The sequence below is a fragment of the Rhodococcus aerolatus genome, assembly GCF_054783215.1.
Map to the genome: position 1 here is coordinate 1 of NZ_BAAGQZ010000049.1, position 57,671 is coordinate 57,671.

The 57,671-nt window shown below is 74.7% G+C and carries 51 protein-coding genes and 2 tRNA genes (1 of these 53 running past the window's edge); 34 read left to right on the top strand and 19 right to left on the bottom strand.

The window, feature by feature from the left end:
* Positions 1–1,004, bottom strand: a 1,004-nt coding sequence (locus ACYVOF_RS18440) for a serine/threonine-protein kinase (protein ID WP_460869092.1), incomplete at its 3' end; no start/stop codon positions are given.
* Between the two features lie 173 nt (positions 1,005–1,177).
* Here ACYVOF_RS18440 and ACYVOF_RS18445 point away from each other — a divergent pair.
* On the top strand, positions 1,178–1,999 hold the full coding sequence (locus tag ACYVOF_RS18445; protein ID WP_460869094.1) for a mycofactocin-coupled SDR family oxidoreductase: 822 nt from the start codon (positions 1,178–1,180) through the stop codon (positions 1,997–1,999).
* A 110-nt stretch (positions 2,000–2,109) separates the two neighbouring features.
* Complete coding sequence (locus ACYVOF_RS18450; protein ID WP_460869096.1) at positions 2,110–3,036, top strand: homocysteine S-methyltransferase family protein; 927 nt, start codon at positions 2,110–2,112, stop codon at positions 3,034–3,036.
* On the opposite strand, the gene ACYVOF_RS18455 is transcribed toward ACYVOF_RS18450, so the two are convergent.
* Both ACYVOF_RS18455 and ACYVOF_RS18460 read right to left on the bottom strand, forming a co-directional pair.
* A complete protein-coding gene (locus ACYVOF_RS18455; RefSeq protein ID WP_460869098.1) occupies positions 3,033–3,563 on the bottom strand; it encodes an LppP/LprE family lipoprotein in 531 nt (176 codons plus the stop codon). The genes ACYVOF_RS18450 and ACYVOF_RS18455 overlap by 4 nt on opposite strands.
* Positions 3,564–4,013: 450 nt before the next feature.
* Positions 4,014–4,904, bottom strand: coding sequence for an SGNH/GDSL hydrolase family protein (locus ACYVOF_RS18460; protein WP_460869100.1), 891 nt, complete (start codon positions 4,902–4,904; stop codon positions 4,014–4,016).
* A 179-nt stretch (positions 4,905–5,083) separates the two neighbouring features.
* On the opposite strand from ACYVOF_RS18460, the gene ACYVOF_RS18465 reads away from it, so the two are divergent.
* Positions 5,084–5,713: a hypothetical protein gene (locus tag ACYVOF_RS18465; protein WP_460869101.1), complete on the top strand. Its 630-nt coding sequence runs from the start codon at positions 5,084–5,086 to the stop codon at positions 5,711–5,713.
* A 10-nt stretch (positions 5,714–5,723) separates the two neighbouring features.
* Here the strand turns inward: ACYVOF_RS18465 and ACYVOF_RS18470 are convergent, their stop codons facing one another.
* The 3 genes from ACYVOF_RS18470 to ACYVOF_RS18480 all read right to left on the bottom strand — a co-directional run bounded on the left by ACYVOF_RS18470 (position 5,724) and on the right by ACYVOF_RS18480 (position 9,050).
* Positions 5,724–7,304: a long-chain-fatty-acid--CoA ligase gene (locus ACYVOF_RS18470; protein WP_460869103.1), complete on the bottom strand. Its 1,581-nt coding sequence runs from the start codon at positions 7,302–7,304 to the stop codon at positions 5,724–5,726.
* Positions 7,305–7,450: 146 nt separating this feature from the next.
* Entirely contained in the window at positions 7,451–8,854 is a 1,404-nt protein-coding gene (locus tag ACYVOF_RS18475; protein WP_460869104.1) for a hypothetical protein, read from the bottom strand.
* Positions 8,855–8,977: 123 nt separating this feature from the next.
* Positions 8,978–9,050 (bottom strand) — tRNA-Arg (locus tag ACYVOF_RS18480).
* Between the two features lie 170 nt (positions 9,051–9,220).
* Here ACYVOF_RS18480 and ACYVOF_RS18485 point away from each other — a divergent pair.
* From ACYVOF_RS18485 to ACYVOF_RS18520, 8 genes are all read left to right on the top strand, one after another.
* A complete protein-coding gene (locus ACYVOF_RS18485; protein WP_460869106.1) occupies positions 9,221–10,348 on the top strand; it encodes an NDMA-dependent alcohol dehydrogenase in 1,128 nt (375 codons plus the stop codon).
* Positions 10,349–10,473: 125 nt separating this feature from the next.
* Positions 10,474–11,943: an NAD-dependent succinate-semialdehyde dehydrogenase gene (locus tag ACYVOF_RS18490; protein WP_460869108.1), complete on the top strand. Its 1,470-nt coding sequence runs from the start codon at positions 10,474–10,476 to the stop codon at positions 11,941–11,943.
* Between the two features lie 99 nt (positions 11,944–12,042).
* Entirely contained in the window at positions 12,043–12,648 is a 606-nt protein-coding gene (locus ACYVOF_RS18495) for a trimeric intracellular cation channel family protein (RefSeq protein WP_460869109.1), read from the top strand.
* Between the two features lie 21 nt (positions 12,649–12,669).
* Positions 12,670–13,353: a response regulator transcription factor gene (locus ACYVOF_RS18500; protein ID WP_460869111.1), complete on the top strand. Its 684-nt coding sequence runs from the start codon at positions 12,670–12,672 to the stop codon at positions 13,351–13,353.
* A gap of 62 nt (positions 13,354–13,415) precedes the next feature.
* Positions 13,416–14,774 (top strand): HAMP domain-containing sensor histidine kinase, encoded by a 1,359-nt coding sequence (locus ACYVOF_RS18505; RefSeq protein ID WP_460869113.1) that lies wholly within the window; start codon positions 13,416–13,418, stop codon positions 14,772–14,774.
* Between the two features lie 89 nt (positions 14,775–14,863).
* Positions 14,864–16,285 (top strand): S1C family serine protease, encoded by a 1,422-nt coding sequence (locus tag ACYVOF_RS18510; RefSeq protein ID WP_460869114.1) that lies wholly within the window; start codon positions 14,864–14,866, stop codon positions 16,283–16,285.
* Positions 16,286–16,380: 95 nt separating this feature from the next.
* Complete coding sequence (locus ACYVOF_RS18515; protein WP_460869235.1) at positions 16,381–16,875, top strand: MogA/MoaB family molybdenum cofactor biosynthesis protein; 495 nt, start codon at positions 16,381–16,383, stop codon at positions 16,873–16,875.
* Positions 16,872–17,051, top strand: coding sequence for a hypothetical protein (locus ACYVOF_RS18520; RefSeq protein WP_460869116.1), 180 nt, complete (start codon positions 16,872–16,874; stop codon positions 17,049–17,051). The genes ACYVOF_RS18515 and ACYVOF_RS18520 overlap by 4 nt, the downstream gene beginning before the upstream one ends.
* A gap of 6 nt (positions 17,052–17,057) precedes the next feature.
* Here ACYVOF_RS18520 and ACYVOF_RS18525 read toward each other — a convergent pair whose 3' ends face one another.
* From ACYVOF_RS18525 to ACYVOF_RS18535, 3 genes are all read right to left on the bottom strand, one after another.
* Positions 17,058–17,732 (bottom strand): RcpC/CpaB family pilus assembly protein, encoded by a 675-nt coding sequence (locus ACYVOF_RS18525; protein WP_460869117.1) that lies wholly within the window; start codon positions 17,730–17,732, stop codon positions 17,058–17,060.
* An 87-nt stretch (positions 17,733–17,819) separates the two neighbouring features.
* On the bottom strand, positions 17,820–18,182 hold the full coding sequence (locus ACYVOF_RS18530) for an FmdB family zinc ribbon protein (RefSeq protein WP_460869119.1): 363 nt from the start codon (positions 18,180–18,182) through the stop codon (positions 17,820–17,822).
* Positions 18,183–18,251: 69 nt separating this feature from the next.
* The gene (locus ACYVOF_RS18535) at positions 18,252–18,869 is read right to left on the bottom strand and encodes a 5-formyltetrahydrofolate cyclo-ligase (RefSeq protein WP_460869121.1); all 618 of its coding nucleotides are present in this window, start codon (positions 18,867–18,869) and stop codon (positions 18,252–18,254) included.
* Positions 18,870–18,947: 78 nt separating this feature from the next.
* Between ACYVOF_RS18535 and ACYVOF_RS18540 the strand changes: the two genes are divergently transcribed.
* The 7 genes from ACYVOF_RS18540 to ACYVOF_RS18570 all read left to right on the top strand — a co-directional run bounded on the left by ACYVOF_RS18540 (position 18,948) and on the right by ACYVOF_RS18570 (position 29,646).
* Positions 18,948–19,859, top strand: coding sequence for a UTP--glucose-1-phosphate uridylyltransferase (locus ACYVOF_RS18540; RefSeq protein WP_460869122.1), 912 nt, complete (start codon positions 18,948–18,950; stop codon positions 19,857–19,859).
* Entirely contained in the window at positions 19,856–21,103 is a 1,248-nt protein-coding gene (glp, locus tag ACYVOF_RS18545) for a molybdotransferase-like divisome protein Glp (protein ID WP_460869124.1), read from the top strand. The genes ACYVOF_RS18540 and glp overlap by 4 nt, the downstream gene beginning before the upstream one ends.
* Positions 21,104–21,123: 20 nt before the next feature.
* Positions 21,124–21,777 carry a GNAT family N-acetyltransferase gene (locus tag ACYVOF_RS18550; RefSeq protein WP_460869237.1) on the top strand — a complete coding sequence of 218 codons (654 nt, stop codon included), beginning with the start codon at positions 21,124–21,126 and terminating at the stop codon, positions 21,775–21,777.
* Between the two features lie 95 nt (positions 21,778–21,872).
* Positions 21,873–22,637: a divisome protein SepX/GlpR gene (sepX, locus tag ACYVOF_RS18555; RefSeq protein WP_460869126.1), complete on the top strand. Its 765-nt coding sequence runs from the start codon at positions 21,873–21,875 to the stop codon at positions 22,635–22,637.
* A 31-nt stretch (positions 22,638–22,668) separates the two neighbouring features.
* A tRNA-Ala gene (locus ACYVOF_RS18560) sits at positions 22,669–22,741 on the top strand.
* Positions 22,742–23,217: 476 nt separating this feature from the next.
* Positions 23,218–24,006, top strand: coding sequence for a DUF1883 domain-containing protein (locus ACYVOF_RS18565; protein ID WP_460869128.1), 789 nt, complete (start codon positions 23,218–23,220; stop codon positions 24,004–24,006).
* Positions 24,007–24,159: 153 nt separating this feature from the next.
* On the top strand, positions 24,160–29,646 hold the full coding sequence (locus ACYVOF_RS18570; protein WP_460869130.1) for an ATP-binding protein: 5,487 nt from the start codon (positions 24,160–24,162) through the stop codon (positions 29,644–29,646).
* Between the two features lie 19 nt (positions 29,647–29,665).
* On the opposite strand, the gene ACYVOF_RS18575 is transcribed toward ACYVOF_RS18570, so the two are convergent.
* Positions 29,666–30,574, bottom strand: coding sequence for an intradiol ring-cleavage dioxygenase (locus ACYVOF_RS18575; RefSeq protein ID WP_460869132.1), 909 nt, complete (start codon positions 30,572–30,574; stop codon positions 29,666–29,668).
* A 138-nt stretch (positions 30,575–30,712) separates the two neighbouring features.
* On the opposite strand from ACYVOF_RS18575, the gene ACYVOF_RS18580 reads away from it, so the two are divergent.
* Positions 30,713–31,915: a putative glycoside hydrolase gene (locus ACYVOF_RS18580; RefSeq protein WP_460869134.1), complete on the top strand. Its 1,203-nt coding sequence runs from the start codon at positions 30,713–30,715 to the stop codon at positions 31,913–31,915.
* Positions 31,916–31,950: 35 nt separating this feature from the next.
* Positions 31,951–33,252, top strand: coding sequence for a YibE/F family protein (locus ACYVOF_RS18585; RefSeq protein WP_460869136.1), 1,302 nt, complete (start codon positions 31,951–31,953; stop codon positions 33,250–33,252).
* Here the strand turns inward: ACYVOF_RS18585 and ACYVOF_RS18590 are convergent, their stop codons facing one another.
* On the bottom strand, positions 33,253–34,023 hold the full coding sequence (locus tag ACYVOF_RS18590) for an SMP-30/gluconolactonase/LRE family protein (protein ID WP_460869138.1): 771 nt from the start codon (positions 34,021–34,023) through the stop codon (positions 33,253–33,255).
* A gap of 240 nt (positions 34,024–34,263) precedes the next feature.
* Here ACYVOF_RS18590 and ACYVOF_RS18595 point away from each other — a divergent pair, with 240 nt between their 5' ends.
* Positions 34,264–36,102: a flavin-containing monooxygenase gene (locus tag ACYVOF_RS18595; RefSeq protein ID WP_460869140.1), complete on the top strand. Its 1,839-nt coding sequence runs from the start codon at positions 34,264–34,266 to the stop codon at positions 36,100–36,102.
* 13 nt (positions 36,103–36,115) lie between these two features.
* On the opposite strand, the gene ACYVOF_RS18600 is transcribed toward ACYVOF_RS18595, so the two are convergent.
* On the bottom strand, positions 36,116–37,303 hold the full coding sequence (locus ACYVOF_RS18600) for a cytochrome P450 (protein ID WP_460869142.1): 1,188 nt from the start codon (positions 37,301–37,303) through the stop codon (positions 36,116–36,118).
* Between the two features lie 77 nt (positions 37,304–37,380).
* Here ACYVOF_RS18600 and ACYVOF_RS18605 point away from each other — a divergent pair, with 77 nt between their 5' ends.
* Positions 37,381–38,670 (top strand): GAF domain-containing protein, encoded by a 1,290-nt coding sequence (locus ACYVOF_RS18605; RefSeq protein WP_460869144.1) that lies wholly within the window; start codon positions 37,381–37,383, stop codon positions 38,668–38,670.
* Here ACYVOF_RS18605 and ACYVOF_RS18610 read toward each other — a convergent pair.
* The gene (locus tag ACYVOF_RS18610) at positions 38,621–40,165 is read right to left on the bottom strand and encodes a dolichyl-phosphate-mannose--protein mannosyltransferase (protein ID WP_460869146.1); all 1,545 of its coding nucleotides are present in this window, start codon (positions 40,163–40,165) and stop codon (positions 38,621–38,623) included. The two genes, ACYVOF_RS18605 and ACYVOF_RS18610, sit on opposite strands and share 50 nt — an antisense overlap.
* Positions 40,166–40,197: 32 nt before the next feature.
* On the opposite strand from ACYVOF_RS18610, the gene rsmI reads away from it, so the two are divergent.
* Positions 40,198–41,037 carry a 16S rRNA (cytidine(1402)-2'-O)-methyltransferase gene (gene rsmI / locus ACYVOF_RS18615; protein WP_460869148.1) on the top strand — a complete coding sequence of 280 codons (840 nt, stop codon included), beginning with the start codon at positions 40,198–40,200 and terminating at the stop codon, positions 41,035–41,037.
* 50 nt (positions 41,038–41,087) lie between these two features.
* The gene (locus ACYVOF_RS18620) at positions 41,088–42,593 is read left to right on the top strand and encodes a long-chain-fatty-acid--CoA ligase (RefSeq protein WP_460869150.1); all 1,506 of its coding nucleotides are present in this window, start codon (positions 41,088–41,090) and stop codon (positions 42,591–42,593) included.
* A gap of 41 nt (positions 42,594–42,634) precedes the next feature.
* On the opposite strand, the gene ACYVOF_RS18625 is transcribed toward ACYVOF_RS18620, so the two are convergent.
* Together ACYVOF_RS18625 and ACYVOF_RS18630 are read right to left on the bottom strand one after the other, a co-directional pair.
* Positions 42,635–44,050, bottom strand: coding sequence for an HNH endonuclease signature motif containing protein (locus tag ACYVOF_RS18625; protein ID WP_460869153.1), 1,416 nt, complete (start codon positions 44,048–44,050; stop codon positions 42,635–42,637).
* 61 nt (positions 44,051–44,111) lie between these two features.
* A complete protein-coding gene (locus ACYVOF_RS18630; protein ID WP_460869154.1) occupies positions 44,112–45,299 on the bottom strand; it encodes an MFS transporter in 1,188 nt (395 codons plus the stop codon).
* Between the two features lie 18 nt (positions 45,300–45,317).
* Between ACYVOF_RS18630 and ACYVOF_RS18635 the strand changes: the two genes are divergently transcribed.
* On the top strand, positions 45,318–45,911 hold the full coding sequence (locus tag ACYVOF_RS18635) for a TetR/AcrR family transcriptional regulator (protein ID WP_460869156.1): 594 nt from the start codon (positions 45,318–45,320) through the stop codon (positions 45,909–45,911).
* Here ACYVOF_RS18635 and ACYVOF_RS18640 read toward each other — a convergent pair.
* From ACYVOF_RS18640 to ACYVOF_RS18655, 4 genes are all read right to left on the bottom strand, one after another.
* Positions 45,890–46,447 carry a dihydrofolate reductase family protein gene (locus tag ACYVOF_RS18640; protein WP_460869158.1) on the bottom strand — a complete coding sequence of 186 codons (558 nt, stop codon included), beginning with the start codon at positions 46,445–46,447 and terminating at the stop codon, positions 45,890–45,892. The two genes, ACYVOF_RS18635 and ACYVOF_RS18640, sit on opposite strands and share 22 nt — an antisense overlap.
* A 29-nt stretch (positions 46,448–46,476) precedes the next feature.
* Positions 46,477–46,908 (bottom strand): cupin domain-containing protein, encoded by a 432-nt coding sequence (locus ACYVOF_RS18645; protein WP_460869160.1) that lies wholly within the window; start codon positions 46,906–46,908, stop codon positions 46,477–46,479.
* Between the two features lie 3 nt (positions 46,909–46,911).
* The gene (locus tag ACYVOF_RS18650; RefSeq protein ID WP_460869162.1) at positions 46,912–47,232 is read right to left on the bottom strand and encodes a putative quinol monooxygenase; all 321 of its coding nucleotides are present in this window, start codon (positions 47,230–47,232) and stop codon (positions 46,912–46,914) included.
* A 64-nt stretch (positions 47,233–47,296) separates the two neighbouring features.
* A complete protein-coding gene (locus ACYVOF_RS18655) occupies positions 47,297–47,896 on the bottom strand; it encodes a DUF1097 domain-containing protein (RefSeq protein WP_460869164.1) in 600 nt (199 codons plus the stop codon).
* A gap of 156 nt (positions 47,897–48,052) precedes the next feature.
* On the opposite strand from ACYVOF_RS18655, the gene pta reads away from it, so the two are divergent.
* From pta to ACYVOF_RS18700, 9 genes are all read left to right on the top strand, one after another.
* On the top strand, positions 48,053–50,155 hold the full coding sequence (gene pta / locus ACYVOF_RS18660) for a phosphate acetyltransferase (protein ID WP_460869166.1): 2,103 nt from the start codon (positions 48,053–48,055) through the stop codon (positions 50,153–50,155).
* The gene (locus ACYVOF_RS18665; RefSeq protein WP_460869168.1) at positions 50,152–51,270 is read left to right on the top strand and encodes an acetate/propionate family kinase; all 1,119 of its coding nucleotides are present in this window, start codon (positions 50,152–50,154) and stop codon (positions 51,268–51,270) included. Before pta ends, ACYVOF_RS18665 begins: the two co-directional genes overlap by 4 nt.
* Positions 51,267–51,590: a DMT family transporter gene (locus ACYVOF_RS18670; RefSeq protein WP_460869169.1), complete on the top strand. Its 324-nt coding sequence runs from the start codon at positions 51,267–51,269 to the stop codon at positions 51,588–51,590. Before ACYVOF_RS18665 ends, ACYVOF_RS18670 begins: the two co-directional genes overlap by 4 nt.
* 242 nt (positions 51,591–51,832) lie before the next feature.
* Positions 51,833–52,771, top strand: a complete 939-nt coding sequence (locus ACYVOF_RS18675) for a helical backbone metal receptor (RefSeq protein ID WP_460869170.1) — start codon at positions 51,833–51,835, stop codon at positions 52,769–52,771.
* Positions 52,768–53,769 carry a FecCD family ABC transporter permease gene (locus ACYVOF_RS18680; RefSeq protein ID WP_460869172.1) on the top strand — a complete coding sequence of 334 codons (1,002 nt, stop codon included), beginning with the start codon at positions 52,768–52,770 and terminating at the stop codon, positions 53,767–53,769. The genes ACYVOF_RS18675 and ACYVOF_RS18680 overlap by 4 nt, the downstream gene beginning before the upstream one ends.
* Positions 53,766–54,563, top strand: coding sequence for an ABC transporter ATP-binding protein (locus ACYVOF_RS18685; protein WP_460869174.1), 798 nt, complete (start codon positions 53,766–53,768; stop codon positions 54,561–54,563). Before ACYVOF_RS18680 ends, ACYVOF_RS18685 begins: the two co-directional genes overlap by 4 nt.
* Positions 54,564–54,573: 10 nt before the next feature.
* Positions 54,574–56,436, top strand: a complete 1,863-nt coding sequence (gene metG, locus ACYVOF_RS18690) for a methionine--tRNA ligase (protein WP_460869176.1) — start codon at positions 54,574–54,576, stop codon at positions 56,434–56,436.
* Complete coding sequence (locus ACYVOF_RS18695) at positions 56,433–57,278, top strand: TatD family hydrolase (RefSeq protein WP_460869178.1); 846 nt, start codon at positions 56,433–56,435, stop codon at positions 57,276–57,278. The genes metG and ACYVOF_RS18695 overlap by 4 nt, the downstream gene beginning before the upstream one ends.
* Positions 57,279–57,456: 178 nt before the next feature.
* Positions 57,457–57,671: the start of a transglycosylase family protein gene (locus tag ACYVOF_RS18700; RefSeq protein ID WP_460869180.1), read on the top strand. 958 nt of this gene lie beyond the right edge of the window; the window shows 215 of its 1,173 coding nt (coding positions 1–215); the start codon lies at positions 57,457–57,459; its stop codon lies off the right edge, out of view.

A 57,671-nucleotide genomic window follows, 5' to 3' on the forward strand; every position in this document is an offset into this window, starting at 1 on the left:
CCCCCGGAGGCCGCGCCCGCGCCGTCCACCAGGTCGCCGGCCGCCCGGGCCGCCGCCCCCGCCACGACCAGGGCGGCGAGCGGGGCCGCGGCGCGGGAGAGCGGAGCCAGCTCGGTCCGCTCGGCGAGCACGTCGGCCACGGCGCCCCGGCGCCCGGCGGCGACGGCGGCCAGCTCGTCGCGGACCTCGGCCATGGTGGGCCGGTCGGCCGGGTCGGGGGCCAGCATCCGCAGCAGCACCGGCTCCACGTCGCCCGCGCGGGTGGGCGGCTCGAACCGTCCGGCGGCGACGCGGCGCAGCATGGTCCAGCTGTCCGGGTCGACGCCGAACGGCGGCACGCCCTCCAGGCAGGCGTAGAGGGTGGAGCCGAGGGAGAAGACGTCGCTCGGCGCCGTGGCGGGCCGGCCGCGGGCGCACTCCGGGGCGAAGTAGGCGGGGGTGCCGCTGACGGTGCTGGGGGCGTCGGCGCTGGCCTCCCCGTCGGCCTGGGCGATGCCGAAGTCGGCGATCTTGACGACGCCGTCGTCGCGGCCGCCCTCCCCGACGAGGATGTTGGAGGGCTTGATGTCGCGGTGGACGATGCCCAGGGCGTGCGCGTCGGCCATGGCGTCGGCCACCTGGGCGCCGACCTGCGCGACCTGGGCGACGGGCAGCACCTGCTCGGCCCGGATGACGCTCGCGAGGTCGCGGGAGGGCAGGTGCTCCATGACCAGCCACGGGTCGGCGTCGTGGGTGACCACGTCGTACACGGCGGTGGCGTGGACGTTGTCGAGCCGGGCGGCGATGCGGCCCTCCCGCAGCGCCCGCTCCCGGCGCGCCTCCCGGTCGGCCTCGTCGACCCCGGCCACCACTTGCTTGACGGCCACGGTGCGGTCGAGGGCGTCGTCGTGGGCGAGCCACACGGTGCCCATCGCCCCGCCGCCGAGGGGCTCGACGAGGCGGTAGCGGCCGTCGAGCAGCGTGCCGGGCCCGATGCGGGGCGATCGGTCGTCGTCCACGCTCACGGTGGCTCCTGGGGGTCGGCGCGTCGTGCCGCGGGCGGGTGGGTGGCTCGGACCCTAGGTGCCGCGACCGACCCGGGGCGACCGCGGCGGCCCTTGCGGGTGGTCCGACGCCGGGGGAGGGTCGTGGTCCTCGACGGGCACCGACGGCGCCCGCGGCGCGGAGGGTGGGTCCGGTGGCGGGTCGGTTCGAGGGCAAGGTCGCGTTCGTCACCGGGGCCGCGCGCGGCCAGGGGCGGGCCCACGCGCTGCGGCTGGCGCGGGAGGGCGCGGACGTCCTCGCCCTCGACCTCGCGGGCCCCCTGCCCGCCTCCGTGGTCTACGACTCCGCCACGCCCGAGGACCTCGCCGAGGTGGCCGCCGCGGTCGAGCAGCTCGACCGCCGGGTGCTGACCCACGTCGGCGACGTCCGCGACCTCGCCGACATGACGGCGTTCGTCGAGCGCGGGGTGGCCGAGCTGGGCCGGCTCGACCTCGTCGTCGCCAACGCCGGCATCTGCGTGCCCGCGGCGTGGGACACGGTGAGCCCGGAGATGTTCCGCGACCACCTCGACATCAACGTCACCGGCGTGTGGAACACGGTCATGGCGGCGGCACCGCACCTGGTGTCCGGGGGCCGGGGCGGCTCCATCGTGCTCACCAGCTCCTACGCGGGCAAGAAGATGCAGCCGTTCATGGTCCACTACACGACCAGCAAGCACGCGGTGACGGGGATGACGCGGGCGTTCGCCGCCGAGCTCGGGACGCACGGGATCCGGGTGAACTCGGTGCACCCCGGTGGGGTGGCGACCCCGATGGGCGGAGGCTCGATGGTGCAGGCGATGACGGCGGCCACGGAGACCAACCCGCGCCTCGGGGTCATGGGCACGACCTTCATCGACCCGCCCTACGCCGAGGCCGACGAGATCGCCGACGCCGTCGCGTTCCTGCTCTCCGACGAGGCCCGGTTCATCACCGCCGAGCACCTCTCGATCGACGGCGGCGCGCAGCACTTCTGAGCGCCCGGTCCCGTCACCGGGCGCCCCGCCGCGACCGCGGATACGGTCCATCCCGCCCGGTCGCCCCGGCGCCCGCCCGGGGTCCCGGGAGCTCACCGTTCGGAGTGCCCGTGCCTGCCTACGACGACCTCCTGGCCCGGGCGGCCGCCGGCCGCACCGTCCTCATCGACGGAGCCACCGGCACCGAGTGCGAGCGCCGCGGCGTGCCGGTGCTGCCCGGCGCGTGGAGCGGCGGCGGCGTGCTGACCCACCCCGACACCGTGCGCGCCGTGCACGCCGACTACGTGGCGCTGGGCGCCGAGCTGCTCATCGCGGACACCTTCGCCACCCACCGCCACGTGCTCGACGCCGCCGGGGTGGGCGAGCAGTTCGAGGCGGTGAACCGGCGCGCGGTCGAGCTCGCGATCGAAGCCCGCGACGCCGCCGGCGCCGAGCACGTGGTCGTCGCGGCCGGCATCAGCAGCTGGACCTTCCTCACCACCCAGCTGCCCCGCGAGCCCACCCTCGACGAGGTCCGCCGCAACACCGCCGACCAGGTCGCGGTCCTGGCGGCCGCCGGGGCCGAGCTGGTGATCCTGGAGATGATGGTCGACGTCGACCGGATGCTGGCCACCCTCGACGGCGCGCAGACCGCGGGGCTGCCGGTGTGGGTGGGGCTGAGCTGCGGGGACTACGGGCAGCGGACGTTCCCGGACAGGGTGCCGCGGTTGAAGCACGGCCAACCGATGAGCGAGGCGATCAGCGCGTTGGACGGGCGCGGGGTCGACGCCCTGGCGGTCATGCACACCGACGTCGCGCTCGTCGACGCCTGCCTCGACGTCGCGCTCGCCGAGTGGTCCGGACCCGTGGCGGTGTACGCGCACAGCGGCGACTTCCGGGCCGGGCACTGGGTGTTCGACGACGTCATCTCCCCGGCCGACTACGCCGCGCACGCCGCGGGGTGGGTGCGCCGCGGGGTCACGATCGTCGGCGGGTGCTGCGGCATCGGGCCCGAGCACGTCCGGGAGCTGGCCGCACTGGTGACGTCGGAGGGCTAGCGCCCGCCGGAGCCGCCGGGCAGGCACTCGGGCGCGTAGTCGAGCTGGCCGTCGGCGTAGAGGCCGGTTCCGACTTCCTGGTCTCGTGGGCAGGACACCAGCGCGACCCCTCGACTGCGTGGGCCGCCCGGGTTGCCGACCACCCCGGGCTTCGGGCAGTTGACGCCGCGGCAGACGGGCTCCGTCGTGGACGCAGCGGACGACGTCGCGGCGCTGCCGCTGCCGCTGCCGTAGGGAAGGTCGTCGAGCATCTGCACGCTCGTCCCGTCCCACTGGTAGCGCACCGTGGTAGTAGTGCCGTCGTCGCACGCGCTGCATGACCCGCCGGTGCGGTAGTTCAGCGCCACGGTGTCGCCCTCGCTCAGCGACGGGTTCAGGCTCGTGAACCCGTACGCGGTCGAGGTGGCGGTCCCGATGTACGTGCCGTCGTGGAACAGCAGCGCCTGCACCGGTGACCCGCCGGTGGCACCCTCGACGTAGACCAGCGCGGCCGAGAGCGTCGCGCACGGGTCGTAGTTGCCTCGCACGCCAGCGGTGCTGAACGGCCGGCCGGTCCGCGTCTCCGGCGGCAGCCCGTCGACGGCGTCCGTCACTGCTGAGGCACTGAGATCGACGCCGCAGGTGGGAGTCGGGTCCGTAGGGGTCGTGTCAGGTGGTGACGAAGACGTCGTGGCCGACGCGCCGGAGGTAGTGGTCGTGACGGCTGGCGTGGCGGCCGTGGACGGCGCCGCCGCTGGCGTAGGTGCCACGGCCTCGCGACTGCCCAGGACATATCCCGTCAGCAGCGCGACGGCCAAGGCCAACACACCGGCTATCGCCGGCCACGGCACGGTGCGGGGCTTGCGCTGCCCGACCGGGTCGTCGCCGCCCCCCAGGACGTCGTCGCGCTCCGCCACATCCCCTCCGATCCGTCGATCGACGGTGGCATCAGACGGACGTCCTTGTCAGCGGATTCGCGGAACCCGCGCGGCCGCGGGTCAGCGCCCGATCGCCGCCAGGGTGGCCTCGGCCATCTTCGCCTCGCCCACCGCGTTCGGGTGGACGGGGTAGGCGTTGACGGGCGCGACCAGCGGCTCCATCCACCGGGCCGGACCGGCGCACGCGTCGTGCCCGGCGGACTGGGTGAAGGTGTCGACGTAGCGGGACCCGGTGGCGGCGGCCGCGCGGCGCACCGCGTCGTTGAGCACGAGCTGCTGGTTCACCAGCCACGGGACGTCACCGATCGCGATACTCGTCTGCGCGGTGCACGCCGCGCTGCCGACGGGCGGCAGGATCTGCGGGTAGCCGAGGATGACGACGCTCGCCCGCGGCGCCTTGGCGCGCACCGCGGAGAGCGCGTTGACCAGGTTCGGGTAGGTCTGGTTGCGGATGGTGTCGACGAAGGTCGACCCGTACGTCCGCTGGCAGGGGTTGCCGGTCGGGTCGGTCGGGGTCAGCTGGGCGCAGCCGAAGAACGAGTTGACGAAGACGCCCTCGTCATTGCCCCCGATGGTCATCGTCACCAGCCGGGTGTCCTTGGTGACGGCGTCGAGCTGCGGGGGCTGCCCGGCGGTCTGCGGGGTGAAGTAGTCCGAGGTGCGGGCGCCGCTGCAGGTGACGTCGGTGAACGACGCGGGCTGGGTGGTCGCGGCGATGTCGTGCGGGTAGTTCAGCAGCGAGCGGCTGCAGGCGGCAGGAGCGCCGGGCACCTGGGGCAGCACCCCGGCGGCCGAGGAGTAGCTGTCGCCGAGGGCGACGTAGGGCGAGGTCTTGATCGACGCGCCGTTCGCGGTCGGTGGGGTGGTGCCGGCCGAGGCGGTGGCGGTGCCCCCGGCGAGGGCGACGGCGACGAGGGCAGCGCTGGCGAGCAGGGAGGCGGTGCGGCGCACGGGGACTCCTGGGTCGAGGAGCGGGGCGACGGTGCCTCGCTGGCTGTGACGCAGGTTACGCACTCCCGCGTTCCGTGCGAGACGAGCCCGAGACGGTCAAGCACCCACCAAGCGTCGGCCTGCGGTGGCCTGAGGTGCACCCGACGTGACCGGGGGGTCGCGCGCAGGGGGGGTTTAACGTGAAGGTTCTCGTGGTGGCGTTGGCCGTGGCCGGCGTGGTGCTCGCGGGGTGCAGCAGCGAGCCGACGCAGCTGACGACGGCGGAGTGCGCGGCCGTCCTGCAGCAGCGCAGCGCGGCGCCGCCGCCGGAGGGATCTGCGCAGGCCGACCTCGCCGCACTGGGGTGCGCCGACCTCCCCGTCACCACCGCGCCGCCGACCACGACGACGACAACGACGACGGCCCCGACCACCACCGTCACGTCGGCCGCGGAGGTCCCCGTGGTGGAGGCCGAGCCGGAGCCGGCGCAACCCACCGCCATGACCGACGCCGAGTGCGACGCGTACGCCGCGAGCTCGCCGTTGCCGAACGCGGAGCTGTTCCCGGAGATGCGGGCGATCGGGTGCGGGGACCGGCTCGACGAGCTCGAGGCGGCGGCAACCGCGTCCGCCGAGGCCGAGGCGCAGACGTACCAGCCGCCCACCTCGACCTACGAGATCCCGAGCTGCCCCGCGGGCCAGGTGTTCTCCGGTCTCGGTGGCGGCTGCATGTCGCCCGAGGAGTCGGCCACCATCTCGTACAACGAGGGTCTGTGCGGCGGCGGGTACGGCCCCGTCGAGATCTGCGGGCCCGGCCGCCAGGGCGGCTGAGCGCCGCCGATCAGACCGTGGCGCGCTCTCGGTCGGCCCAGTACGGCCGGCGCAGTGAGCGCTTGAGGATCTTGCCCGTCGGGTTGCGGGGCAGAGCCGCGATGACGTCGACCGAGGTGGGGCACTTGAACGTCGCGAGCTGGCCGCGGCAGTGCGCGATCAGCTCGGCCTCGTCGGCGTGGTGGTCGGGCTTGAGCGAGACCACGGCCTTGACCGTCTCGCCCCAGCGCTCGTGCGGCACCCCGATCACGGCCACCTCGGCCACCGCCGGGTGCTCCGCCAGCACGCGCTCCACCTCGGGGCTGTACACGTTCTCCCCGCCGGTGATGATCATGTCCTTGATGCGGTCCTCGACGTAGACGAAACCGTCGGCGTCGACCTTGCCCAGGTCGCCGGTGCGGAACCAGCCGTCGGCCACGAGCACCTCCGCGGTGGCCTCGGGCTTGCCGAGGAACCCCTTCATCACCTGCGCCGAGCGCAGCCATAGCTCGCCGTGCTCGCCGACGCCCACCTCCTCGCCGGTGTCGGGCTCGACGACCTTGACCTCCATGCCGGGCAGCGGCACGCCCGCGGAGACCAGGCGCTCGTAGCGGCCGGTGGCCAGGGCCTCGCGGTGGTGCTCGGGCATGAGGTGGGTGGCCACGCCGGCGGTCTCGGTGAGGCCGTAGACCTGGATGAAGTCGGTGTCGGGCCAGGCCTGCATGGCGGCGCGCAGCAGCGGCAGCGGCATGGGGGCGGCGCCGTAGGTGTAGGTGGTGAGGCGGCCGAACAGCGCGACCGCGTCGGGCCCGGCGGCCAGCACCTGGGCGAGCACGGCTGGGACGAGGAACGTGGCGGTGGCCCCGGCCATGATCGCGCCGGCCAGGGAGGCGGCGTCGGGCTCGCGGGTCATCACGCTGGGGACGCCGTCGTGGATGCCGAACAGCACGTAGGACGAGCCGCCGACGTGGAACAGCGGCATCGCGACCATGGACTTCTGGCCGGGCCGGAACTCCCAGCCGTCGTGGGCGGCGAGCGTGTGGGCGACCATGTTGGCGTGGGTCAGCATGATGCCCTTGGGCCGGCCCGTGGTGCCCGACGAGTACATGACCAGGCAGGTGTCGTCGGGGGTCACCTCGGGGTCGCGGCCGGTGGGCTCGGCGCCCGCCAGCAGCGCCTCCCACTCGTCGCCCTCGGTTCCGTCCGGCGTCACGGTGACGACGTGCTGCACCGCGGGCAGGTTGTGGCGCACCTGGGCGACGGTGTCCACGAGCTCGACGCCGACGACGAGGACGGTCGCGCCGGAGTCGGCCACGGCGTACTCCACCTCGTCGGGGGAGCTGCGCCAGTTGACGATCGCGTTGGCGGCGCCGAGCGTGCTCGCGGCCATGGACAGCTCGACGCAGGCCGGGTGGTTCTTGTCGAGGAACGCGACGACGCCCCCGCGGCCCACGCCCAGGGCCTTGAGCGTCCCCGCGGCTCGGCGGACCCGGTCATCCCACTGCGCCCACGTCCACGTGCGGCTGAGGTAGGTCATCGCCTCGGCGTCGGGCGTGGTCGCGGCCCAGTGGGCGAGGCGGTCATCGAGGAAGGTCGGCGCGGGCACGGTCACCCGCCCATCGTGGTCCACGTCACATTGAGGTGGCAAGTCAATACTGTGGCTGCCCTTTAGTACCGACTCCATTTGTAGTGGCGTAGGCGAGTTCCCGCTGAAGCGAACGTGTTCTTATCAAGCGCTATTTGGTCTGCCGTTCATTCTTACGGCCCCCCGCTGGCCTCGATCTGCGGCGCGATAGCTAAGGAAGGATCGGCAACGATTCGAAGGAGCCACAGATAAGCGAGATCCGGCAATGACTCGCCGAGTTCGCCAGTGTGGGACATTAGCAGATGCTTTTGACGCCTGTTCGCTAAAACCTTACTACCAGCGGCGTGAGAAAGGTTGCGCACAACGCGCAAGTAGTCAGGAATGGCGTCATCCCACTGGACTGTCTCATCTCCGGTTCCCTTAGCTCGGGGCACCTGCTCAAGACCTCCGGCGCGCGCCCTGGTCGTTGGCGTAAAGCCTTTTTGGACGTCGTCCAGAGCGTCAGCTGCGGCCTCGCATCGCCATAGCGCGATAGGAGCGACCGAGGGCGGTAATGTAGATCGCAGATCGGTGATGGCCTGCCGTACTTTCGAAGGAGTAGTCATAGTGCGGAAATCAAGAATCCGCATTCCCTCAAGGGCGTCTAGGACATCCCACAAAACTTTGACCCGCAGCGCCTGATTGCGTCTTGTCGAAGAAAGAAGGTCCACTAAATCAGTGAAAACTTGCTCGAGGCTAAGCCCATATGCTGTCTGGCGCGCTGGGTCGTGCTTCGGGTGGGACCTATTTACGACAAAGTTTGTTGGATCCAACCGATCACGGAGAATTGTATTTATACGCTCAGACCACCAAAGCAATAGTTCGGTGGCTTCACGCTGCGTGAAGGAGCAGCTCATGGGGGATTGATGGAGTGTCGTTGCGCGATCTGATCGTGCGAGATCCATCAATTGCGTGGAGGGCTCGGTTTTGCCAATAACTGGATAATCAAATAACCAGACGATAGTTGCTTGAGGTCGTGTAGCCGCAATGCCGGTTACCCAGGGAGCTAAAGTAAGGAGTGCTGGCGAGATGAACGGTTGGAGGCCGTAATCGAAGGCGCCAATTAGCGATCTTGCGCCATTGAAGCCCTCGAAAATAGCTTCGGGCTGCGAGAATACCTCGGGGCCAAACTCGGCAGCGGTCAGGGCTCGCAAAAAGGCACCTCGAGTCAGAGCTAATCTATCTGTCTCTACAACAAAAAATCTCGAAGTCGGGTGTTCTAGACGAAGTACGTTTTCGATAAGCCCTCTTAGGCGGTCAAGAAGTTCCGGCGACTCTGCGAGGCCAATGGCGGTTTGAAACAACCGTACAGCCGCGGTAAAGGAAGGGTCGTGCTCCAGCCTTGTTATCTCGGCTGGTAACTTGCGAATGAGATCTTCGCTTACTAGTCCGCTAGGCGAAGGGTACGAGGCCAGTCGCTCCTGCACATTATGACGGTAGGGCTCGACAAGTTCTTCGATCCGTACAAGGCTTGCGCGCGTCTTCAAGTAGTTTTCTTCAGGAGTAACTAGTTCATCGGTGGCAGCAGCCGATCGCACTTTCCAGCCAGCTTCCGGCGCAATTTGTGCGGCCGACCGAGGCGAAGTGGCGGGTAGGGATACGATTGCCCAACGAGTAGGCATTTATCCGCCTCCCAACTTATAGACAACATTCAAATTTTGTGCCCCTAGCAGGATTCGAACCTGCGACACACGGTTTAGGAAACCGATGCTCTATCCCCTGAGCTATAGAGGCGCGCGCCAGCTCGCGGGCCCGGCGCGCCCGGGACGATACCGGGCGGTCCGCCCGTCCCGACGCGCCTGCCGCCTGGGGCTACCGTGCGGTGGTCGACTCCCGTCGTGGCGTGAGTCACACTGGCCGGGATCCATCAACACATGCGTTCACGACGACTCGGGAGACAACACGTGAAGACCAAGGGCGCGATCCTCTGGGGCATCAACGAGAAGTGGTCGATCGAGGAGATCGAGGTCGGTGAGCCCCAGGCCGGTGAGGTCATGGTCGAGCTCGCCGCGTCGGGCCTCTGCCACTCCGACGAGCACCTCGTCACCGGCGCCACCCCCATCGAGACCCCCGTCCTGGGCGGTCACGAGGGTGCGGGCACGGTCATCAAGGTCGGCGCCGGCGTCACGGGCCTGAAGGAGGGCGACCACGTCGTCACCGCCTTCATCCCCGCCTGCGGGCAGTGCCCGCCGTGCTCCAACGGCCATCAGAACCTGTGTGACCTCGGCGCCGCGCTGCTCGGCGGCAAGGCCATCTCCGACGGCACCAACCGCGTCACCGCCAAGGGCCAGGGCGTGCAGACGATGTGCCTGCTGGGCACGTTCTCCCCGTACATCACCGTGCACCAGGCGTCCGTCGTGAAGATCGAGCCGGACATCCCGCTCGAGGTCGCGGCGCTGGTCGGCTGCGGCGTCACCACCGGCTGGGGCTCGGCCACCAAGGTCGCCGACGTGCGCCCCGGTGAGAACGTCGTCGTCATGGGCGCCGGCGGCGTGGGCATGAACGCGGTGCAGGGTGCGGCCGCGGCCGGCGCGAAGCGCGTCATGGTCATCGACCCGGTGGAGTCCAAGCGCGAGCGCGCCATGGAGTTCGGCGCCACCCACACCTACGCCAGCGCCGAGGAGGCCATGGGCGGGGTCAACGAGCTCACCTGGGGCCGCATGGCCGAGAAGGTCATCATCACCGTCGGCGACATCCAGGGCGAGAACGTCCAGGAGGCCCTCTCGCTCACCGGCAAGGGCGGCCGCACCGTCGTCACCGGCATGGGCTCGGCCGCCAACCTCGACGTCAAGCTCAGCCTCTTCGAGCTCACCCTGCTGCAGAAGGACCTGCAGGGCGCCATCTTCGGCGGCTCCAACCCGCGCGCCGAGATCCCCGCGCTGCTCTCCCTCTACCAGGAGGGCCAGCTCAAGCTCGACGGCCTGGTGACCACGAAGTACAAGCTCGAGGACATCAACCAGGGCTACGACGACATGAAGGCCGGCAAGAACATCCGCGGCATGGTCGTCTACACCGACGCCGACCGGAACTGACGCTCCGGTTTCAGACTCGACGGCCTGAAACCGAAGCACCCGACGACCCCCTCACCCCACCCGGGTGAGGGGGTCGTCGGCGTTCGAGTTGGCACGCCCGTCGGCCCGGGCAGAGGGTGGAACCCATGCCTGGACTGACTGCACGTGAGCAGACCCTGATCGACTCCCTCCCCACGAAGCTCTGGATCGGTGGCGAGCAGGTCGACGCCGCCGACGGCGGCACCTTCGACGTCATCGACCCCTCCACCGGCGACACGCTGGTCACCATCGCCAGTGCCACCCCCGACGACGCGACCCGCGCGCTGGACGCCGCCGTCGCCGCGCAGGCCGACTGGGCCGCCACCCCCTCGCGCGAGCGCGGCGAGATCCTGCGCCGCACCTGGGAGCTGGTGCAGGAGCGCAAGGACGACATCGCCCTGCTCATGACCCTGGAGATGGGCAAGGCGCTGCCCGAGAGCACCGCCGAGCTGACCTACGGCGGGGAGTTCCTGCGCTGGATGTCCGAGGAGGCCGTGCGCGTCAACGGCCGCTACACCCACTCCCCGCTGGGCACCGGCCGCATCCTCGTCCACGAGCAGCCCGTCGGCCCCTGCCTGGCCATCACCCCGTGGAACTTCCCGCTGGCCATGGGCACCCGCAAGCTCGGCCCCGCCTTCGCCGCCGGCTGCACCATGATCGTCAAGCCCGCCGGCGCCACCCCGCTGACGATGATGCTGCTGGCCCAGCTCTTCGACGAGGCCGGCCTGCCCAAGGGCGTGCTCTCGGTGCTGCCCACCGCGCACTCCGCCGAGGTCACCGAGCCGCTGCTCGACGACCCCCGGCTGCGCAAGCTCACCTTCACCGGGTCCACCTCCGTCGGGCAGGGCCTGATCGAGAAGTCGGCCAAGCACCTGCTGCGCACCTCGATGGAGCTCGGCGGCAACGCCCCCTTCGTGGTGTTCGACGACGCCGACGTCGACGCCGCGGTGGACGGCGCGATGCTGGCCAAGATGCGCAACGGCGGCGAGGCGTGCACCGCGGCCAACCGCTTCCACGTGCAGCGCCCCGTGCTCGAGGAGTTCAGCCGCAAGCTCACCGAGCGGATGGCGGCGCAGACCGTGGGCCGCGGCTCCGAGGAGGGCACAGAGGTGGGCCCGCTCATCAACTCCGACCAGGTCGACACCTGCCAGGAGCTGGTCGACGACGCAGTGGCCAAGGGCGCGACCGTGCTCACCGGCGGCTCGGCGCCCGACCGGCAGGGCACCTACTACACCCCGACCGTCCTCGGCGGGGTCACGCCGGACGCCCGCATCCTCAAGGAGGAGGTGTTCGGCCCCGTCGCCCCGATCACGGCGTTCGACACCGAGGAGGAGGGGATCGCGCTGGCCAACGACACCGAGTTCGGCCTGGCCGCCTACTTTTACTCCCAGGGCCTCGACCGGTGCCTGCGAGTGGCGGAGTCCATCGAGGCCGGGATCATCGGCGTCAACCGCGGCGTGGTCTCCGACGTGGCCGCCCCCTTCGGCGGCATGAAGGCCTCGGGCTTCGGCCGCGAGGGCGGCGTCGAGGGCATCGCCGAGTACCTGGAGACCAAGTACATCGCCATGACCCCCTGACCCCATCCCGCATCCCGCGGGCTCGATGCACTGGGACGGCCCCCGGACCTGCATCGAGCCCGCGGGATGCAGGGGGTGCGCCCGGGCTAGCCTCGCGCGGTGCTGCAGGACGTGTTCGCGCTGGCCGGGATCGCGGCCTTCGCCGCCTCGGGTTCGCTGGCCGCGGTCCGCGCCCAGCTCGACCTGTTCGGCATCTGCGTGCTGGGCACCCTGACCGCGCTGGGCGGGGGCGTGCTGCGCGACGTGCTGCTCGGGGTCACCCCGCCCGTGTCCCTGGTGTACTGGCCGAACCCCGCTGTGGCGCTGGCGCTGTCGTTCCTCGCCTTCGTCGCGCAGCCCGGGCTGGTCAAGCTGCGCCCCGCCATCCTCGTGCTCGACACCATCGGCATGGGCCTGTTCGCCACCCAGGGCGCGGCCACCGCGCTCACCCTGGGCGCCGGCGGGCTGGCGGCCGTGGTCGTCGGCACCCTGACGGCCATCGGCGGCGGGGTGCTGCGCGACGTGCTGCTCAACCAGGTGCCCGAGGTGCTGCGCCGCGAGATCTACGCCCTGGCCGCGCTGCTCGGCGCCGTGGTCGTCGTCGCCGGCGAGGCGCTCGGCCTGCGGCTCGACGTCGCCACCCTCGTCGGCGCGGCCGTGGCCATCGCGCTGCGCACCGTGGCCGTGCTCCGGGACTGGAACTTCCCCACCCCGAAGCTGCGCTGACCGCCAGGCACACTGGAGCCCGTGCGCATCCTCGTGGTCGACGACGACCGGGCCGTCCGGGACTCGCTGCGTCGCTCGCTGACCTTCAACGGCTACTCCGTGGGCCAGGCGGCCGACGGCGCGGAGGCGCTCGCGGCGATCGCCGAGGACCGACCCGACGCGCTCGTCCTCGACGTGATGATGCCCCGGGTCGACGGCCTCGAGGTGTGCCGGCGGCTGCGCAGCACCGGCGACGACCTGCCCATCCTCGTGCTCACCGCCCGCGACAGCGTCTCCGAGCGGGTGGCCGGGCTCGACGCCGGCGCCGACGACTACCTGCCCAAGCCGTTCGCCCTCGAGGAGCTCCTCGCCCGGCTGCGCGCCCTGCTGCGCCGCGTCACCCCGGAGGACGCCCCGTCGGAGGTGATGCGCTTCGCCGACCTCACCATGGACCCCGCCACCCGCGACGTGTTCCGCGGCGAGCGGTCCATCGCGCTGACCCGCACCGAGTTCTCCCTGCTGGAGATGCTGCTGGCCAACCCCCGCCGCGTGCTCACCCGCAGCCGCATCCTCGAGGACGTGTGGGGCTACGACTTCCCCACCTCGGGCAACGCGCTGGAGGTCTACGTCGGCTACCTGCGCCGCAAGACCGAGGCCGACGGCGAGCCCCGCCTCATCCACACCGTGCGCGGCGTCGGCTACGTGCTGCGCGAGACCCCGCCGTGAGCCTCAGCCCGCCCCGCGCCGAGCACCCCCCGACCGTGGGCGGTCGCGCCGGGCCGCAGCCCATGCGCCCCCCGACCCCGCTCACCCGCGGCGTCTCGCTGCGCGGCCGCGTCACCCTCATGGCCGCCACCGTGGTCGGGGTGTCGGTGGCGCTCATGGCCGGCGCGGCGTTCCTCGTGGTGCAGCGCTCCCTCTACGACGACCTCGACACCCAGCTGCGCGCCAAGGCCGACACCATCGTCGTCGCCCAGGCCGACCCGGACACGCTGCGCGCCGCGGCCCAGTTCTCCACCGACATCCAGGCCGCGATCGTCTACGCCAACGGCTTCGTCGTGCAGGTGGGCAGCACGGTGCCGCTGGGCCCGCCCGAGATCGCCGTGGCCACCGGCGCCGGGCCGGTGACGTCCATCCGCACCACCGCCGACCAGCGCGTCTACGCCCAGCGCGTGGACAGCGCCCGCACCCTCGTCATCGCCGAGCCGCTGGCCCCCACCCGGGCGGTGCTCAGCCGGCTCGGCATCGTGCTCGTCCTGGTCGGGGGCGGCGGCATCCTGCTCGCGGCCGCCGCCGGGGCCACCGTCGGCCGGGCCGGGCTGCGGCCCGTCTCCCGGCTGACCGCGGCCACCGAGCGGGTGGCTCGCACCGACGAGCTCGACCCCATCCCCGTCACCGGCGACGACGAGCTGGCCCGGCTGACCATGAGCTTCAACGCGATGCTGCAGGCACTGGGGGAGTCCCGCGACCGGCAGCGCCGCCTCGTCGCCGACGCCGGGCACGAGCTGCGCACCCCGCTGACCTCGCTGCGCACGAACGTCGAGCTGCTCGCCGCCGCCAGCCGCCCCGGCGCCCCCAGCCTGGGCGAGGAGGACCGGGCCGACCTCTACGCCGACGTGACCGGGCAGATCGAGGAGCTCTCCACCCTCGTCGGTGACCTCGTCGAGCTGGCCCGCGACGACGCTCCCGTCGCCGCCCCGGAACCCCTCGACCTGGGCGACGTGGTGTCCCGGGCGCTGGAGCGGGCCCGCCGGCGCCGCACCGAGGTCGAGTTCGTCGCCGAGGTCTCCCCGTGGTGGCTCGACGGGGACGCCGCCGCGCTGGAGCGGGCCGTGCTGAACCTGCTGGACAACGCGGCCAAGTGGAGCCCCGCCGGGGAGCGGGTCGAGGTGTCGCTGCACCAGGTCGGCGAGGGCCAGGCCGAGCTGACCGTGGCCGACGCGGGCAGCGGCATCGCCCCGGAGGACCGCGCCCTGGTCTTCGAGCGGTTCTGGCGGGCCACCAGCTCGCGGTCCATGCCCGGCTCCGGGTTGGGCCTGGCCATCGTCCGGCAGGTCGCGCTCACCCACGGGGGCACGGTGTGGGCCGAGCAGTCCCCGGCCGGGGGCGCCCTGATCCGGCTGCGGCTGCCCGGCCGCCCCGGCTGAGCGCCCCCAGAAGCACGCCCGCCAGAGGCACACGGACAACCCAGGGTGGTCTCAGCCAACTCTCAGACCCGACGCCCAGAGTGGTGCCCATGACCGACGACCGCTCGCACGACAGCACCCCCGACGACCACACCCCCTACCAGCGTCCGCGCGACGAGTCGTCCGCGTCGAGCCAGGACACCGGGCGAGACCGGGGCGCACCCCCCGAGAGCTGGTGGCACCACCAGGGCAGCCAGCCCTCCCCGCAGCAGCAGCGCCCGGCCGGCGACCAGGACCGGTGGGGCGGCTACTACGTCCCGCCGCGGCAGGTGCCCGCGGGCTACCCGACGGCCCCGCAGCAGCCCTACCCCGGCGGCGCGCCGCAGGGCCCGCAGGGCGGCGGCACCGCCACCGCGACCAAGCCGCGGCGCACCAACCTCGTCGTCGGCGCGCTCGCCCTGGCCCTGGTCGCCGGCGGCATCGGCGGTGGCGCGGTGGCCGCGCTGGACAAGGGCGGCTCGCGCACCGTCACCACCTCGCTGAGCCAGACCGCGCAGGCCCAGCCGGCTGCGACCGCGCCCGCGGGCACCGTGCAGCAGGTCGCCGCCACCGTGCTGCCCAGCGTCGTCCAGATCACCGTCGTGACGGGCAACAGCGGCGGTGAGGGCTCCGGGATCATCCTGTCCTCCGACGGGCTCATCATGACCAACAACCACGTCGTGGAGTCCGCCGCCAACGGCGGGTCGATCACGGTGACGTTCAACGACGGCACCACCACCACCGGCACCATCGTCGGCCGCGACCCCTCCGCGGACATCGCGGTCATCAAGGCCGACAACAAGTCCGGGCTCACCCCCATCCAGCTGGGCAGCTCGTCGAACCTGGCCGTCGGGCAGGACGTCGTCGCCGTCGGCTCGCCGCTCGGCCTCGCCGGCACCGTCACCTCCGGCATCGTCAGCTCGCTGAACCGGCCCGTCAGCGCCGGCGGCGAGGGCACCGGGCAGACCACCGTGCTCGACGCCATCCAGACCGATGCCGCCATCAACCCGGGCAACTCCGGGGGCGCGCTGGTCAACATGTCCGGGCAGCTCGTCGGCATCAACTCCGCCATCGCCTCGCTGTCCTCGTCCAGCTCGTCGGCCAGCGGGCAGTCCGGCTCCATCGGGCTCGGCTTCGCCATCCCGGTCGACCAGGCACGCCGCATCGCCCAGGAGCTCATCGACACCGGCACCGCCACCCAGGCCGTGCTCGGGGTGTCGGTGGCCAGCTCGACCTCGGCCATCCCCACCACCAGCGGGGCAACCGTCAGCCAGGTCGTGGCCGGCGGCGCCGCGGAGAAGGCGGGCATCACCGCCGGGTCGGTCATCACCAAGATCGACGACCGCGTCATCCAGGACGGGGACTCCCTCGTCGCGGCCGTCCGCAGCCACGCCCCGGGCGACACCGTCACGCTGACCGTCGCCGGCGCCAACGGGTCCAACCCCCGCACGGTGCAGGTCACCCTCGACGGCCAGACGGTGGGCACCAAGTGAGGTACGGCAGCGACCACCCCGACGCCGCCCAGGCCGTGCTCACCGTGCACCACGGTGGGCGGGGCCGGGACGGGGCGGGCACTACGGTGACCTTCATGGACCTCGAGACCCCCCAGCTCGGCCGCGCTCTCGTGGTCGTGGTGGACGACCGCACCGCCCACCACGAGCGGGCCGACCAGACCGGTCCGCTGGTGACCGAGCTGCTCGGGGAGGCCGGGTTCCACGTCGACGCCGTCGTCGCCGTCGCGGCCGACCCGGTGGAGATCCGCAACGCGCTGAACACCGCGGTCATCGGCGGGGTCGACCTCGTCGTCACCGTCGGCGGCACCGGCGTCTCGCCGCGCGACGTCACCCCCGACGCCACGTCCGGGGTGCTCGACCGCGAGGTCCCCGGCATCGCCGAGGCGCTGCGGGCCTCCGGGCTGGCCGCCGGCGCCATCGACGCGGGCCTGTCCCGCGGGCTGGTCGGCGTCTCCGGCAGCACCCTGGTGGTGAACCTGGCCGCCTCCCGCGCCGCCGTCCGCGACGGCATGGCCACCCTCACCCCGCTCGTCGCCCGGGTGATCGACGAGCTCTCCGGCCTGGAGTGAGCGACCCCGCCGGGCCCGACGCGGCCGCCGCCGCCCGGGCCCGGCGGGAGCGGCTCGACCGCATCTTCGGCGACGTGCTGCCGGAGACCACCGGCGACGAGCGCGACCCGGCCCGGGCGGGCGGGGACGACGACGACCGGCTGCGCCGCGAGGTCCCACCGCACCACGGCGGCTGAGCGGTCCTACCCCAGCGTCACCGTGAGCGGCTCGGCCAGCGACGCCGAGGCCACCGCACTGGCCGGCTCCGCCGGCAGGGCCAGCACCACCAGCCGACCCGTCCGGGCCCCCGGGGCGGCGGGACCGTCTGCGGCGAGCAGCACGGTCGCGTCCCGCGCCAGCACCAGCTCGGGTGCCGGCCCCTCACCCGAGGCGCCCGCCGCGCGGACCACCGCCACCCGGTCCCCGGGGCGCAGCAGGTCGGCCACGCCGGTGTCGGCCAGCCGCACCGGCACCGCCACCGCGCCGGCCCCGCCCGGGACCGTGCTGAGCAGGGCCGGGCCCAGCAGCCGCACGTCGGTCAGCGTCTCCCCGGCCCGCACCGCCCCGGCCACGGGGCGGCCCGTCGCCCCGGCCGCGTCGACCAGCGCCCCGGCGGGCACCGCGTCGTCGGCCCGCGCCACCAGGGCGACGTCACCCTCGGTGACCACCTGGCCCGGGGCGAGGTCGCGCGTCGCGACGAGCACGGTGCGCCGGTCGGCCGCCGGGTCGCCGCGCACCACCAGCACCGCGGCCAGCAGCACCAGCAGGGCCGCCGCGGCGCGCCGCAGCGCGACCCCGCGGGCCCAGCCCGGCCGCAGCGCCGCGACACCCCGCTCCCACGCCGTCGGTCCTGGTGCGCGCCTGCTCGAGGTCCCCATGCCGGCGACGCTAGGGCCGGGCGGTCCACCGCCGGGGGGTGCGGCCGCAGGCTGTGGACAGCGCGCGGGCGCCGTCCCCAGATCGGCTCAGGAGGTGGACGACCCGGTGCCCGACGTGCTGGAGGAGCCCTTCGCCGCCGGGGCGTCCTTCTTCGGCGACTCCTTCTTCGGCGACTCCTTCGCCGGCGCGGGCTTGTCCCCACCGCTCGAGTCCCCGCCGCCGGAGTCCTTGGCCCCGGACTCCTTCCCGGCGGGCACGTCGGCCTTCTCGCCCGGGCGGGAGTCGGTGCGGTAGAAGCCGCTGCCCTTGAACACGATGCCCACCGAGTTGAACAGCTTGCGCAGCCGGCCCTCGCAGCGCGGGCACACCGTCAGGGACTGGTCGGTGAACGACTGGACCACGTCGAACCGGTTGTCGCACTCGGTGCAGGCGTAGGAGTAGGTGGGCACTGGTCCTCCCCGGACACGGCGGCGCACGCCACGAGAGCGCGGGTGGCACGTCCCGCCACCGCTGGCACTCTACTCGGCGGAGTGCCAGGGGACCGCGGGCCCGACCTCCACCAGGCCGCCCCCGGGCGTCAGCAGCCAGCCCAGCGCCACGTCGTGGCCCTCCGCCGGCACCTCGGGGCGCACCTCGGCGTCCCGCACCACCCCGACCAGCCGGGCCCCGGGCCGCGCCAGGCCCAGGCTGCGGTCGTAGAACCCGGCCCCGCGGCCCAGCCGGCGCCCGGCGCGGTCCACGGCCAGCGCGGGCACCAGCACCACGTCGGCCCCGGCCAGCGCGGCCGGCGGCAGCACCTCCCCGGCCGGCTCCCGCAGCCGCATCGGTGCCGCCACCAGCCCGGCCTCCCCGGTCCAGGCGACCCACGACAGCGGCCCCGGCTCCCGGGCCACGGGCAGCAGCACCCGGGCGCCCGTCGCGGCCAGCGCGTCGAGCAGCGCGACCGTCCCCGGCTCGGTGCCGACCGGCACGTAGCCGCACACCGTGGTGCCCGGCCCGCCGAGCGCGACGACGTGGCGGGCCAGCGCCGCGGCCTCCGCGGCCCGCTCCTGCGGGGTGAGCCGGCGGCGGGCGGCGAGCAGCTCCCCGCGCAGCGCGGCCTTGCGGGCTGCGACCGACCCGGCGGGGAGCACCACGGCGCCATCGTGCCCGGTCGGGGCGCGCCGCGGCTCGTCGCACCGTGTCCGGGCACGCCCGGTCGATAGGGTGCCACCATGACCAGCCCCTCGACGGCGCCGTCCTTCCGCACGGCGATCGTGCCCGCGGCCGGTCTCGGCACCCGCTTCCTGCCGACGACGAAGTCCGTGCCCAAGGAGCTGCTGCCCGTCGTCGACACCCCGGGCATCGAGATGGTCGCCGCCGAGGCCGCGGAGGCCGGGGCGCAGCGGCTCGTCATCGTCGTCTCCGACGGCAAGGAGGCGGTGGTCGACTACTTCACCCCCAGCCCCGAGCTCGAGGCCACGCTGGCCGGGCGCGGCAAGGACGACCTGGCCGCCAAGGTGCGCCGCGCCCCGGGGCTGCTCGCGGTGGAGTCGGTGCGCCAGGACGAGCCGCTCGGCTTGGGCCACGCCGTGGGCTGCGCGGGGCCGGTGCTCACCGACGACGACGACTGCGTGGCCGTCCTGCTGCCCGACGACCTGGTGCTGCCCACCGGCGTGCTCACCCGGATGGCCGAGGTGCGCGCCGAGCACGGCGGCACGGTGCTGTGCGCCTTCGACGTCGACCGCAGCGAGGTCAGCGCCTACGGGGTGTTCGCGATCGAGGACTCCGGGGACGGCCAGGACGTGGCCCGGGTGACCGGGATGGTGGAGAAGCCCGCGGCCGAGGACGCCCCCTCGACGTGGGCCGCGGCGGGGCGCTACCTGCTCGACCGCGCCGTGTTCGAGGCGCTGGGCCGCATCACCCCCGGCGCGGGCGGCGAGCTGCAGCTGACCGACGCCATCTCGCTGCTCATCGACGAGGGCCACCCCGTGCACGTCGTCGTGCACCGCGGGCCGCGCCACGACCTGGGCAACCCGGCCGGCTACCTGCGCGCCGCGGTCGACTTCGCCCTGGAGCGCGAGGACATCGGCCCCGACCTCGCGACGTGGCTGCGCGAGCGGGTCGGCCCCGGGGCCGCCGAGTGAGGTCGGTCGAGGAGCAGGTCGCCCGCGTCCTCGACGCGGCCGTCGTGCCGCGCCCGGTGCGCGTGGCCATCTCGGAGGCCCAGGGCCTGCTCTGCGCGGAGGAGGTCGTCACCGAGGCGCCGCTGCCCGGCTTCGACCAGGCGGCCATCGACGGCTACGCCGTGCGCAGCATCGACGTCCAGCCCGGCCGCGGGGAGGACGGCGGGCCCACCGCCGTCACGCTGCCCGTCGTCGGCGAGGTCGGCGCCGGGTCGCGCACCCCCACCCGGCTGCAGCCCCGCCAGGCCGTCCGCGTCGACACTGGCGCCCCGCTGCCCACCCTGGCAGATGCGGTGCTGCCGCTGGGCTGGGCCGAGCTCGCCGGCTCCCGCATCACGGTCGAGCGGTCCGTGCGCTCCGGGGAGTTCGTCCGCCACACCGGCGACGACGTGCAGCCCGGGGACGTCGCCGTGCGCCGCGGCACCGTCATCGGCTCCGCGCAGGTGGGCCTGCTGGCCGCCGTGGGGCGGGACAAGGTGCTCGTGCACCCCCGGCCCCGGCTCTCGGTCATCTCCGTCGGCGGCGAGCTCGTCGACGTCGACCGCAGCCCCAGCCAGGGCCAGGTCTACGACGTCAACTCCTACGCCCTGGCTGCCGCCGGGCGCGACGCCGGCGCCGACGTCCACCGGGTCGGCATCGCCGCCGGGGACGCCCGCCGGCTGCGCGACGTCATCGAGGGCCAGCTCATCCGCGCGGAGGTCGTCGTCGTCTCCGGGGCCGTGGGCGGCGCCGCCACCGAAGCCGTCCGCGAGGTGCTCGGCGACCTCGGCGAGGTGGAGGTCGACCGGGTCGCCATGCACCCCGGCTCGGTGCAGGGCTTCGGCCGGCTCGGCCCCGACCGGGTGCCGACGTTCCTGCTGCCCGCCAACCCGGTCAGCGCGCTCGTCGTCTTCGAGGTCCTGGTCCGCCCGCTCATCCGGTTCGGCCTCGGCAAGCGCAACCCGATGCGCCGCGTCGTCACCGCCCGCACCGTCGCCCCCGTCACCTCCATCGCCGGGCGCCGCGGCTACCTGCGCGGCCAGCTCATGCGCGACGAGCAGACGGGGGAGTACCTGGTGCAGGCCCTCGGCGGGGCCCCCGGGGCGTCCAGCCACCTGCTCGCCACCCTCGCCGAGGCCAACTGCCTCGTCCTCGTCGACCCGGACGTCACCGAGGTGCGCACGGGCGACGAGGTGCAGGTGGTCTTCCTCGCGCAGCGCGCCTGAGCCCGGCAGCCGCACCCGTGTTGTCCTCCGCCGCGACGGCGAGCCGCCACCCCGGCTGGCCCGCGCGCCCCGGGCCGCTGGTGGTCCGGGCCGGCACCGTGCGGCTGCGGCCGGTGCGGTGGCGCGACGCCCGGGCGTGGAGCGAGACCCGGGTGCGCGACGAGGCCCAGCTGCGGCCCTGGGAGCCCAGCGGCGCAGGCACCTGGGCCTCGCGGCACGGCGTCGCCGCCTGGCCCGGGCTGTGCAGCGGGTTGCGCTCGGCCGCGCGCAAGGGCTCGCTGGTGCCGTTCGTCATCGAGGTCGACGGCCGCTTCGCCGGCCAGCTCACCATCGGCAACGTGGTGCGCGGCGCGCTGCTCTCGGCGTGGATCGGGTACTGGGTGGCCACCCCGCTCACCGGGGGCGGCGTGGCCACCGGGGCCCTGGCCCTCGGCGTCGACCACTGCCTCGGACCGGTGGGGCTGCACCGGGTGGAGGCCACCGTGCGCCCCGAGAACGGGCCCAGCCGCGCGGTGCTCGCCCACGTCGGGTTCCGCAGCGAGGGCATGCTGCGCCGCTACCTCGACGTCGACGGCGACTGGCGCGACCACGAGCTGGTGGCCATCACCGCGGAGGAGCTCGGCGAGAGCGCCGCCGGCCGGCTGGTGCGCGACGGCCGCGCCCGCTGGACCTAGGCCACCCGGCCCACCGAGCCCACCCGGCGCGCCTGCCGCAGGCCCGCCGCCGCCGTGTCTAGCGTGACGCGCGTGACGACCGGTGGAGGTGCTGCGTGCCCAGCTCGGTGATCCTCGCGGCCCTCGTCGTCGCCTGGCTCGTGGTCCTGCTGCCGATGGTCGCCAAGCACCGCCAGCAGGTGCGGCGCGTCGGCGGCCCGGCCATGACCACCCGCGTGCTGCACCGGGGCGACCGCGCCGTCCCCGTCCTGCGCCGCGCTCCCGCCGCGGGGCACCGCAGCGACCCCTACTGGCAGGAGGACCCCGTGGCGGACGACACCCGCGACAGCGAGGCCGAGCTCGACGACGGCTACGACACCGACGAGCACGACACCGACCGGCACGACACCGACCGGCACGAGCCCGAGCACGACGAGGTGCCCCGCCGGCGCCGCGGCCGCGGCGGCTTCGACCCCGAGGCCGACGCCGTCACCCGCCACGCCCGCTACGCCGTGCGCCAGCGGGTGGTGCTCACCCTGATCGCCGCCGTGGTCGTCACCGCCGTCGTCGCCGTCACCGCGACCTCCGCCGCGTGGTGGCTGAACGTCGTCGTCGACCTCGCCCTCGTCGGCTACCTCGTCTACCTGCGCACCCAGGTCCGCATCGAGCAGGAGGTCCGGGAGCGCCGCCTCAACCGTGTCGGCCGGGCCCGGCTCGGCGTCGCCTCGGCCCAGGCCGAGCGGGCCGACGAGCTGCCCCCGCGGCTGCGCCGCCCCGGTGCCGTCGTGGTGGAGATCGACGACGAGGACCCGTCGTTCTACGAGCTCGACGAGTACGGCCCGCCCGCCGAGGTCGAGCTGCCCCGGGCGAGCGGGCAGTAGCTGTCCTGCTAGGGTTCTGCTCGCTCCACCGGGGGCTGTAGCGCAGTTGGTAGCGCGCCTCGTTCGCATCGAGGAGGTCCGGGGTTCGATTCCCCGCAGCTCCACCCCAGGGGTCTTTGTAAATCGCTCCAGTCCAGCTTTAATAATTGAAGTTTCGTAGACGAGCCGCCTCCCTGGGTCGGGGATGGCGGCTTTGTCTGGTCTCGCGTCGGGCGATCTGGCCCGGCTCGGACGCTCGGTTGGGCCCGGGTCGCGCTCTTGGGCCCCGGCGCCGCACGAGGGCACCAACGACCGTCAGGTCAAGCGGATTGCGCTGTCTTGAACGGTCAGGCGGCGACTGCGCTGGGCATCGTGCGTGGTGGCGCGTGGGGTGCGGCCGGTACACGACCAGGGGGTCTCGCTTGCCTCTACGTTTCGAGCCCGTTGTCGGCAGCATTGCGTAGGTTCTTTCAAACCAGCTGCCGAACGTGAAGCGTGGAGGAACTTCGTGTGTGACCGAAGTCGGCAGTCTCGTGTTCTGAGAAAGCGCGGGCCGCAACGCCGGGCATCCGCCCCGCAGCGAGACAAGAGGTAACCCTTCATGCAGCATCTGCGTTACGACCTCGGTCATCAGAAGCAGGGCGCGACAGCCGTCGTCACCCTCGACAAACAGGCCAACGTCCAACTCATGACGTCATCGGCGTACCAGTCGTACAAATCCGGACGGCAGTACCGCTACCACGGCGGCCTGGTAAAGAGGTCCCCCGCGCGGATTCCCATTCCGAGCAGTGGGCAGTGGGTCGTCGTGGTCGACCTGGGTGGCTACCCCGGCAAGGTGCGGGCTAGCGTCCAGATGGTCCCGCCACCACGCGGCAACCTTCCGACCTTCCGCGACCGGAGCAGTCCGGTCAGCGACGTCCAGGTCCGCGAGCCCGTCGAGCCCGACGGTGACGCTTTCGGCGGCCAGACCTGGGACGTGTTCCTCTCTCACGCCACCGAGGACAAGGAGGCCGTCGCCGTACCGTTGCGAAACGCGCTCGCCGAGCGTGGCGTCACCGTGTGGCTGGACAAGACCGAGATCAAGATCGGCGACAGCCTGCGTCGCAAGATTGACGACGGCATCAGATCGAGCCGCTTCGGCGTCGTCGTGCTCTCCCCGTCGTTCTTCGCCAAGGGGTGGACCAACCACGAACTCGATGGCCTCGTTACCAAGACCGTCGCGGGAGAACAGACCATGCTGCCCATCTGGCACGACGTCAGCGCCCAGGCGGTACGCGAGTACAGCCCGTCCCTGGCTGACAAGCGCGCCCTAAGCACAGGCGAGTTCGACATCGGGGAGATGGCCGACCAGATCGCCGAGGCGGTGCTCGGGCCCGACAACGACGATTGACCTCAGCGAGTGGGATTCCGCCCGACGGTCCGCTGTGGGAGCGCAGCCGTCGACAATCCGGGACGCCGCAGCTCAGCCTGTTTCGGAAGCGGCCCACCCGACCCCCGCCGCGGTAGCAGAGGTTACCGACCGGTCACCCTTAGGGTCGGTCACATGATCAGCCGAGTGGCCGTCGTCAACCGCGGCGAGCCCGCCGTCCGCCTCACCCGCGCGGTGCGCGAGCTCGACGAGGAGCGCGGCACCTCCACCACCGTCATCGCCCTGCACACCGAGGCCGAGCGTGCCGCTCTGTTCGTCCGCGGCACCGACGAGGCCGTCTGCCTGCGCGCTCCCGAGGGCGGCGGCTCCGCCTACCTCGACCACGCCGAGCTCGAGCGCGCGCTCGTCGAGGCCCGCGCCGACGCGGTCTGGGTCGGCTGGGGCTTCGTCGCCGAGGACCCCGAGTTCGCCGAGCTCTGCGAGCGCCTGGGCATCACCTTCGTCGGACCGTCCGCCGAGGCCATGCGCCGCCTCGGTGACAAGGTCGAGGCCAAGCTGCTCGCCGAGTCCACCGGCGTCCCCGTCGCCCCGTGGAGCGGCGGGCCGGTTGCACCGGAGGACGACGCGCGCGCCATCGCCGAGAAGGTCGGCTACCCGCTGATGGTCAAGGCGCGCAGCGGGGGTGGCGGCCGCGGCATCCGCGCCGTCCGCTCGCCCGACGAGCTCGACGACGCCCTGGCCCGCACCCGCGCCGAGGCCGCGGCGACGTTCGGCGACCCGGTGGTCTTCCTCGAGGCCATGGTCAGCGGCGGCCGCCACGTCGAGGTCCAGGTGATCGCCGACGCGCACGGCACCGTGTGGGCGCCCGGGGTGCGCGACTGCTCCATCCAGCGTCGCCACCAGAAGCTCGTGGAGGAGTCCGGCTCCCCGGTGCTCACCACCGAGCAGACCGACGAGCTGCGCCGCGCCTCGGCCGCGCTCGTCGCCGCCGCCGGCTACCTCGGCGCGGGCACCGTGGAGTACCTCTACCAGCCCGAGGACGGCACCTTCGCGTTCATGGAGGTCAACACCCGGCTGCAGGTGGAGCACCCCGTCACCGAGGCCACCACGGGCCTGGACCTGGTGCGGCTGCAGCTGCTGGTGGCCGCGGGCGAGCCGCTGCCCGGCGAGTGCCCGCCCGAGGTCGGCCACGCCATCGAGGCCCGGCTCAACGCCGAGGACGCCGAGGAGGGCTTCGCCCCCGCGCCGGGCACCATCACCGCCCTCACCCTGCCCGCGGGCCCGGGCATCCGCGTCGACACCCACGTCGCGGTGGGCGAGGTCGTCCCGCCGGACTACGACTCCATGGTCGCCAAGGTGATCGCCTGGGGCCGCGACCGGCCGCAGGCCCTGGCCCGGCTGCGCTGCGCCCTGCGCGAGACCACCGTGCTCGTCGACGGCGGCACCACCACCCGCTCCTTCCTGCTCGACGTCCTCGGCCGCCCCGAGGTGGTCTCCGGCGAGGCCGACACCCAGTGGCTCGACCGGCTCGTCGACGCGGGGGACACCACCGGCACCGAGGCTGCCGGGCCCGGTGCGGCCGTGGCGCTGCTCGCGGTGGCGGTCGACGTCCACGACGCGGAGGAGGCCGCCGAGCGGGAGGCCTTCCTCGCCTCCGCCCGCGGCGGGCGCCCCCGCACCGGGCTCACCCTGGGCCGCACCGTCGAGCTCGGCCACCGCGGCCGCACCTACCCGCTCACGGTGGCGCGCACCGGCCCCCACGCCTACCGCGTCGTCGTCCCCGGGGAGACCGGGCCCGACGGCAGCGCCCCCGCGCTGGACGTCCTCGTCGACCGGCACGGCCCCGTCGAGCGCGTCCTCACCGTGGGCGGGCGGCGCCACCGGGTCACCGGCACCGCCGGGCGCGGCAGCCACGTCGTCGACGTCGACGGCACCAGCCACCGCGTGGTGCAGGACGAGGCCGGCCTGGTCCGCGCCTCCGCCCCCGCCGTCGTCGTCGCCGTCCGCGTCACCCCCGGCGAGGAGGTGGCCGCGGGGCAGACCGTCGCCGTGCTGGAGAGCATGAAGATGGAGACCGCGGTGCGCGCCCCGTCGGCGGGCACCGTCCGCGAGGTCCTCGCCGCGGTCAACTCCCAGGTCGACGCCGGCGCCCCGCTGCTGCGCCTCGACGCCCCGGCCGACCCGGGGGCGAGCGGGCCGAGCACCCCCGCGGTCGACCTCGCCGGCCTCGTCCCCGACGACGCCGAGCCCGACCCGCGCGCGCTGCTGGCCGACCTGCGCGCGGCCATCACCGGCTACGACGTCAGCGCCGCCCGCGCCCGCGAGCTGCTGGCCCGCTACCTGCGCACCCGCGCCCGCGTCACCGCCGACGAGCTCGCCCTCGTCACCACCTTCGCCGAGGTGTGCGACCTCTCCCGCAACCGTCCCGCCGGGGACGAGGCCACCGCCGAGGAGGTGGTGCACAGCCCGCGCGAGCACCTGCACACCTACCTGCGCTCGCTCGACGTCGACCGCACGACGCTGCCGGACTCGTTCCGCCGCAGGCTCGCCGACGCCGTCGCCCAGCACGGGGTGCACAGCCTCGAGCCCAGCCCCGAGCTGGAGGAGGCCGTGCACCGGGTGTTCCTCGCCCAGCAGCGGGTGGGCGACCACACCAGCATCGTCACCGCGCTGCTCGAGTCCTGGCAGGCCCGCGCGGCCGCCCTCGTCGCCGAGGCGCCCGACCGGCTCGCCGAGGTCCTCGAGCGGCTCATCCGGGCCACCCAGCTGCGCCACCCCGCCGTCGGCGAGCTGGCCCGCAGCGTCCGCTTCCAGGCGTTCGAGGCCCCCGTGCTGGCCCGCGCCCGGGCGGAGGCCGACGCCGTCGTCGCCGGGCACCTCGCCCACCTGGCCGCGCACCCGGACGACCCGGACCGCGCCGGGCGGATCGCGGCCATGGTCGCCCTCAGCGAGCCCGTCGGCCCCGTCCTCGGCGCCCGGCTCGCCGCCGACCCCACCGGGGCGGAGCCGCTGCTGGAGGTCATCACCCGGCGGCTCTACAAGGTCCGCACCCTGCACGACGTGACCAGCCGCGTGGTCGACGGGCAGCCCGTGGTCACCGGCGGCTTCGAGCTCGGCGGCGCCGAGCTGCACCTCGTCGCCCTGGCCACCGACCGGGCGGGGCTGCCCCGCGCCCTGGCCACCGCGGCCGCGCTGGCCGCGGAGGTCGGCGGGCCCGAGGACCTGGTGGTCGACCTGTTCGTGGCCTGGCCCGGGGCCGGGGCCGCGATCTCCGAGGAGCTGCGCGGGCTCGTCGCCGCCGAGCCGGTGCTGGTCGCCGGCCGGCGCGTCACCGTCACCGTGTTCCCCGGCGGGGCGGCGACCCGCGTGCTCACCTTCCGCCCCGACGACGACGGCGCCCCCGTCGAGGACCTGGTGCTGCGCGACCTGCACCCGCTCACCGGCCAGCGCCTCGACCTGTGGCGGCTGCGCAACTTCGAGGGCACCCGGCTGCCGTCCCCGGAGGGCACGCACCTGTTCGCCCTCGCCGCGCGGGACAACCCCGACGACCAGCGGCTCGTCGCCCTGGCCGAGGTGCGCGACACCACCGCGCTGCGCGACGCCGACGGCCGCGTCACCGGCTTCCCCGCCGTGGAGCGCGCCATCTCGTCCTGCCTGCACGGGTTGCGGCGCCAGCAGCGGGCGCGGCGCGGGCGCCGGCTCGACGCCAACCGCATCTACCTCTCGGTGTGGCCGACCATCACCGTCTCCCCGGACGAGCTGGCCGACTACGCCCGCGCCATCGCCCCGGTCACGGCCGGGGCCGGCGCCGGGCTCGAGGAGCTCACCGTGCTGGGCCGGCTGCAGTCCGACCCGGCGCAGCCGCCCCGCGAGGTGGCCGTGCGCTTCGCCAACCGCCCCGGGACGGGGGTGACGCTGTCCATCAGCGACCCGCCCACCGAGCCGGTGCCGGTGCTCGACGCCTACGCCCAGAAGGTCCGCAGCGCCCGCGCCCGCGGCACCACCTACCCCTACGAGCTGCTCGACCAGGTCGCCGGGCGGGGCGGGACGTTCACCGAGCACGACCTCGACGACGCCGGCCGCCTGGTGCCGGTGGACCGGCCGCGGGGCCGCAACACCGCCGGGATCGTGGCCGGGGTGGCCAGCACGCCCACCGACCGCTACCCCGAGGGCGTCACCCGCGTCGTCCTGCTCGGCGACCCCACCCGCGCGCTGGGCTCGGTGGCCGAGCCGGAGTGCGCCCGCGTGGTCGCCGCGCTCGACCTGGCCGAGCAGATGGGCGTCCCCGTGGAGTGGTTCGCCCTCTCCTCGGGCGCCAAGATCTCCATGGACTCCGGCACCGAGAACATGGACGCGGTGGCCCGGGCGCTGCGCCGCATCATCGAGTTCACCCAGGCCGGCGGCGAGGTCAACGTCGTCGTCGCGGGCATCAACGTCGGGGCGCAGCCGTACTGGAACGCCGAGGCGACGATGCTGCTGCACACCAAGGGGATCCTGGTGATGACCCCGGACAGCGCCATGGTGCTCACCGGCAAGCAGTCCCTCGACTACTCCGGCGGGGTCTCCGCGGAGGACAACTTCGGCATCGGCGGCTACGACCGGGTGATGGGCCCCAACGGCCAGGGCCAGTACTGGGCGCCGGACCTCGCCGCGGCGTCCCGGCTGCTGCTGCAGCACTACGGCTACACCTACGTCGCACCGGGGGAGACGGGCCCCCGGCAGGCGCGCACGGCCGACCCGGCGGAGCGCGACGTGCGCAGCTTCCCGCACACCCACCCCGACAGCGAGTTCACCACGGTCGGCGACATCTTCTCCGCCACCGCGAACCCGGAGCGCAAGAAGGCTTTCGACATCCGCACCGTGATGCGGGCCGTGGTCGACACCGACCACGCCGTGCTCGAGCGCTGGGCCGCGATGGCCGACGCCGACACCACGGTGGTGCTCGACGCCTTCCTCGGGGGTCGGCCGGTCACCGTCATCGGCACCGAGTCCCGGCCGATCCCGCGCCGCGGGGACGTGCCCGCCGACGGGCCCGACCAGTGGACGGCGGGGACGTTGTTCCCCCAGTCCTCCCGCAAGACCGCGCGGGCCATCAACGCGGCCAGCGGCAACCGCCCGCTGGTGGTGCTGGCCAACCTGTCCGGCTTCGACGGCTCCCCGGAGTCGTTGCGCGGCACCCAGCTCGAGCACGGGGCCGAGATCGGCCGGGCCATGGTCAACTTCGACGGGCCCATCGTGTTCTGCGTGGTCTCCCGGTACCACGGCGGCGCGTTCGTCGTCTTCTCCGGGGCGCTGAATGACCGCATGGAGGTGCTGGCCGTCGAGGGCTCCTACGCCTCGGTCATCGGCGGCGCCCCCGCGGCGGCCGTGGTGTTCTCCCGCGACGTCGAGGCCCGCGTGGCCCGCGACCCCCGGGTGACGGCCGCGGAGGCGGAGCTCGACGCCGCCGACGAGGCCGACCAGGCCGCGCTGCGGGTGGGGCTGACGGCGCTGCGCGGGGAGGTGCGCTCGGAGAAGCTCGGCGAGGTGGCCGAGGAGTTCGAGCGGGTCCACGACATCGAGCGGGCCCGCCGCGTCGGCTCCGTGCACGCCATCGTCCCCGCCGCCGAGCTGCGGCCCCGGCTCATCGCCGCGGTGGAGCGGGGCCTCGCCGCGGGGTGAGCGCCACGGGGGGTGGGCCTCACACGTCGACGCCCACGTTGAGGTAGGCGAGGTAGCCGTCGCCCTCGGGCGCCACGTGCAGCAGCCCGGCGGCGTCGTAGATCGAGTCCGTGGCGTTGGTCGTGTCCCGGCCGGTGTGCGACGAGTACGGCGCGGTCGCGAACACGGTGTCGTTGAGGGTGTCGTCGAAGAACAGCTGGCTGGTCAGCACCGTGGCCCTGTTCTTGTGCACCTTGAGGTGGATGTGGACGGTCCGGCCGCGGTACCACCCCGGGTAGACGGTGGTGAACTGCACGACCCCGTTCGCGTCGGCCACCTGCGCGCCGCGGAGGTACGTGCCGTCGTCGGTGGTGGTCGCCTCGGTGTCGCCGACGCTGTAGGAGCCGTCGGAGGTCTCCCCGCCACCCGACCGCCCGCCGGGGGCGCCGCCGCCCGGACCGCCCTGCGAGCCGGACTCGAAGCCGGAGTACACCCCGCCGGCGTCGCAGTGCCAGATCTCGACGACGGCGTCGGCCACGGGGGTGCCCAGCGCGTCGGCGGTGCACCCGGTGACGTCGTTGACCCGCAGCGCCAATGTCAGGGTGGTGCCGGGCCGGTCCTCGCGCAGGTCGCTGCGGATCGAGTCGACGTCGAACCAGTAGGGGCCCTGCGTCTCCTCGGGCAGCAGCGTGCACGTGCGCGCCGAGTCCAGCAGCGCGGTGACGTCGGTGCCGGCGGTGGTCGTGGTGGGGGTGGCGGTGTCGGCGGCGTCCCGGACCGACGCCGCGGCCGCCGCGGTCGTCGTGGTGCTCGACGAGCCCGGTGACGCGGTGGACGACCCCCCGACCCCGCAGGCGGCGAGGACCCCGCCGAGCCCGACCGTCCCGCCGAGGCCCAGCGCCCGCCGCCGGCTCACCCGTGCCCTGCTCGCCCTGACCTGCTCGTCCACGTGCTCCTCCTCCGTCGGGTTCGTCCCGCCCAGCGTGGACGGCGGGGCTGCACGTCGGCTGTGGCCGCGCTGCACCCGGGCTGCGGGAACCGGTGACGAGCGCCGCGGGCACGCCTAGTGTTCGGACCGCAGCAGGACGTGAGCCCCCCGGCGGGGTTCCGAGCGGGGGGAGGGGCCATCGAGCAGGTCTCGCGGCGCACCGTGCTGGGCGCGGCCCTCGCCGCCGCGGTCTCCGGCGCCGTCGCCGCGTGCGCGCCCGACCCCGCGCCCCGGACCGCCACCGCCGCACCGGTGCCGACCACCGCGGCCGCGACCACCCCGGGGCCCCAGCCGGTGTCCTACCCGGACTACCGGCTGGAGTTCGTGCGCTCGGTGTTCCGCGGCGACCCCACCGGGCCGGGCACCGCGCGCTGGCAGTGGCAGGTGCTGCAGCGCGACCTGCCCCAGCCGCCGGGGGTGGCGCACCGCTTCTTCTACGCCACCGCCGTCACCCGCGACTCCGACCCCGCCGGCGTCACCCAGTGCCTGCCGCCGGACGAGGTGCCCGACGCCTGGCTGCTGCGCGGCACCGACGGCGACGTCATCACCCGCACGTCGGGGTCCACCGTGGACCGGGCGGTCGACGTGGCCCAGCCGGGCTTCCGCGCCGCCGCGGCGCAGTTCCTCGTCGACCGCTGCCGCGCGGGCGGCTGGAGCGGGGTCATGCTCGACGAGGTCAACGCCTCCTTCACCTGGACCTGGCCGCAGCGCCCGGTGGCCTACCCGGACGACGCGTCGTGGCAGCAGGCGCAGCTGGGCTTCGTCCGCGGTCTCGGCGACGCGCTGCGGGCCGCCGGGTTCGCGCTGGGGGCCAACATCGGTGACGCGGTCGACCCCGAGTTCTGCCTGGCCGTGGCCGAGGGCGGGCAGCTGGTGTCCTCGGAGTTCTTCGTCGAGGGTGGGCTGTCCGCGGGGCCGACGACCGCGCTGACGGGGGCGGCGTGGCGGTCCCGGGTGTCCTGGTTGGAGCGCAGCCAGCAGGTGGCCCCGACGACGCTGGTGCAGGACCGGACCGACCCGGGGTTCACCTCCGACTACGGCCTGCTCACCGCCCTGCTCGCCACCATGGGCAGCACCGTCTACGGCACCTCGGAGGCCTACACCGCCGACGGCAGCCACTGGCCCACGGTGCACGACGCGGCGCTGGCGCTGGGCGCCCCGCGGACCGTCCGGCACGAGGTCGCGCCCGGGGTGTGGGCGCGGGAGTTCGACGCGGGCACGGTGCTGGTCAACGCGACCACCGCGCCCGCGGTGGCGCTGGGCCGCGCGCTGCCCGCGGCGTCGGGCGTGCTGCTCCCCTGACGGGTGGGTCACGGCGGGCTGGCTACGGTGCGCGGGTGAGCGAGCAGACCCCGGCCCCCACGCCCGCACCGGCCGGTCACGGGCACGGGCTGGCGGGGCCCGCGGTGCACAGCCCGCTCGCGGCCCGCCTCGTGGTGGGCCTGCTCGTCCTCGCCGGGCTGGCCGTGGTGCTCGGCGCGGTGCTGCTGTGGCCGCCGGAGCAGCGCTTCGACGTCCCCCTGCCGCTGCAGAACGGGGCCGGGCAGGCCACCACCACCGAGGCGGGAACCGTCACCGCCCAGCAGCTGACCACGTGTGGCGGACCCGGCTCGCAGGTCGGCCGGCTCACCGGGACCCAGGTGCCCACGGGCGACGCGAGCGCCGGGGGCTACGCGTGCACCCGCACCACGGTGCGCATCGACTCGGGCCCCGACGCGGGCCGCTCGACCACCCTCGAGATCACCCCCGGCCCGGGCTCGCCGACGCTGGCGGTGGGGGACTCGCTGCGGCTGTCCCGCGGGCAGACCGCCGACGGCGCCCCGCTCTACGACTTCTACGACTTCGCCCGCGGCCTGCCCATGGCCGTGCTCGCCGGGGTGTTCGCCCTGGCCGTCGTCGTGGTCGCCCGGTGGCGGGGGCTGCGGGCGCTGCTCGGCCTCGTCATCGCGTTCGCGATCCTCGCCGGCTTCGTGGTGCCCGCCCTGCTCGGGGGCCGCTCGGCGGTGCTCGTCGCGCTCGTCGGCGGCGCCGCCATCCTGTTCGCGGTGATCTACCTGGCCCACGGGGTGAGCCTGCGGACCAGCTCGGCCCTGCTGGGCACCCTGGCCGCGCTGGGGCTCAGCGGGGTGCTGGCCCAGGTGGCCGTCGCGCTGACCCGGGTCACCGGCCTGTCGGAGGAGCAGAACACCACCGTGCAGGTCTACCTCGGACAGGTCAGCATCACCGGCCTGCTGCTCGCGGGCTTCGTCATCGGCTCGCTCGGGGTGCTCAACGACGTCACCGTCACCCAGGCCAGCGCCGCCTTCGAGCTGGCCGCGCTCGACCCGACCGCGCCCCGGCGGCGGGTCTACACCGGCGCGATGCGGGTGGGCCGCGACCACATCGCGAGCACCGTCTACACCCTGGTGCTGGCCTACGCGGGCAGCGCCCTGCCCCTGCTGCTGCTGTTCAGCGTGGCCGGGCGCAGCCTGCGCGACGTCCTCACCGGTGACGTCGTGGCCGTCGAGGTGGTGCGCGCGCTGGTCGGCGGCACCGCCCTGGTGCTGGCGGTGCCGCTGACCACCGCGATCGCGGTCGCCCTGGCGCGGCCGGGCCGCACGACCCCGGAGCTGGCGGTCACGCGGCACCGTCGGGCGTGATCAGGGGCGGGGGATGCTGCTCACGGTGAACGGCTCGACCGGGGTGCCGCCGCGCTGGTCGAACTGGCTGTTGACCACCAGCAGCTGGTTGGCTACCGCGGTCGCCGTGGTCGGGTACATCAGGTCCGGCAGGGCGGTCTGCGCGGTGACGGTGCCGCTGGCCGCGTCCCGCGCCAGGTCCACCGTGGCGATGGTCTCCAGCGCGTTGCGCACCACGTAGAGGGTGCGCCCGCCCACGAGCTCGAGACCGTCGCCTGCGGTCAGCGTGACGCCGCCCAGGTCGACCTGGCTCACGGTCCGGGTGCGCAGGTCCACCCGGTACAGGTTCCCGGTCGAGGACTGCACGACCACGGCGTAGCGGCCGTCGGCGGTGACCACGACACCGTTGGCGTTGAACCCGGCGCCGTAGACCAGCGGCGTGCCGGTGAAGTCGACGAACACCTCGAGCGGGGCGCCGAGCGGGCCCGCGGTGCCGAGCTCGGCGGCGGGGATGCGGTAGAGCGCCGCGGTGTGGGAGTCGGTGACGTAGGCGTCGCCGTTCGGTGCGATGGCCACGTCGTTGAGGAACGTGTCCCCGCCGCCGTCGGTGTAGGTGCGCAGGGTGGCCCCGGTGCGGGCGTCGAGGACGCTGACCTGGCCGGTGGCCCCGCCGGCGACGACGAGGACCTTCCCGTCCCGGGTGACGTCGAGGCCCACGGCGGTGGTGCGCCCGTCCTGCCCGCCGGGGGAGAGCACGGTTGCGGCGGGGGACTGGCGGGTGCCGCGGAACACGGTGCCGTCGGTGGTGGAGGTGACCCAGAACGTCGACCCCTGCGAGGTGATGCCCTCGGGGAAGACGTCCTGCCCGGGCAGCGCGATGCTCGCCGGCGGCGGCGGCGGCGAGGACGGTCCTTGACCCGGTCATTACGAAAGGGTGCGCCCGGGTGCAACGCGCTGCAACTCTGGCGGGTGCAGGCCCGACCGGTGCAGTGTGACGGGTACCACAGCAGGACCCGTGCCGATGGAGGACCCGTGAGCCAGACCCTGGAACGCCCGCCCGAGACGACCGACCCCGCGCCCGAGCGGGTGCAGCGGTGGCTGGCCGACTTCGAGGCCGCCCTCGCCGCGGGCGACGCCGCCCGCGCCGCCGCGATGTTCACCAGCGACTGCTACTGGCGCGACCTCGTCGCCTTCACCTGGAACCTCAAGACCGTCGAGGGGCCGGCAGGGGTGCGCGACCTGCTCGACGCGACCCTGGCCCGGGTGGCCCCCACGGGGTTCCGCATCACCGAGGGGGAGACGCCCACCGCGGCGGACGGGGTCACCGAGGCGTGGATCGAGCTCGAGACGTCCGTCGGCCGGGGCCGGGGGCAGCTGCGCCTCAAGGAGGAGGACGGCGAGCAGAAGGCGTGGACCCTGCTCACCACCCTCTACGAGCTGACCGGGTTCGAGGAGCCCCGCGGCACCCAACGACCCATGGGCGCCGAGCACGGTGCGCAGAAGGGGCGATCGAGCTGGTCGGAGCGCCGCGAGCAGGAGGCGGCCGAGCTGGGGTACACCCGGCAGCCGTACGTGCTCGTCGTCGGCGGCGGGCAGGGCGGCATCGCGCTCGGGGCCCGGCTGCGCCAGCTCGACGTGCCCGCCATCGTCATCGACAAGCGTGACCGCCCGGGTGACCAGTGGCGCAGCCGCTACAAGACGCTGTGCCTGCACGACCCGGTCTGGTACGACCACCTGCCCTACATCAAGTTCCCGGACAACTGGCCGGTGTTCGCCCCCAAGGACAAGATCGCCGACTGGCTCGAGTCCTACACCAAGGTCATGGAGCTGAACTACTGGACGCGGACCGCCGCGACGTCGGCGACCTGGGACGAGGGCTCGGGCACGTGGACCGTCGAGGTGGAGCGCGACGGTGAGCCCGTCACGCTGCACCCCACCCACCTCGTCATGGCCACCGGCATGTCCGGCAAGCCGAACCTGCCGGACTTCCCGGGGATGGACGTCTTCCGTGGCGACCAGCACCACTCCAGCGCGCACCCCGGCCCGGACGCGTACGCGGGCAAGAAGTGCGTGGTCGTCGGGTCGAACAACTCGGCGTTCGACATCTGCGGGGCGCTGTGGGAGGCCGGGGCCGACGTCACCATGGTGCAGCGGTCCTCGACCCACATCGTCAAGAGCCAGTCCCTCATGGACATCGGCCTGGGCGACCTGTACTCGGAGCGGGCGGTGGCCTCCGGGATGACCACGGAGAAGGCGGACCTGACGTTCGCCTCGCTGCCCTACCGGATCATGCACCAGTTCCAGATCCCCGCCTACGAGGCGATGGCGGAGCGCGACAGCGACTTCTACGCCCGGCTCGAGTCCGCGGGCTTCGACCACGACTGGGGTGACGACGGCTCCGGGCTGTTCATGAAGTACCTGCGCCGCGGCTCGGGCTACTACATCGACGTCGGCGCGGCCGAGCTCGTCGCCGACGGCCGGGTGGCGCTGGCCCACGGCCAGGTCGACCACCTCACCGAGACCTCGGTGGTGCTCGCCGACGGCACCGAGCTCGAGGCCGACCTCGTCGTCTACGCCACCGGCTACGGGTCGATGAACGGCTGGGTGGCCGACCTCGTCGACGAGGCGACCGCGGACCGGCTCGGCAAGGTGTGGGGCCTGGGCTCGGACACCACCAAGGACCCGGGGCCGTGGGAGGGCGAGCAGCGCAACATGTGGAAGCCGACCCAGGTGCCGAACCTGTGGATGCACGGCGGCAACCTGCACCAGTCGCGGCACTACTCGCTGTACCTGGCGCTGCAGCTCAAGGCCCGCCTGGAGGGGCTCGACACCCCGGTCTACGGGCTGCAGGAGGTGCACCACACCCGCTAGCCCGCACCGGCGCTCAGCCCGCGACCAGCAGCTCCCGCAGCCCCCGGATCACCAGCTCACCCCGGCGCTGCGGGAGCTGCGTCGTGTGCAGCCCGGGCAGGCGGGTGCGCAGTGCGCCCAGCACCGCGGTCAGCTCGAGGCGGGCCAGCGGGGCGCCCAGGCAGTAGTGCAGCCCGGCGCCGAACCCCAGGTGCGGGTTGGGGTCCCGGCCCAGGTCGATCCGGGTGGGGTCGGCGAACACCGACGGGTCGTGCGCCGCGGCGCCGAGCATCGCGGCGATTGTCTCCCCGGCGCGGACCGGCACCCCGGCGAGCTCGACGTCGCGGGTGGCGGTGCGCTCGAAGAGCTGCAGCGGTGGGTCGACGCGCAGCAGCTCCTCCGCGGCCAGCGTCAGGTCGGCACCGTCCAGCGCCCGCCAGCCCGGGCCGGTGAGCAGCGCCGCCACCCCGTTGCCGAGGCCGTTGACCGTGGCCTCGTGCCCGGCCATGAGCAGCAGCGCGCCCGTGGCGACGAGCTCGTCGTCCGAGAGCCGCCCCCCGTCGGCGGCCTGCGCGGCCACCAGGTCGCTGACGAGGTCGTCGCCGGGCCGGACGCGCCGGTCGGCGACGAGCTCGCGCAGCGCGGCCACGAAGTCCGCCGCGGACCGCTCGGCCGCGGCCTGCTGCGCGGGGGTGGCGGTGGGCTCGTAGAGCCGGACGATGGCGTTCGACCACGGCCGCAGCGAGGGCCGCAGCGCGGCGGGCACCCCCAGCAGCTCGGCGATCACCTCCACCGGCAGCGGGGCGGCCACGGCCTCCAGCAGGTCGCCGCCGCCGGTCGCGGCGAGGTCGGCCACCAGCTCGTCGGCCCGGCGCTCGACCACCCCGCGCAGGCGCTCGACGTGCCCGCGGCCGAACGCCCCGGCCACCAGGCGCCGCAGCCGGGTGTGGGTGGGCGGCTCGGACTCCAGCAGGGAGTGCCGGTGCAGCAGGTGGAACGCGGGCAGGGCGGCGGCGTCCTCCCGGTCCACCCACACCCGGCCCAGCCCGCGGTCGCGCAGCACGGCCGAGCACGCGGCGTGGGTCAGCGCCACGTGCGTGCCCCAGCCGCTGTGCCAGGCCACCGCGCCGCGCTCCCGGGCGGCGGCGTAGGCGGGGTAGGGGTCGGCGACGAAGGCGGGGTCGGCCGGGTCGAGCAGGTCGGCCACGTCCGGGGCGCTCACAGCCGTCATGATCCCAGCCCCGGGGGGCCGGCCCGTCGACGTGGTCGCCGTCACACCAGGCGGTCTAGCCTGGCGGCATGACGCGGGGGTCGACCGGGGTGGTGGCCGCGCAGAGCGCGGTGCGCCCGGGCACGGACCTGCCGCGGCACGCCCGGCTGATGGCCGCGGTGCACGACGCGGTGCTCGCCGGGGCCCGGCCCCCCGCCCGGCCGCGCGACCTCGTCGCCCGATCCTGGTCCCGGGTGCGCGCCGGGGGGCTGGCCCCGGACCGGTGCGGCACCGCGGAGCCCGTGGGCCCCGCCGAGGTGCAGGCGCGGCGCCGGCGGAGCCTGCTGCGCGAGGTGGTGCCCGAGCTGCGCTCCGCGCTGGCCGCCTTCGCCGAGGACGCCCGCTTCGTCGTCGTGGTGACCGACGCCGACGGGGTGCTGCTGTGGCGGGAGGGCTCGGCGGCCGTGCGCCGGCAGGCCGACGCGCTGGGCTTCGCCGAGGGCGCCGACTGGTCGGAGGGCTCCGTCGGGACGAACGCCATCGGCACCGCGCTGGTCGAGCGGGCCCCGGTGCAGCTGTTCTCCGCGGAGCACTACGCGCCGAGCCACCACCCGTGGACGTGCACCGCGTCCCCGGTGCACGACCCGCGGACCGGGGAGCTGCTGGGCGTGGTCGACGTCAGCGGGCCGGCCCTGACCCTGACCCCGACGACCATCGCGCTGGTGAGCACCGCGGTGCGGCTGGCCGAGGCCACCCTGTGGCGCAGCCACGAGGAGCGGCTCGAGCGGCTGCGGACGGTGGCCGACCCGGTGCTGGCCGGGGTGCGGGGGCCGGCGATGGTGGTCGACGAGCACGGCTGGGTGGCCCGCAGCAGCGGGCTGGCGGTGCGTGACCGGGTGGCCGCGCCCGCCGCCGACCGGCCGCTGGCCGTGGCCGGGCTGGGGCTGTGCGTGCCGGAGCCCGTCGCCGGGGGCTGGCTGCTGCGCCGCGGCGACGACCCGGCGGGCGGCGCGGTGCGGGTGACCCTGGACCTGCGCGGGCACCCCGAGGTGGCGGTGAGCGGGGCGGGGGAGCCGTGGCGCCGCGCCGTGACCCCTCGCCACGCCGAGGTGCTCGCGCTGCTGGCCCGGGCGGGTCGCGAGGGGCTCGACGCGGCCGCGCTGAGCCGGGCGCTGCACGGCGACGCCGGGCACGTCGTCGCGGTGCGGGCCGAGATCTCTCGGCTGCGGCGCACCCTGGGCGGCCTGCTCGCCGCGCAGCCCTACCGCTTCGCCGAGGGCGTCACCGTCGAGGTCGTCGGCGGTGAGGGCGTCGGCGGTGGGCCCGGGGTCAGCGCCAGCTCGGCAGCCACAGCTCGGCCTGCCACTGCGCCTCGGTGATGGGGATGCCGGTGAGGATCGGCCACAGCCAGGCGAAGTTGGCCACCACCAGGCCCACGTAGAGGCAGACCACGAGCAGGCCGGTGGTGCGCCGCTCGCGGCCCGCGCCGGCCCGGCCGAGCACGTCGCCGAGCACCAGCGCGATCCCCATGATCAGGAACGGGGCCATCGCGGTGGCGTAGAAGAAGTACATCTGCCGGTCGAGGTTGGTCAGCCACGGCAGGAACGCGGTGCCGTAGCCGACCAGGACCACCGCGTAGCGCCAGTCGCGGCCGACGACCGCCCGCCACGCCGCCCAGCCCAGCACCGGGAACGCCAGCCACCACATCGCGGGGGTGCCCAGCAGCACCACGGCGCTGACGCAGGTGGCCGCGCCGCAGCCGCCCACGCCCTGGCCGTAGTAGTAGAGCATCGGCCGCATGCCCATCGGCCAGGTCCAGGGCTTGGACTCGTAGGGGTGCGGGTTGCCGATCGGCGTCGTCAGCGTCTCGTGGAACTTCAGCACGTGGGCCTGGTAGTAGAACAGCGAGCGCAGCGCGTCCGGGACGAAGGAGAACGGCCCGCCGTAGCCGACCTGCCTGCCCACCGCCCACCGGTCCACGCCGACCTCGCTGGCGAACCACGGGCCCCACGTGCCCAGGTAGACCAGCACCGGCAGCAGGGCCAGCGCCCACAGCGCCGGGGCGACGTCGCGCGCCAGGGTGCCCACCCACGGCCGGGCCACCCCGGCGCCGCGGCGGGCGGCGACGTCGAAGGCCACGCTGAGCAGTCCGAACGCGACGATGAAGTAGACGCCGTTCCACTTCGTGCCGCAGGCGAGGCCCAGCAGCACCCCGGCGCCGAAGCGCCACCAGCGCACGCCGAGCCGCGGGCCGAGCGGGGAGTCGGCGACGCGGCCCTCGGCGACCACGCGGGCCATCCGGGCGCGGACGTCGTCGCGGTCGACCAGCAGGCAGCTCAGCGCGGCGACGACGAAGAAGACCAGGAAGATGTCCAGCATCCCGACGCGGGAGGACACGAAGGTGACCCCGTCGGCGACGAGCAGGACGCCGGCGACGGCCCCGACGAGGGTGGAGCGGCTCATCCGCCGTACGGTGCGCACCACCAGCAGCACCAGGACGGTGCCCAGCAGTGCGGAGGCGAACCGCCAGCCCAGCCCGGTGTAGCCGAACAGGGCCTCCCCGCCCGCGACCAGCCACTTGCCGACCGGGGGGTGGACCACCAGCTCGTAGCCGGGGTTGTCCTCCAGGCCGCCGCCGGTGAGCACCTGCCAGGCCTGCGGCACGTAGTGCTTCTCGTCGAAGACGGGGGTGCCGCCGTCGGTGGGCACGCCGAGCTGGAAGAAGCGGGTGATGCCGGCCGCCGCGGTGACGAGCAGGGTGACCACCCAGCCGCGGAGCCGGTCGGTCGGCGGGGTGTCGCGGCGCCGCGCGGGCTCGGCCGCCGGGGTCGCCGGGAGGACGGCCTCCGGGGGCCGCTCGGCCAGCAACGTCACGGGCCCGATCGTAGGCGGCCTACGGTGGGCGGGTGGCTGGTGCGGGCAGGTTGGTGCTGGCCGCGACCCCGGTGGGCGACCCCGGGGACGCCTCGGCCCGGCTGCGCGACGCGCTGGGCTCCGCGGACGTCGTCGCCGCCGAGGACACCCGCCGGACGAAGGCGCTGGCCACCGCGCTGGGCGTGACCATCACCGGGCGGGTCGTCAGCTTCTACGACGCGGTCGAGGTCTCCCGGGCGCCCGGGCTGGTCGCCGACGTCGCCGGCGGGGGCACCGTGCTGCTGGTGACGGACGCGGGCATGCCGTCGGTGAGCGACCCCGGCTACCGCCTCGTCGCCGCCTGCGTTGCCGCGGACCTGCCCGTCACCTGCCTGCCCGGGCCGTCGGCCGTCACCACCGCGCTGGCCCTGTCGGGGCTGCCGGTGGAGCGGTTCGCGTTCGACGGCTTCGCCCCCCGGCGCTCCGCGGGAAGGCGCACCTGGTTCACCCGGCTGGTCGCCGAGGAGCGGGCGGTGGTGTTCTTCGAGGCCCCGCACCGCATCGCCGCGTGCCTGGCCGACGCGGTGGCCGTGCTGGGACCCGCCCGGGCCGGGGCCGTGTGCCGGGAGCTGACCAAGACCTACGAGGAGGTCCGCCGCGGCACCCTCGCCGAGCTGGCCGCGTGGGCCGCCGACGGGGTGCGCGGGGAGATCACGGTGGTGCTCGCCGGGGCCGTCGCCGAGGAGGTGGCGCCCGAGGACCTCGTCGACGCGGTCGAGGAGCGGGTCGAGGCGGGCACCCGGCTCAAGGACGCCACCGCGGAGGTGGCGAGCGCGCGCGGGGTGTCGCGCCGCGAGCTGTACGAGGCGGTCCTGCGGGCACGCGAGGTGTGACCGGTGCCATGCTGGCCGGGACACCCAGCTCGAACGACGAAGGAGTCGTCATGAACCTGGCCCACGTCCTGGTGCAGACCGCCGAGGCGCACGGTGACCGGCCCGCCCTGCGCGTGGGGGAGGCGACCACCAGCTACGCCGAGCTGCTCGAGCAGGCGAGGGCCGCGGCCGGCTTCCTCGTCGGCAAGGGCGTCGAGCCCGGCGACCGGGTCGGCATGGTGCTGGCGAACGTGCCCGCCTTCCCCGTCGTCTTCTACGGCGCGCTGCTGGCCGGGGCCACCGTCGTCCCGATGAACCCGCTGCTCAAGGGCCGCGAGGTCAGCTACTACCTGTCCGACTCCGGGGCGAAGGTCGTCGTCGCCATGGAGGGCATGTCCGAGGCCGCGGAGTCCGCCGCGCGCGACGAGGGCGTCGAGTCCGTCGTCGTCGCCGCGACCGGGCTCACCGAGGACCAGCTCGGGGACAGCACCCCGGCCACCGACCCGGTCGAGCGCGACGGCTCCGACACCGCCGTCATCCTCTACACCTCGGGCACGACCGGGCAGCCCAAGGGCGCCGAGCTGACCCACGACAACCTGGAGTCCAACGCCCGGCTGACCGTCGAGACGCTCATCGAGCCCACCCCCGACGACGTGATCATGGGCTGCCTGCCGCTGTTCCACGTGTTCGGCCTGACCTGCGGGCTCAACGCCGCGGTCGTCTCCGGGGCGTGCCTGGCGCTGCTGCCCCGGTTCGACCCGAAGCAGGCCCTGGAGCTCGTCGGCTCCGCCGGGGTGACGATCTTCGAGGGCGTGCCCACCATGTACTCGGCGATGATCCACGTCGAGGACGCCGCCTCCTACGACGTGTCGAGCCTGCGGGTGTGCATCTCCGGCGGGTCCGCGATGCCCGTCGAGGTCCTCAGGTCCTTCGAGAAGACGTTCGACGCGATGGTGCTCGAGGGCTACGGGCTCTCGGAGACCTCGCCGGTGGCGTCGTTCAACCACCCCGACACCGAGCGCAAGGTCGGCTCCATCGGCCTGCCCGTGCGCGGCTGCGAGATCCGGGTGGTCAACGACGACGACGAGGACGTGCCCGACGGCGAGATCGGCGAGATCGTCATCAAGGGCGAGAACATCATGAAGGGCTACTGGGGCCGCGAGGAGGCCACCGCCGAGTCCATCAAGGACGGGTGGTTCCACACCGGGGACCTGGCCAAGAAGGACGAGGACGGCTTCCTGTTCATCGTCGACCGCAAGAAGCAGCTCATCATCCGCGGCGGGTACAACGTCTACCCCCGCGAGGTGGAGGAGGCGCTCTACGAGCACCCCGCCGTGGCCGAGGTGGCCGTGGTCGGCATCGACCACGACTCGTTGGGCGAGGAGGTCGGCGCCGCCGTGGTGCTGGCACCGGGCAAGGAGGCGACCGAGGAGGAGCTGCGGGACTTCGCCAAGGAGCGGGTGGCCGGCTACAAGTACCCGCGCCACCTGTGGTTCGTCGACGAGCTGCCCAAGGGCCCGACGAACAAGATCCTGCACCGCGAGATCAAGGCCCCTGACGAGGTCACGCAGGGCTGACGCCCGCCACACCGCCCGACCCGGCCGCCCCCGTCTCTTCGTCAGAACGGGGGCGGCTCGTCGTCCACCGGAGGTCGTGGTCGCGGCGGGGCGTCGGCGGGCGCCCAGGTGCGCACCTCGTCGACCCACAGCTCGACCAGGTCGCCCAGCACGGTGTCGAGCTCGACCGGCGTCGGCGGCAGGCCCTCGGGTGTGGTGGTCCGGCGCTGCCCGGTGGGGCCGGCCCAGTGCTGGGTGCCCCCGGGCTCCATGGACACCGACCAGACCCCGGCCGTCTTCGCGCGGTGGTGGAAGCGGCACAGGCACGCCAGGTTCTCCGGCACGGTCAACCCGCCGCGCCGCGGGTCGTCGTGGTTGAACGGGACCACGTGGTCGAGGTCGCAGCGGTCGGCCGTGGTGCTGCAGCCGGGGAAGCGGCAGTGCCCGTCGCGGTCGCGGACCAGCTCGGCCAGGCGGTCGGACGGGGAGTACCGCAGCACCGACGGGTCACGGTCCGGGTCCGCGGGCTCGACGCGTAGGTCGGGCGCCACGACCGTGCCGGCGGGGCGGGCCCGGCCGAGGTGGACCGGGGTGCCGTCCAGCGTGAGCAGCGCCCGCCACGTGGCGTCGGCGGCGAGCGCCCGCACCGTGTCCGCGTCGACCACGCCCATCCGGCGCAGCACCCCGGGCAGGTCGGTGGCGCCGACCAGGGTCTCGGCCGCGACGACGACGTGCACGACGGTCTTCCGAGCGGCGTCCGCACCGGTCGCGGGGCCGCGGGCGGCGCAGCCCGGGTGGCCGCAGGTGCAGGCGAGCCGGTCCGCGCCTCCGGCCAGGGCCACCAGGGCGTCGGCCCGCCGCTGCGCCCGCGTGCGCGGGTCGGCCGGGCACGGGTGCGTCGTCATCACGTCGAGCCGGTGGGCGACGACCCGGCCGTCGGCGCCGGCGAGCAGACCCGACACGGACGCCATCCCGTCGGCGGCGGGGTCGATGCGCACGTCCCGGTCCGTGACGGCCCGGCGCACCCGGTCGCGGGCGAACGCCGGGGCGAGGCGCGCCACGACCCGGTCGGCGGCCGCCGCGGTGGCCGAGGCCGTCCCGGCGCGACCGACGACGCGGTCGAGCACCTCCGCCTCGCACGCCGCGCGCAGCTCGGGGTCGTCGATGCCGGCGAGCCGGTCAGCCAGGGTGCGGGCACGGGCGTGGTCGAGGTCGCCGCGGGCCAGGGCACGACCCACGGCGGGCAGCCGGTCGCGCAGGTCCTCCCCCAGGGTCACCAGTGCCCAGGCCGTGCCCTTCGGCACGCACAGCGCGTCGGCCACCTCGAGCACCGCGAACTCCGCCAGCCCCGGGTCGCTGCTGCTGCGCCGGTCGCGCACCACGTCGGCGGCCAGCCGCAGCGTGCGGGCCACCGCCGCCGACTCCGCCCGGCGCGCAGCACCCAGCTCGGCCAGCTCGGCGGTCAGGGTGTCGAACACGTGTTCGATTCTAGGGTCGACCCCCGACAGTTCTGTCTGCTCGGGGTCGGTCGAACCGTCCTCAGCGGGGGGCGACGGTCAGCTCGCGGTCGGAACCGACGGCCCGGCCGGCGTGCGGCCGCACCGCCGCGGCGAGCACGGCCACCACCGCCCACGCCAGGAACGCCGACCGCAGCCCGACGGTCTCGACGAGCCGCCCGACCAGCGGTGACCCGACGGCCTGGCCCGCGGCGAGGGCCACGAACGCGACGCCCACGCCGAACGACGTCCGCACGGGGTGCAGCCGCGCGCCCCACAGCAGGGCCACGCCGGACAGGGCCACGAAGGACGCCCCGAACACGGCCGCGGCCGCCAGCACCACCACCCGGCTGCCCGCAGCCCCGGCGAGCAGCGCCGTCGCCCCTCCGACCGCCAGGACGAGCGCGCTCCACGACGTCGCGAGGCCGAGGCGGCGCACCAGGTCCCCGCCCAGCGCCCCCAGGACGCCCGCCGCGCCGAGCACGGTCCAGGCCAGCGCGGACCCGGCGGCCGAGGCGCCGCCGACGTCGGTGAGCAGCTCGCGGCCGAACCCCCACACCGCGACGGAGGCGGCCCCGCCCAGGAAGGACGCGACGACCAGCCGCACCGTCCCGGGCACCACGCGCGGACCCGATCCGCCGTCGGCCACCTCGGGCACTCCGGCCGGCACGGCGACGGCGACCCAGCAGGTGACCGCGGCTGCGACGACGGCGAACCCGGCCCACGCCCACCGCCACTCGTCGGCGACCACCAGCGCGACGGGTCCGGACACGACCACCCCGAGGCCGGTGCCCGCGTTGACCACCGTCTGCGCCCGGTCGCGCACTCCCGCGTGCACCCACGCCGCCACCGCAGCCGCCAGCGGCGGTGAGGCGACCCCCGTGCTGGACCCGGCCAGCAGGACCCCGGCCGCCAGCACCGCGGCCGAGGGCGCCGCGGCCACCACCGCCATCCCCGCGGTGGCCAGCACGCCCGCCAGCACCGCGACCCGGCGCGGACCCCACCGCGGCGTGAGCAGCAGGCTGACCAGGATCGCCCCGCAGTAGCCGACGTAGCTGCCGGCCCCGATGGTCCCGGAGAGGGTCGGCCCGAGGTCGAACGTGGCGTCGAGCTCGGGCAGGAAGAGGCCGTAGGCGTAGCGCGCCAGGCCGTACGAGGTGCCGACGAGCGCCACCCCGGCCCCGACGAGGCCCCACCGCGCGTGGGTGGGTAGAACCAACGTTCTATTCACTTACGCTACCGTAGGGCCGTGACCACCACGGGGCAACGCGGGACCGACCGACCCTCGGCGCGCGAGCGTCTGCTGCGGGCGGCCGACGAGCTGTTCTACGCCGAGGGGATCGCCTCGACGGGGGTCGATGCGGTGGTCGACCGGGCCGGGGTGGCCACGGGCTCGCTGTACAACAACTTCGGCGGCAAGGACGGCCTCGTCGCGGCCTACCTCACCGACCGCGACGAGCGGTGGCGTGCGATCTGGCAGGCCTGCGTGGCCGAGCAGGACGACCCGGTCGAGCGCGTGCTCGCGGTGTTCACGGCCGTGCAGCGCTGGGGCGGGGTGGCCGACGTCCACCGCGGGTGCGCCCTGCTCGCCGCGGCCGTGCAGCTGCCGGCCGGGCACCCCGGGCAGCAGGTCGCCGCCGACCACAAGCGGCACCTCGCGGCGCGGCTGCGCGAGCTGTGCGCCGCCGCGGGGGTGCCCGACCCGTCCGGTGCGGCCGCCGACGTGCTGCTGGTCTACGAGGGCCTGCAGAACTTCGTGGCGCTGGGCCTGGACCCCGACCCGGTGGCACGGGCCCGCCGCCTGGCCGCCACGCGGCTCGGTCAGCCCGGCAGCACCGCGTAGCGCAGCCGGGCGAACGCGCCCTGGTGGGCGACGGAGACCAGCCGCAGCCGGTCGGGGCCGAGCCGGCGGGGCAGCAGCGGGGCGCCGTCCGCGAGCGTCGCGGGGGCCACGTGGACGACCACCTCGTCCAGCGCCCCGACGTCGAGGAGCTGCCCGGCCACGTCACCGCCACCCACCACCCACACGTCGAGACCTCCCGCCGCCGTCCGGATCTCGTCGAGGTGCGCGGCGACCGGGCCGCGGACGAAGCGCACGTCGGCCCCCGCCGGCACCGGCAGCGCGCGCGTCGTCAGCACGTACGTGGGCCGGTCGCCGTAGAAGTCCTGCCACTGCTGCGGCCGCGCCAGCAGGTCCGTCTCGCGCAGCACCCACTCGTAGGTCGTCGAGCCCTCCACCATGACCCCGACGCCGGCGACGAACTCCTCGTGGTCGTCCCCGGTCGGCTCCCCGGCCTCGAACAGCCAGGCCAGGGAGCCGTCGGGATCGGCGAGCTGACCGGTCAGGGTCGTCGCCGTGCGGTAGACGACACGGGTCACGCCCCGGGACGCTACCGCCGGGACCCGGCCTACCGGGCGTGCTCCGGCGCGTGGGGGTGGCCCTCCACGGCGACGACGATCGCCTCCTGGGTGCTGCGGGCCACCACCATCTCCACCGGCTCGGTGTCGCTGGCGTTCTGCTCCCAGTGGACCTTGCCGGGCGGGATGAAGACGAAGTCGCCCGCCCGGGCCTCGCGGGCGTCGTCGAGCTCGTCGCCCACCCACCACCGGGTCACCCCCGAGATGATGTAGATCGCCGTCTCGGACTCCCCGTGGTGGTGCACGCCGGTCTTCCCGCCGGGCTCGAGCACGGCGTAGCCCATCCACATGTCGGACGAGCCGGTCATGGTGCGGGACACCGCCTCGTACCGGGCCAGCCCGGGGGTCTGGCCGGTGCCCGTGCTGCGCTCGTCGGGCCCGACGACGCGCACGTCGAGGCCACCGCTGTCCAGGTCGGCCACGGCTCAGGCGATCCGCTGCAGGCGGGTGATGGTCAGCCCGTCGGCGTCGAGCAGGTTGTCGAGCATCCCTGCGAACCGCACCAGGTGCGGCGTGGCCAGGTGGGCGTCGAGGTGCTCGGCCGACTCCCAGTTCTCGTAGAAGAAGAACCGGTCCGGGTCCTCCACGCCCTGGTGCAGGTCGTAGTTCACGTAGCCGTCCTCGGCGGCGGTCGGCTCGATCAGCGCCTCGAGCTCGCGGCGGAGCTCGTCGCGCCTGCCCTCCGCCGCGCGCATCGAGGCGATGACGGTGAGCAGGTCGCGGCGGTCGGCGGTCGGGGTGGTCACGGTGTCCTCCTGGACGTCGGGGGTGGATCGGTGCTGGGCGGTGGTGCTCGGGTGGTGGTGGGGCTCAGGCCGACTCGGTGGCGCGCTGCGGGGCCGCCTCGGCCGCCACGGCCGGGGTGCCGCCGCCGAGCGCGCGCTCGACGACGTCGGCCCCGCGCTCGGAGAGCCAGGCCAGCACCGAGCCGCCGACGAGGGACACGAGCAGGCCCCAGAACAGCGACGGGCTGGAGAAGTTGGCCTCTCCGTTGAACACCGCGCCCTTAACGAGCATGAGGTTGGTGGCCGCGCCGTAGCCGAAGTAGGCCGACGCGCCGATGAACGAGGCGGGGATGAAGGACAGCACGGGGACCCGCGCCTGCACGCACATGCCGAACGCGCCCACGCCCACGAGCAGGCCGAGCAGCGCCAGCGACGTCGGGGCGACCGCCAGCCAGACCTTGACGATGAGGTAGCCCCAGACCAGCCCGCTCACGGTGCAGGCCGCGGTCTTGACCAGCCCGGAGGTGCCGCCGCCGACGGCGAAGAAGCACGCCCAGGCGGCGAAGCCGACCCAGACGACGAGGGGGGCCTTGAAGCTGCCGACGGCGGTGAGGTTGAACGCCCCCCACGTGAACAGCCCGGCCAGGACGCCGATCGAGATCCCTGTTGCGACGAGTCGCTTCACACCTGTTCTCCTTCTCCCACGGGGGCGGCACCCGTGGTCCGGGGGCCGGTGCGGCGGCGACGGCCGCTGCTCGTCAGGGACGCTAGGACCCGGTTGTGCACGACCGGCCGGTGTGACCTGTCTCACTTTGCGACACCTGCTGGCACACTCGGCGCCGTGACCGCGGCCCGAGGTGTCTACGTCGTGGCGGCCAACCCCGGGACCGGCAAGTCCCTGGTGACCCTGGGCCTGCTGGACGTGATGCGCACCCACGCCGACTCGCTCGCGTTCCTTCGCCCGCTCACCGCGACCGAGCCCGGCGCCGACCCCGACGACGACCCGCTGGTCCGCCTCGTCCGGGACCGCGTGGGCGTCACCGCCGCCCGGGGGGCGATGTCGCGCGCCGAGGCGCGGGCGCTGCTCGCCGACGGCCACCGCGACGAGGTGCACCGCCGCGCCGTCGAGGCCTACACCGCGCTCGCCGCGCAGGCCGACGTCGTCATCGTCGACGGGTCGGACTTCGAGGACGGCCGCGACCTGGGCGTCGAGTTCGACCTCAACACCGAGCTGGCGAACCACCTCGGGGCCGTGGTGGTGGGCGTGGTCGGGGCCGCGGGCAGCGCGGTCGACGCCGTCGTGGAGTCGGTGGACCTGGCCCGCAAGGAGGTCGTCGCCGCGGGCTGCTCGCTGGCCGCGATCATGGTCAACCGGGTGCCCGTCGAGCTGCTGGGCGCGGTGCGCGACCAGGTCCACCTCGGGGCGTCCGGCCGGCCCGTCTACGTCCTGCCGGAGACCCCGGAGCTGGCCTGGCCCAACGTCGCCGAGGTGGCCGAGGGCATCGGCGCGCGGGTGGTCGGCGGCGGGGACCGGCTGGCCGACCGGGACGTGCGCAGCGTCCGCGTCGCCGCCATGACGGTCGAGCACTTCCTCACCCTGCTCGGCGACGGCGCCCTGGTCATCACCCCCGGCGACCGCGCCGACGTGCTCGTGGCCACCCTCGCGTCGTCGCTGTCGTCGTCGTTCCCCGTCCCCGCCGGCGTGCTGCTCACCGGGGGGATCGCCCCGCACCCCACCATCGCCGGGATCCTGCGCGACGCCCCGTTCCCCGTGCTGGCGCTGGACGAGGACACCTTCACCGCCGCCCGGGCCGTGGCCGAGGTCCGGGCCGACCTCGCCCACGCCGGTGCCCGCACCCTGGCCACCGGCCTCGGGGTGTTCCACGAGGCCACCGACACCGCCGAGCTCGTCGAGCGCCTCGCCCTGCCCCGCGCGGTGCGGATGACCCCGGTGCGCTTCGCCCACGAGCTGGTGCAGCGGGCCGCGGCGCAGCGCCGCCGGGTCGTGCTGCCCGAGGGCACCGAGCCCCGCGTGCAGCAGGCCGCCGAGATCCTCGTGCGGCGCGGGGTGTGCGACCTGGTGCTGCTCGGCGCCCCCGACGACGTCGCCGGCGTGGCCGCCGCGCACGGCACCGACCTCTCCGGGGTGGAGGTCGTCGACCCGGCCACCTCCGAGCACCGGGAGCGCTTCGCCGCCGAGTACGCCCGGCTGCGCGCGCACCGCGGGGTCGACCTGGAGACCGCCCGCGACACCGTCGTCGACGTCTCGTTCTTCGGCACCCTCATGGTCCACCTCGGACTGGCCGACGGCATGGTCTCCGGCGCGGCGCACACCACCGCGCACACCATCCGGCCGGCGCTGCAGCTCATCGGCACCGCCGAGGGCGTGGACACCGTCTCCTCGGTGTTCCTCATGTGCCTGCCCGACCGGGTGCTCGCCTACGGGGACTGCGCGATCGTCCCCGACCCGACGGCCGAGCAGCTCGCCGACATCGCCGTGGCCTCCGCCGGCACCGCCGCCCGCTTCGGCGTCGAGCCCCGGGTGGCGATGCTCTCCTACTCCACGGGGGAGTCGGGCTCCGGCGCCGCCGTCGACAAGGTCCGCGCCGCCACGGCTCTCGTCCGCGAGCGCCGCCCCGAGCTGGCCGTGGAGGGCCCCATCCAGTACGACGCCGCCGTCAACGCCTCCATCGCCGCGTCGAAGCTGCCCGGCTCCGCCGTCGCCGGGCAGGCGACGGTGTTCGTCTTCCCGGACCTCAACACGGGGAACAACACCTACAAGGCGGTGCAGCAGTCGGCCGGCGCGGTCGCGATCGGCCCGGTGCTGCAGGGCCTGGCCAAGCCGGTCAACGACCTCTCCCGCGGCGCCACCGTCACCGACGTCATCAACACCGTCGTCATCACCGCGATCCAGGCGCAGGCCCCGCGGGAGACCTCCCGGTGAACGTCCTCGTCCTCAACTCCGGGTCGTCCACGCTGAAGTGGCAGGTGCGGGCCGAGCCCGACGGCACCCTGCTGGCCCAGGGCGCGGTGGAACGCATCGGCAGCGGCGACGCCCCGGACCACGCGGCCGCGCTGGCCCAGGTGCTCGACGGGCTGCCCGAGGGCCTCGCCGTCGACGCCGTGGGCCACCGGGTGGTCCACGGCGGGGAGCGCTTCCACGCCCCCGTGCTGCTCGACGACGACGTGCTCGCCGAGGTCGAGGCGCTCGCACCGCTGGCGCCGCTGCACAACCCGGCCGGGGTGGCCGGCATCCGTGCCGTGACCGCCCGGCGCCCCGGCACCCCGCAGGTCGCGGTGTTCGACACCGCCTTCCACGCCACGCTGCCCGAGCGGGCCTGGCGCTACGCCGTGCCCACCGCGCTGCACACCGACCTGGGCGTGCGCCGCTACGGGTTCCACGGCACGTCCTACGAGTTCGTCGCCGCGGCGGCCGCGACCCACCTCGGGGTGGACCGCTTCACCGGGGTCGTCGCGCACCTGGGCAACGGGGCCTCGGCGTGCGCGGTGCTGGACGGGCGCAGCGTCGACACCACCATGGGCCTGACCCCGCTGGCCGGGCTCGTCATGGGCACCCGCTCCGGCGACCTCGACCCCGGGGTGGTGCTGCACCTGCTGCGGCTGGGGTGGACGACGGCGGAGGTCGACGACCTGCTCAACCGCCGCTCCGGGCTGCTCGGCCTGGCCGGGGACGCCGACATGCGCGCCGTGCAGGCCCGCGCCGACGCCGGGGACCCGGCGGCCGAGGTCGCCCTCGACGTGGCCGCGTACCGGCTCGCGACGACCGTCGCCGGCTACCAGGTGGCGCTCGGTGGCCTGCCCGCGCTGGTGCTCACCGGCGGCATCGGCGAGCACGCCGCCCCGTTCCGGGCCCGGGTGCTGCGCCTGCTGGCCCCGCTGGGGGTGGAGCTCGACCCGGCCCGCAACGACGCGGCCCCGGACGCCCCGGTGCGGCCGATCACCACGGACGCCTCCGCGGTGCCGGTGCTCGTGGCCCGCACCGACGAGGAGCGGGTCATCGCCGCCGCGACCGCCGCCCTGGTGGGGGACGGCCGGTGACCTACCTGCTGCTGGCCGTGGCCATCGTCGCCGAGGTGGCGGGCACCAGCCTGCTCAAGGCGACCGAGGGGTTCAGCCGGCTCTGGCCCACCGTGGGCTGCGTCGCCGCCTACCTCGTCGCGTTCGTCGCCCTGGCCAACGCCGTCGAGCGGGGCCTCGACGTCGGGGTCGGCTACGCGATCTGGGCGGGCCTGGGCACCACGCTCATCGTCGCCGTCGGGGCGCTGTTCCTCGACGAGCCGCTGACCCTGGTCAAGGTCGCGGGGATCGCCCTCGTCATCGCCGGCGTGGTGGTGCTCAACCTCTCCGGGGCGCACTAGGTCGCTCGGGACGCACCGGGCACCCAGCACGCTGTTACCGTCGCCCCGGTCGGCTGGTGCCGACGACGCACGCGCAGCGAAGTCCGGTGCGAACCCGGCGCTGTCCCGCAGCTGTGGAGGCCCCCGCGGGGCCCGAGCCAGATCGCCTGCCGCGCGTCGATGTCCCCGACCCTCGGAGCGGGGGCCGCGCGGTGGGCGAGGACCCGGCGCCGGCGCGCGCCCCGGTCACCCCTGAGGACCCCGTGACCCGCACCCGCACCCCCCTGCTCGCCCTCGTCACCGCCCTGCTGCTCGCCGTGCTCACCGCCTGCGGCGCCGGGTCCGACGACGCCGGCACCACCGGCAGCGGCACCGCCGACCCGTCCGGGGCGTTCCCGGTCACCGTCACCGGGACCAACGGCGAGGTCACCGTGCCCGCCCGGCCCACCCGCGTGGTGTCGATGTCGGCCACCGGCACGGAGATGCTGTTCGGCATGGGGGCGGGCGACCAGGTCGTCGCCGTCGACTCCACCTCGACCTACCCCGCGCAGGCCCCGGTGACCGACCTGTCGGCCTTCACCCCCAGCGCCGAGGCCGTCGCCGGCTACACCCCCGACCTCGTGGTCGTCAGCGACGACCTCAACGGCCTGCTCGACGGGCTGACCCGGCTGCGCATCCCCACCCTGCAGCTCGCCGCCGCGGCCAGCCTCGAGGAGAGCTACGCGCAGATGGCGGCCCTCGGCACCGCCACCGGCCACGTCGACGAGGCGACCGCGCTGGCCGGCAGCACCCGCGACCGGATCAGCGCGGCGGTGGCGAGCGCTCCCGCGTCGTCGCGCGGGCTGAGCGTCTACCACGAGCTCGACCCCACCTACTACACCGTCACCTCACAGACCTTCCTCGGGCAGCTCTACGCCCTGTTCGGCCTGCGCAACATCGCCGACACCGCCCCCGACCCGGCCGGTGGCTACCCGCAGCTCTCGGCCGAGGCCGTGGCCGGGGCCGCACCCGAGGTGGTCGTCCTCGCCGACACCGTGTGCTGCGGCGTCGACGCGGCGAGCTTCGCGGCCCGCCCGGTCGTCGGCGCGGTGCCCGCCGTCGCCGCGGGCCGGGTGCTGGCCGCGGACGACGACGTCGCCTCGCGCTGGGGCCCGCGCACCGCCGACCTGGCCGAGGCGGTCGCCGCGACGCTGGCCCGGTGACCAGGCCGGCGGTGGTGCTGGCGGGGCTGACCGTCGCGCTGCTGCTCGCCGCCCTGGCCGGGGTGGCCGTCGGCGCGCTGCCGCTGGCACCCGGCCGGGTGGTCGGCACGCTGACCGGCCTCGGCCCGGGCCTCGACCCCACCCGGGCCGCGGTGCTGCTGCAGCTGCGGCTGCCCCGGGTGCTGCTGGCCGGGGTCGTCGGGGCGGCGCTGGCCGTGGCCGGCGCGGGCTACCAGGGCGTGTTCCGCAACCCGCTGGCCGACCCGTACCTGCTGGGGGCGGCCGGGGGCGCCGGGCTGGGGGCGACGGTCGTCATCGCGCTCTCCCCGGTGCGCACGCTGGGCCCCGTCGGCCTGGTCCCCGTGGCCGCGTTCGTCGGGGCGCTGGCCGGGGTGGGGGCGGCGTTCGCGCTGGCCCGGGCCGTGGGCGGCTCGACGGGGGCGACGCTGCTGCTCTCCGGGGTCGCGGTCGCCTCCTTCCTCGGTGCCGTGCAGACCCTGCTGCAGCAGCAGCGCAGCGAGAGCCTGCGCGAGGTCTACGGCTGGATCCTGGGGCGGCTCGGCGGCGCCTCCTACGCGGACCTGCTCCTGGTGCTGCCCTACCTGGTGCCGGCCGTGGTGGTGCTGCTGCTGCTCGCCCGGCCGCTCGACGTGCTGGCCGTCGGCGACGACGAGGCCCGCAGCCTGGGCACGGACCCGGCCCGGGTGCGGCTGGCCGTCATCGTCGCGGCCTCCCTGGCCACCGCCTCGGCCGTCGCGGTGAGCGGGCTCATCGGGTTCGTCGGCCTCGTGGTGCCGCACCTGGTCCGCGGCCTCGTCGGGCCCGGGCACCGGGTGCTGCTGCCCGCCTGCCTGCTGGCGGGGGCGGCGTTCCTGGTGCTGGCCGACCTGCTGGCCCGGGTGGTGCTGGCCCCGGCCGAGCTGCCCATCGGCGTGGTCACCGCGTTCGTCGGCGCCCCGTTCTTCGCGGGGCTGCTGTGGTCGGGGGCCCGGCGGTGACCGACCTCCGCGTCCGCGGCCTGACCGTCGAGCTCGGCGGCGCCCGGGTGCTCGACGGCGTCGACCTCGACGTCGCCGCGGGCAGCTGGACGACGGTGGTGGGGCCCAACGGGTCCGGCAAGTCCACCCTGCTGCGCGCCGTGCTCGGGCTGCTGCCCGCCGACGGCGAGGTCCGCGTCGGCGGGCAGGCGGTGCGCTCGCTGGGCCGCCGCGCGCAGGCCCGACTGCTGGCCCTGGTGCCGCAGCGCCCCGTGCTGCCCGAGGACACCACCGTCACCGACTACGTCGCGCTCGGGCGCACCCCGCACCTCGGGGTGCTCGCCGCACCCGGGGCGGTCGACCGCGCAGAGGTCGCCCGGGCCCTGGCCCGGCTCGACCTCGACGCCCTGGCCGGGCGCCGGCTCGGCACGCTGTCCGGCGGCGAGGCGCAGCGCGCCGTCGTCGCCCGGGCGCTGGCCCAGCGGGCGCAGGTGCTGCTGCTCGACGAGCCGACCGCCGCGCTCGACCTCGGCCACGCCCAGCAGGTGCTCGAGCTCGTGGACCGGCTGCGGGTCGAGGACGGGCTGACCGTGGTGGCCACGCTGCACGACCTGTCGCTGGCCGGGCAGTACGCCGACCGGCTCGTCGCCCTGGCCCACGGCCGCGTCGTCGCGCGGGGGACACCCCGGGAGGTGCTCACCGCCGAGCTGCTCGCCGAGCACCACGGCGCCCGCGCCACCGTCCTGGACACCCCCGACGGCCTGGTCGTCGCACCCCGGCGTCCGCGAGCAGATCCCCCTCGCGCCCGCCGATAGGCTCGCCCCCATGCCCGGTCCCTCGTCCGTCCTCACCGCCGTCGCCTGGCCGTACGCCAACGGCCCCCGCCACATCGGCCACGTCTCCGGCTTCGGCGTGCCCTCCGACGTGTTCTCCCGCTACCAGCGGATGGCCGGCAACCGGGTGCTCATGGTCTCCGGCACCGACGAGCACGGCACCCCGCTGCTGGTGCAGGCCGACAAGGAGGGCACAGCGGGGGGCGTCCAGGCCCTGGCCGACCGCTACAACCGCGTCATCGTCGAGGACCTCGCCGGCCTGGGGCTGAGCTACGACCTGTTCACCCGCACCACCACCCGCAACCACTACGCCGTCACCCAGGAGCTGTTCCGCACCCTGCACCGCAACGGCTACATGGTGCCGCGGACCACCACCGGGGCCATCAGCCCGTCGACCGGGCGCACCCTGCCCGACCGCTACGTCGAGGGCACCTGCCCCATCTGCGGCTACGCCTCCGCCCGCGGCGACCAGTGCGACAACTGCGGCAACCAGCTCGACCCGGCCGACCTGATCGACCCCCGCAGCCGGATCAACGGGGAGACGCCGACGTTCGTCGAGACCGAGCACTTCTTCCTCGACCTGCCCGCCCTGGCCGACGCGCTCGGCGACTGGCTGGGCGGCCGCGTCGACTGGCGGCCCAACGTGCTGAAGTTCTCGCTCAACCTCGTCGCCGACCTCAAGCCGCGGGCGATGAGCCGCGACATCGACTGGGGCGTGCCCATCCCGCTCGACGGGTGGTCCGACCGGCCCGACAAGAAGCTCTACGTGTGGTTCGACGCCGTCATCGGCTACCTCTCGGCCAGCATCGAGTGGGCGCACCGCAGCGGGGACCCCGAGGCGTGGCGCGAGTGGTGGTGCGACCCGCAGGCCCTGAGCTACTACTTCATGGGCAAGGACAACATCACCTTCCACTCCCAGATCTGGCCCGCCCAGCTGCTGGGGTACGACGGCCGGGGCGCCCGCGGCGGCGAGCCCGGCTCCCTGGGCCGGCTCGACCTGCCCACCGAGGTCGTCTCCAGCGAGTTCCTCACCATGAGCGGCTCGAAGTTCTCCACCAGCCGCGGCACCGTCATCTACGTGCGGGACTTCTTGCGCGACTTCGGCCCCGACGCGCTGCGCTACTTCATCTCGGTCGCCGGCCCGGAGAACCAGGACACCGACTTCACCTGGGACGAGTTCGTCCGGCGCACCAACTTCGAGCTCGCCAACGAGTGGGGCAACCTCGTCAACCGCTCGGTGTCCATGGCGCACAAGGGCTTCGGCGCCATCCCCACGCCGGGGACGCGCCAGGACGTCGACGTGGAGCTGCTGCGCGCGTCGGAGGCGGCGTTCGACACCGTGGGGGCGCACCTGCGGCGCAGCCGGTTCAAGCAGGCCGCGGGGGAGGCCATGCGGGTGGTCACCCTGGCCAACCGCTACATCTCCGAGACCGAGCCCTGGAAGCTGGCCAAGGGCGACGAGGCCGACCGGGATCGCCAGGCCACCGTCCTGCACACCGCGCTGCAGGTGGTCTCCGACGCCAACGCCCTGCTCACCCCGTTCCTGCCCCACTCCGCCCAGCAGGTGCACACGGCGATCGGCGGCACCGGCACCTGGTCGGCGCAGCCGGAGGTCCGCGAGGTCACCGACGACGTGCGCTCCGAGCTGACCGACCGGCTCACCGGCACCGGCCTGCCCGAGGCGGGACGGTCCTACCCCGTCATCACCGGGGACTACTCGGCCGAGCAGGCGCACTGGGGCCGCACCGAGATCCACGCCGGCACGCCGCTGGCCAAGCCGACCCCGCTGTTCACCAAGCTCGACCCGGGCCTGGGGGAGACCGGGCCGGAGTGGGCGCCGGTCGCCCCGGCATGAGCCGCGACACCGTCCCGGAGGACCCGGAGCCGCTCGGCCCGCCGGGCACCCTCGTCGACGCCCACACCCACCTCGACGCCTGCGGGGCCACCACGGCCCTCGACGTCGCCGCGGTGCTGGACCGCGCGGCCCGCGTCGGCGTCGGCCGCGTCGTCACCGTGGCCGACGACCTGGGCTCCGCCCGGTGGGTGGTCGAGGCCTCCACGTGGGACCCCCGGGTGTGGGCGGCCGTGGCGCTGCACCCCACCCGCGCCGGGGACCTCGACGACGCCGCCCGCACCGAGCTCGAGCACCTCGCCGCCCAGCCCCGTGTCGTCGCCGTGGGGGAGACCGGGCTCGACCACTACTGGCCCGGCAAGCTCGACGGCTGCGCCGACCCGGCCACCCAGGAGGAGGCGCTGCGGTGGCACGTCGACCTGGCCAAGCGCGTCGGCAAGCCGCTCATGATCCACGACCGGGAGGCCCACGCCGACGTGCTCCGGGTGCTGCGGGAGGAGGGCGCACCGGGGACGGTGGTCTTCCACTGCTTCTCCGGGGACGCCGCCGTGGCCCGGGAGTGCGTCGACGCGGGGTACGTCCTCTCCTTCGCCGGGCCGGTCAGCTTCCGCAACGCCCGCGAGCTGCACGCCGCGGCTCCGCTGGTGCCGGCCGGGCAGCTCATGGTCGAGACCGACGCGCCGTTCCTCACCCCCCACCCGCACCGGGGCCGGCCCAACCGGCCGCACTGCCTGCCGTGGACGCTGCGGGCGCTGGCGGAGCTGCGCGGGGACGACCCCGTCGCCCTCGCCGCGGCCACCACCGCCACGGCCGAGCGCGTGTACGGGCTGCCACCGCTCGTGTGAGGTGCGTCAGGACGGTTGCCCCGTCGCGCCCGGACCCGTTACCGTGCCGTGATCGACAGCCGGGATGGGGAAGTCCCGGGTGCCCCCCTCAGGCCGGTGCTCGCGCCGGTGGTCGCGTGCTGCCCGCCCGCGCCGGTGCGCCCACCCCTGCCCGGGACCTGCCACCACCAGGACACCTGTGCCCCTCACCCGTGCCTTCGCCGCCCGCGCCACCGTCGGCGCCCTGCTGCTGACCCTGACCGCCGGGGCGGCGGTCGCCGTCGCCGCCGAGAAGACCGTCACCGTCGAGGTCGACGGCGAGACGAGCTCCGTCTCGACCATGTCCGGTGACGTCAGCGGCGCCCTGGGTGCCGCCGGCCTGACCGTGGGCGACCACGACGTCGTCGCGCCCGC

Coding starts and splice junctions, on each gene's coding strand:
- ACYVOF_RS18490 (WP_460869108.1), top strand. CDS start 10,474: ATGCCTGGACTGACTGCACGTGAGCAGACCCTGATCGACTCCCTCCCC.
- ACYVOF_RS18505 (WP_460869113.1), top strand. CDS start 13,416: ATGCGCCCCCCGACCCCGCTCACCCGCGGCGTCTCGCTGCGCGGCCGC.
- ACYVOF_RS18510 (WP_460869114.1), top strand. CDS start 14,864: ATGACCGACGACCGCTCGCACGACAGCACCCCCGACGACCACACCCCC.
- ACYVOF_RS18515 (WP_460869235.1), top strand. CDS start 16,381: ATGGACCTCGAGACCCCCCAGCTCGGCCGCGCTCTCGTGGTCGTGGTG.
- ACYVOF_RS18525 (WP_460869117.1), bottom strand. CDS start 17,732: ATGGGGACCTCGAGCAGGCGCGCACCAGGACCGACGGCGTGGGAGCGG.
- ACYVOF_RS18540 (WP_460869122.1), top strand. CDS start 18,948: ATGACCAGCCCCTCGACGGCGCCGTCCTTCCGCACGGCGATCGTGCCC.
- ACYVOF_RS18565 (WP_460869128.1), top strand. CDS start 23,218: ATGCAGCATCTGCGTTACGACCTCGGTCATCAGAAGCAGGGCGCGACA.
- ACYVOF_RS18570 (WP_460869130.1), top strand. CDS start 24,160: ATGATCAGCCGAGTGGCCGTCGTCAACCGCGGCGAGCCCGCCGTCCGC.
- ACYVOF_RS18605 (WP_460869144.1), top strand. CDS start 37,381: ATGACGCGGGGGTCGACCGGGGTGGTGGCCGCGCAGAGCGCGGTGCGC.
- ACYVOF_RS18620 (WP_460869150.1), top strand. CDS start 41,088: ATGAACCTGGCCCACGTCCTGGTGCAGACCGCCGAGGCGCACGGTGAC.
- metG (WP_460869176.1), top strand. CDS start 54,574: ATGCCCGGTCCCTCGTCCGTCCTCACCGCCGTCGCCTGGCCGTACGCC.
- ACYVOF_RS18695 (WP_460869178.1), top strand. CDS start 56,433: ATGAGCCGCGACACCGTCCCGGAGGACCCGGAGCCGCTCGGCCCGCCG.